56 protein-coding genes and 1 tRNA gene (2 of these 57 cut by a window edge) are annotated in these 56,254 nt (G+C 68.8%); 41 read left to right on the top strand and 16 right to left on the bottom strand.

Features of this window, described 5'->3' with window-relative positions:
* Together OG801_RS08380 and sodN are read right to left on the bottom strand one after the other, a co-directional pair.
* Positions 1-128: the beginning of an anti-sigma factor gene (locus tag OG801_RS08380; protein ID WP_406035154.1), read on the bottom strand. It extends 253 nt beyond the left edge of the window; the window shows 128 of its 381 coding nt (coding positions 1-128); its start codon is at positions 126-128; its stop codon lies beyond the left edge, outside the window.
* 131 nt (positions 129-259) lie between these two features.
* On the bottom strand, positions 260-661 hold the full coding sequence (sodN, locus tag OG801_RS08375; protein WP_160027673.1) for a superoxide dismutase, Ni: 402 nt from the start codon (positions 659-661) through the stop codon (positions 260-262).
* A gap of 54 nt (positions 662-715) precedes the next feature.
* Here sodN and OG801_RS08370 point away from each other — a divergent pair, with 54 nt between their 5' ends.
* The 4 genes from OG801_RS08370 (at position 716) to OG801_RS08355 (ending at position 5,277) form a co-directional block, all read left to right on the top strand.
* On the top strand, positions 716-1,066 hold the full coding sequence (locus tag OG801_RS08370) for a S24/S26 family peptidase (protein WP_406035152.1): 351 nt from the start codon (positions 716-718) through the stop codon (positions 1,064-1,066).
* Between the two features lie 189 nt (positions 1,067-1,255).
* On the top strand, positions 1,256-2,449 hold the full coding sequence (locus OG801_RS08365) for an NADP-dependent malic enzyme (RefSeq protein WP_355022061.1): 1,194 nt from the start codon (positions 1,256-1,258) through the stop codon (positions 2,447-2,449).
* Between the two features lie 121 nt (positions 2,450-2,570).
* Complete coding sequence (locus tag OG801_RS08360; RefSeq protein WP_406035150.1) at positions 2,571-3,539, top strand: zinc-binding dehydrogenase; 969 nt, start codon at positions 2,571-2,573, stop codon at positions 3,537-3,539.
* 184 nt (positions 3,540-3,723) lie between these two features.
* Positions 3,724-5,277: an MDR family MFS transporter gene (locus tag OG801_RS08355; RefSeq protein ID WP_406035148.1), complete on the top strand. Its 1,554-nt coding sequence runs from the start codon at positions 3,724-3,726 to the stop codon at positions 5,275-5,277.
* Between the two features lie 57 nt (positions 5,278-5,334).
* Here OG801_RS08355 and OG801_RS08350 read toward each other — a convergent pair whose 3' ends face one another.
* Positions 5,335-5,970, bottom strand: coding sequence for a TetR family transcriptional regulator (locus tag OG801_RS08350; protein WP_406035146.1), 636 nt, complete (start codon positions 5,968-5,970; stop codon positions 5,335-5,337).
* A 146-nt stretch (positions 5,971-6,116) separates the two neighbouring features.
* Between OG801_RS08350 and OG801_RS08345 the strand changes: the two genes are divergently transcribed.
* The 3 genes from OG801_RS08345 to OG801_RS08335 are packed head-to-tail and all read left to right on the top strand — an operon-like array spanning position 6,117 to position 8,590.
* Positions 6,117-7,211, top strand: coding sequence for a flavin reductase family protein (locus OG801_RS08345; protein WP_406035144.1), 1,095 nt, complete (start codon positions 6,117-6,119; stop codon positions 7,209-7,211).
* A 24-nt stretch (positions 7,212-7,235) separates the two neighbouring features.
* Positions 7,236-8,360 carry a fatty acid desaturase family protein gene (locus OG801_RS08340; protein WP_406035142.1) on the top strand — a complete coding sequence of 375 codons (1,125 nt, stop codon included), beginning with the start codon at positions 7,236-7,238 and terminating at the stop codon, positions 8,358-8,360.
* Between the two features lie 26 nt (positions 8,361-8,386).
* Positions 8,387-8,590, top strand: coding sequence for a hypothetical protein (locus OG801_RS08335; RefSeq protein ID WP_350659651.1), 204 nt, complete (start codon positions 8,387-8,389; stop codon positions 8,588-8,590).
* A 100-nt stretch (positions 8,591-8,690) separates the two neighbouring features.
* On the opposite strand, the gene OG801_RS08330 is transcribed toward OG801_RS08335, so the two are convergent.
* Both OG801_RS08330 and OG801_RS08325 read right to left on the bottom strand, forming a co-directional pair.
* Complete coding sequence (locus OG801_RS08330; protein ID WP_008362094.1) at positions 8,691-8,867, bottom strand: DUF6104 family protein; 177 nt, start codon at positions 8,865-8,867, stop codon at positions 8,691-8,693.
* A 12-nt stretch (positions 8,868-8,879) separates the two neighbouring features.
* Entirely contained in the window at positions 8,880-9,566 is a 687-nt protein-coding gene (locus tag OG801_RS08325) for a TetR/AcrR family transcriptional regulator (RefSeq protein WP_406035140.1), read from the bottom strand.
* An 86-nt stretch (positions 9,567-9,652) separates the two neighbouring features.
* Between OG801_RS08325 and OG801_RS08320 the strand changes: the two genes are divergently transcribed.
* Positions 9,653-11,824, top strand: a complete 2,172-nt coding sequence (locus OG801_RS08320) for an MMPL family transporter (protein ID WP_406035138.1) — start codon at positions 9,653-9,655, stop codon at positions 11,822-11,824.
* 141 nt (positions 11,825-11,965) lie between these two features.
* Here the strand turns inward: OG801_RS08320 and OG801_RS08315 are convergent, their stop codons facing one another.
* Positions 11,966-15,712 (bottom strand): multifunctional oxoglutarate decarboxylase/oxoglutarate dehydrogenase thiamine pyrophosphate-binding subunit/dihydrolipoyllysine-residue succinyltransferase subunit, encoded by a 3,747-nt coding sequence (locus tag OG801_RS08315; protein WP_355019029.1) that lies wholly within the window; start codon positions 15,710-15,712, stop codon positions 11,966-11,968.
* Between the two features lie 220 nt (positions 15,713-15,932).
* Here OG801_RS08315 and OG801_RS08310 point away from each other — a divergent pair, with 220 nt between their 5' ends.
* Positions 15,933-16,598: a hypothetical protein gene (locus OG801_RS08310; RefSeq protein ID WP_406035136.1), complete on the top strand. Its 666-nt coding sequence runs from the start codon at positions 15,933-15,935 to the stop codon at positions 16,596-16,598.
* Complete coding sequence (locus OG801_RS08305; protein WP_406035134.1) at positions 16,595-17,542, top strand: LCP family protein; 948 nt, start codon at positions 16,595-16,597, stop codon at positions 17,540-17,542. Before OG801_RS08310 ends, OG801_RS08305 begins: the two co-directional genes overlap by 4 nt.
* A gap of 1 nt (position 17,543) precedes the next feature.
* On the opposite strand, the gene OG801_RS08300 is transcribed toward OG801_RS08305, so the two are convergent.
* On the bottom strand, positions 17,544-18,392 hold the full coding sequence (locus tag OG801_RS08300; RefSeq protein ID WP_406035133.1) for an alpha/beta fold hydrolase: 849 nt from the start codon (positions 18,390-18,392) through the stop codon (positions 17,544-17,546).
* 51 nt (positions 18,393-18,443) lie between these two features.
* On the opposite strand from OG801_RS08300, the gene OG801_RS08295 reads away from it, so the two are divergent.
* Positions 18,444-19,205, top strand: coding sequence for a lysophospholipid acyltransferase family protein (locus OG801_RS08295; protein WP_355019025.1), 762 nt, complete (start codon positions 18,444-18,446; stop codon positions 19,203-19,205).
* A 31-nt stretch (positions 19,206-19,236) separates the two neighbouring features.
* Here OG801_RS08295 and OG801_RS08290 read toward each other — a convergent pair whose 3' ends face one another.
* Genes OG801_RS08290 through OG801_RS08280 form a run of 3 tightly spaced genes read right to left on the bottom strand, consistent with a single transcriptional unit; the run spans position 19,237 to position 20,569 of the window.
* Positions 19,237-19,524 carry a MazG-like family protein gene (locus OG801_RS08290; protein WP_406035130.1) on the bottom strand — a complete coding sequence of 96 codons (288 nt, stop codon included), beginning with the start codon at positions 19,522-19,524 and terminating at the stop codon, positions 19,237-19,239.
* A gap of 54 nt (positions 19,525-19,578) precedes the next feature.
* Positions 19,579-19,926, bottom strand: coding sequence for a VOC family protein (locus OG801_RS08285; RefSeq protein WP_160027707.1), 348 nt, complete (start codon positions 19,924-19,926; stop codon positions 19,579-19,581).
* A gap of 37 nt (positions 19,927-19,963) precedes the next feature.
* Positions 19,964-20,569: an acetoacetate decarboxylase family protein gene (locus tag OG801_RS08280; RefSeq protein WP_406035128.1), complete on the bottom strand. Its 606-nt coding sequence runs from the start codon at positions 20,567-20,569 to the stop codon at positions 19,964-19,966.
* 106 nt (positions 20,570-20,675) lie between these two features.
* Between OG801_RS08280 and OG801_RS08275 the strand changes: the two genes are divergently transcribed.
* Positions 20,676-20,882 (top strand): DUF4287 domain-containing protein, encoded by a 207-nt coding sequence (locus OG801_RS08275; protein WP_406035126.1) that lies wholly within the window; start codon positions 20,676-20,678, stop codon positions 20,880-20,882.
* A 12-nt stretch (positions 20,883-20,894) separates the two neighbouring features.
* Here OG801_RS08275 and OG801_RS08270 read toward each other — a convergent pair whose 3' ends face one another.
* Together OG801_RS08270 and OG801_RS08265 are read right to left on the bottom strand one after the other, a co-directional pair.
* Complete coding sequence (locus tag OG801_RS08270) at positions 20,895-21,440, bottom strand: RNA 2'-phosphotransferase (RefSeq protein WP_406035124.1); 546 nt, start codon at positions 21,438-21,440, stop codon at positions 20,895-20,897.
* Positions 21,441-21,533: 93 nt separating this feature from the next.
* Positions 21,534-21,606 (bottom strand) — tRNA-Arg (locus OG801_RS08265).
* An 86-nt stretch (positions 21,607-21,692) separates the two neighbouring features.
* On the opposite strand from OG801_RS08265, the gene argS reads away from it, so the two are divergent.
* Together argS and lysA are read left to right on the top strand one after the other, a co-directional pair.
* The gene (gene argS, locus OG801_RS08260) at positions 21,693-23,357 is read left to right on the top strand and encodes an arginine--tRNA ligase (protein WP_406035123.1); all 1,665 of its coding nucleotides are present in this window, start codon (positions 21,693-21,695) and stop codon (positions 23,355-23,357) included.
* Positions 23,357-24,742 (top strand): diaminopimelate decarboxylase, encoded by a 1,386-nt coding sequence (gene lysA / locus OG801_RS08255; protein WP_355019018.1) that lies wholly within the window; start codon positions 23,357-23,359, stop codon positions 24,740-24,742. Before argS ends, lysA begins: the two co-directional genes overlap by 1 nt.
* A 6-nt stretch (positions 24,743-24,748) precedes the next feature.
* Here lysA and OG801_RS08250 read toward each other — a convergent pair whose 3' ends face one another.
* The gene (locus tag OG801_RS08250) at positions 24,749-25,321 is read right to left on the bottom strand and encodes a hypothetical protein (protein WP_406035121.1); all 573 of its coding nucleotides are present in this window, start codon (positions 25,319-25,321) and stop codon (positions 24,749-24,751) included.
* A gap of 81 nt (positions 25,322-25,402) precedes the next feature.
* Between OG801_RS08250 and OG801_RS08245 the strand changes: the two genes are divergently transcribed.
* From OG801_RS08245 to prfA, 8 genes are all read left to right on the top strand, one after another.
* Positions 25,403-26,065 carry a hypothetical protein gene (locus tag OG801_RS08245; protein ID WP_406035119.1) on the top strand — a complete coding sequence of 221 codons (663 nt, stop codon included), beginning with the start codon at positions 25,403-25,405 and terminating at the stop codon, positions 26,063-26,065.
* A gap of 70 nt (positions 26,066-26,135) precedes the next feature.
* A complete protein-coding gene (locus OG801_RS08240) occupies positions 26,136-27,080 on the top strand; it encodes an alcohol dehydrogenase catalytic domain-containing protein (RefSeq protein ID WP_406035117.1) in 945 nt (314 codons plus the stop codon).
* 75 nt (positions 27,081-27,155) lie between these two features.
* The gene (locus OG801_RS08235) at positions 27,156-28,469 is read left to right on the top strand and encodes a homoserine dehydrogenase (RefSeq protein ID WP_355019014.1); all 1,314 of its coding nucleotides are present in this window, start codon (positions 27,156-27,158) and stop codon (positions 28,467-28,469) included.
* Complete coding sequence (gene thrC / locus OG801_RS08230) at positions 28,469-29,536, top strand: threonine synthase (RefSeq protein WP_406035114.1); 1,068 nt, start codon at positions 28,469-28,471, stop codon at positions 29,534-29,536. The genes OG801_RS08235 and thrC overlap by 1 nt, the downstream gene beginning before the upstream one ends.
* 5 nt (positions 29,537-29,541) lie before the next feature.
* Positions 29,542-30,447, top strand: coding sequence for a homoserine kinase (thrB, locus tag OG801_RS08225; protein ID WP_406035112.1), 906 nt, complete (start codon positions 29,542-29,544; stop codon positions 30,445-30,447).
* 213 nt (positions 30,448-30,660) lie between these two features.
* Complete coding sequence (gene rho, locus OG801_RS08220; RefSeq protein ID WP_406035110.1) at positions 30,661-32,454, top strand: transcription termination factor Rho; 1,794 nt, start codon at positions 30,661-30,663, stop codon at positions 32,452-32,454.
* A gap of 212 nt (positions 32,455-32,666) precedes the next feature.
* Complete coding sequence (gene rpmE / locus OG801_RS08215; protein ID WP_350832694.1) at positions 32,667-32,879, top strand: 50S ribosomal protein L31; 213 nt, start codon at positions 32,667-32,669, stop codon at positions 32,877-32,879.
* Between the two features lie 160 nt (positions 32,880-33,039).
* Positions 33,040-34,119 (top strand): peptide chain release factor 1, encoded by a 1,080-nt coding sequence (gene prfA, locus OG801_RS08210; RefSeq protein WP_406035108.1) that lies wholly within the window; start codon positions 33,040-33,042, stop codon positions 34,117-34,119.
* A gap of 68 nt (positions 34,120-34,187) precedes the next feature.
* Here prfA and OG801_RS08205 read toward each other — a convergent pair whose 3' ends face one another.
* The gene (locus OG801_RS08205; protein WP_406035106.1) at positions 34,188-35,117 is read right to left on the bottom strand and encodes a hypothetical protein; all 930 of its coding nucleotides are present in this window, start codon (positions 35,115-35,117) and stop codon (positions 34,188-34,190) included.
* Positions 35,118-35,292: 175 nt separating this feature from the next.
* Here OG801_RS08205 and prmC point away from each other — a divergent pair, with 175 nt between their 5' ends.
* From prmC to OG801_RS08130, 15 genes are all read left to right on the top strand, one after another.
* The gene (gene prmC, locus OG801_RS08200) at positions 35,293-36,150 is read left to right on the top strand and encodes a peptide chain release factor N(5)-glutamine methyltransferase (RefSeq protein ID WP_406035105.1); all 858 of its coding nucleotides are present in this window, start codon (positions 35,293-35,295) and stop codon (positions 36,148-36,150) included.
* On the top strand, positions 36,147-36,893 hold the full coding sequence (locus OG801_RS08195) for an L-threonylcarbamoyladenylate synthase (RefSeq protein WP_355019008.1): 747 nt from the start codon (positions 36,147-36,149) through the stop codon (positions 36,891-36,893). The genes prmC and OG801_RS08195 overlap by 4 nt, the downstream gene beginning before the upstream one ends.
* Positions 36,893-38,068 carry an MraY family glycosyltransferase gene (locus tag OG801_RS08190; protein ID WP_355019007.1) on the top strand — a complete coding sequence of 392 codons (1,176 nt, stop codon included), beginning with the start codon at positions 36,893-36,895 and terminating at the stop codon, positions 38,066-38,068. Before OG801_RS08195 ends, OG801_RS08190 begins: the two co-directional genes overlap by 1 nt.
* A 162-nt stretch (positions 38,069-38,230) precedes the next feature.
* Positions 38,231-38,599, top strand: coding sequence for a hypothetical protein (locus OG801_RS08185; RefSeq protein ID WP_355019006.1), 369 nt, complete (start codon positions 38,231-38,233; stop codon positions 38,597-38,599).
* 113 nt (positions 38,600-38,712) lie between these two features.
* The gene (gene atpB, locus OG801_RS08180) at positions 38,713-39,519 is read left to right on the top strand and encodes a F0F1 ATP synthase subunit A (RefSeq protein WP_355019005.1); all 807 of its coding nucleotides are present in this window, start codon (positions 38,713-38,715) and stop codon (positions 39,517-39,519) included.
* An 85-nt stretch (positions 39,520-39,604) separates the two neighbouring features.
* The gene (locus OG801_RS08175; protein WP_091047785.1) at positions 39,605-39,811 is read left to right on the top strand and encodes an ATP synthase F0 subunit C; all 207 of its coding nucleotides are present in this window, start codon (positions 39,605-39,607) and stop codon (positions 39,809-39,811) included.
* 26 nt (positions 39,812-39,837) lie between these two features.
* Positions 39,838-40,374 (top strand): F0F1 ATP synthase subunit B, encoded by a 537-nt coding sequence (locus OG801_RS08170; protein ID WP_355019004.1) that lies wholly within the window; start codon positions 39,838-39,840, stop codon positions 40,372-40,374.
* A complete protein-coding gene (locus OG801_RS08165; RefSeq protein ID WP_355019003.1) occupies positions 40,374-41,186 on the top strand; it encodes a F0F1 ATP synthase subunit delta in 813 nt (270 codons plus the stop codon). Before OG801_RS08170 ends, OG801_RS08165 begins: the two co-directional genes overlap by 1 nt.
* A gap of 81 nt (positions 41,187-41,267) precedes the next feature.
* Complete coding sequence (atpA, locus tag OG801_RS08160; RefSeq protein WP_355019002.1) at positions 41,268-42,908, top strand: F0F1 ATP synthase subunit alpha; 1,641 nt, start codon at positions 41,268-41,270, stop codon at positions 42,906-42,908.
* A gap of 3 nt (positions 42,909-42,911) precedes the next feature.
* Complete coding sequence (locus OG801_RS08155; RefSeq protein WP_355019001.1) at positions 42,912-43,838, top strand: F0F1 ATP synthase subunit gamma; 927 nt, start codon at positions 42,912-42,914, stop codon at positions 43,836-43,838.
* A 26-nt stretch (positions 43,839-43,864) separates the two neighbouring features.
* Positions 43,865-45,301, top strand: a complete 1,437-nt coding sequence (gene atpD, locus OG801_RS08150; RefSeq protein WP_141803120.1) for a F0F1 ATP synthase subunit beta — start codon at positions 43,865-43,867, stop codon at positions 45,299-45,301.
* A complete protein-coding gene (locus OG801_RS08145; protein WP_045547377.1) occupies positions 45,301-45,693 on the top strand; it encodes a F0F1 ATP synthase subunit epsilon in 393 nt (130 codons plus the stop codon). The genes atpD and OG801_RS08145 overlap by 1 nt, the downstream gene beginning before the upstream one ends.
* A 21-nt stretch (positions 45,694-45,714) precedes the next feature.
* Entirely contained in the window at positions 45,715-46,161 is a 447-nt protein-coding gene (locus tag OG801_RS08140) for a DUF2550 domain-containing protein (protein WP_406035101.1), read from the top strand.
* Positions 46,162-46,275: 114 nt separating this feature from the next.
* Positions 46,276-46,887 carry a DUF1707 and DUF4870 domain-containing protein gene (locus tag OG801_RS08135; protein WP_355018999.1) on the top strand — a complete coding sequence of 204 codons (612 nt, stop codon included), beginning with the start codon at positions 46,276-46,278 and terminating at the stop codon, positions 46,885-46,887.
* Positions 46,888-46,938: 51 nt separating this feature from the next.
* Positions 46,939-48,099 carry an MFS transporter gene (locus OG801_RS08130; protein WP_406035098.1) on the top strand — a complete coding sequence of 387 codons (1,161 nt, stop codon included), beginning with the start codon at positions 46,939-46,941 and terminating at the stop codon, positions 48,097-48,099.
* A gap of 89 nt (positions 48,100-48,188) precedes the next feature.
* Here the strand turns inward: OG801_RS08130 and OG801_RS08125 are convergent, their stop codons facing one another.
* Positions 48,189-51,359, bottom strand: a complete 3,171-nt coding sequence (locus OG801_RS08125; protein WP_406035096.1) for an SNF2-related protein — start codon at positions 51,357-51,359, stop codon at positions 48,189-48,191.
* A gap of 377 nt (positions 51,360-51,736) precedes the next feature.
* Between OG801_RS08125 and OG801_RS08120 the strand changes: the two genes are divergently transcribed.
* Positions 51,737-52,717 (top strand): helix-turn-helix domain-containing protein, encoded by a 981-nt coding sequence (locus tag OG801_RS08120; RefSeq protein WP_355018996.1) that lies wholly within the window; start codon positions 51,737-51,739, stop codon positions 52,715-52,717.
* Positions 52,718-52,729: 12 nt separating this feature from the next.
* Here OG801_RS08120 and OG801_RS08115 read toward each other — a convergent pair whose 3' ends face one another.
* Positions 52,730-53,302 (bottom strand): cob(I)yrinic acid a,c-diamide adenosyltransferase, encoded by a 573-nt coding sequence (locus OG801_RS08115; RefSeq protein WP_045547381.1) that lies wholly within the window; start codon positions 53,300-53,302, stop codon positions 52,730-52,732.
* 161 nt (positions 53,303-53,463) lie between these two features.
* Here OG801_RS08115 and OG801_RS08110 point away from each other — a divergent pair, with 161 nt between their 5' ends.
* From OG801_RS08110 to OG801_RS08100, 3 genes are all read left to right on the top strand, one after another.
* Positions 53,464-53,772 (top strand): STAS domain-containing protein, encoded by a 309-nt coding sequence (locus OG801_RS08110; protein WP_091047808.1) that lies wholly within the window; start codon positions 53,464-53,466, stop codon positions 53,770-53,772.
* A 72-nt stretch (positions 53,773-53,844) separates the two neighbouring features.
* Positions 53,845-55,872, top strand: a complete 2,028-nt coding sequence (locus OG801_RS08105; protein ID WP_406035094.1) for a protein meaA — start codon at positions 53,845-53,847, stop codon at positions 55,870-55,872.
* A 136-nt stretch (positions 55,873-56,008) separates the two neighbouring features.
* Positions 56,009-56,254, top strand: partial view of a DUF6069 family protein gene (locus tag OG801_RS08100; protein WP_406035092.1) — the 5' portion only. The gene runs 180 nt beyond the window's last position; the window shows 246 of its 426 coding nt (coding positions 1-246); its start codon is at positions 56,009-56,011; its stop codon lies off the right edge, out of view.

Genomic DNA, 56,254 nt, shown 5'->3' with positions numbered 1-56,254 from the left:
ACCGCCATCCGCAGGTCCTCGATGTCCTCGAGCGTGAAGTCGAGGCGCGCGGCGAGCGCGGCGGTGGTCGTACGCAGCACGGAGACGTAAGCGCCTTCTGCGGGAAGGTGCAGCTCGACCTGGGGCATCTGGGTTTGTCAGTCCTTCTGTGGGAGTCCCGACGATTATGCAACGAGACCGGCCTCGCCGTGCCGTTAACGCACCACAGCCGCTCCGGTCCGGAGCGGCTGTGGCGTACGTGCTGGATCTCGAAAGCGGCTCAGGCCTTCTTGGTCGCCCAGAAGATCTCGGCGATCTCGTCGATCTTGGCGAGGAGCTTGTCGGCGACCTCGAGGTCGAGGGTGCCCTTGGTGCCGGAGGCGCCGGCGAGCTTGGTGGCCTCGTTGACGAGGGTGTGGAGCTGGGGGTAGGCCTCGAAGTGCGGGGGCTTGAAGTAGTCGGTCCACAGCACCCAGAGGTGGTGCTTGACCAGTTCGGAGCGCTGCTCCTTGATGATCACCGCGCGGGTGCGGAAGTCGGGGTCGTCGCTGTCCAGGGCCTTGGCGATGACGGCCTTGACGGACTCGGCCTCGATGCGGGCCTGGGCGGGGTCGTAGACGCCGCAGGGCAGGTCGCAGTGGGCCGAGACCTCGATGGTGGGAGCGAAAAGTCGCGCGAACATGCGGGTCCTCTCAAAGAGTGTTCATGTGTCCTACGGATTGCGACACTACTCCGCATGGAAGACATCGCGGCCAGGGCACCCCGACACAGCTGGGGGATGGCGAAGGTCGTAGGGGTCTCGATGGAGCCGACGCTGCGGGCGGGGGACCGGTTGTGGGTCTCCTACGGACGTACGCCGGTGCCCGGGTGCGTGGTCGTCGCCCGGCTCGCCGACGGCGCGGTCGTGGTGAAGCGGGCGGTGGAGCGGCGTACGACCGTCTCCGGGCGCCCCGGGTGGTGGTTGCTCTCGGACAACCCGGCTGCTCCGGGGGTGATCGACTCCCGTCACCGGGGGCCTGTCGCGGACGCCGACGTGATCGGCGTCGTCGTGGCCCGACTCTGGCCACGCCCACGCATCCTGGGGTGAATCTCTGGGCGAGGGCTTCAGATGAGGGCTTCGTCACCTTGTAGGAAACATCAACGGCTTCCTCCGGTAGCCTGTGGGAAACTGCCATCCGGGCATCACATCCCTGTAGATGGCGCCTTGCGCGGCTCCACCCCTCGGCTCGCGTTCGACCGCCCGACGTCCGAGTCCGTAGTTTTCTGGAGGCCCCCAATGACCGAGTCCACCCTGTCCACCGAGACCACCGCCTATGACGGCGACCCGGTGTTCGAGCTTCACCGCGGCGGCAAGATGGCGATCTCGGCGACCGCATCGGTCTCCGACAAGGCATCGCTGTCGATGGCCTACACCCCTGGTGTCGCCCGGGTCTGCACCGCGATCGCCGAGAACCCGGAGCTGGCCCACACCTACACCTGGGTGCCCAACACCGTCGCGGTCGTGACCGACGGCACCGCGGTGCTCGGTCTCGGTGACATCGGCCCGGCCGCCGCGATGCCGGTCATGGAGGGCAAGGCGGTCCTGTTCAAGGAGTTCGGCGGCGTCGACTCGATCCCGATCTGTCTGGACACCACCGACGTGGACGAGATCGTCGAGACCGTCATCCGGATGGCGCCGAGCTTCGGCGGGATCAACCTCGAGGACATCTCCGCGCCGCGTTGCTTCGAGATCGAGGACCGCCTCAAGGAGGCGCTCGACATCCCGGTCTTCCACGACGACCAGCACGGCACTGCCGTGGTCACTCTGGCCGCGCTGATGAACGCGCTGAAGCTGACCGGCCGCAACCCGGAGTCGACCCGCGTGGTCATCTCGGGTGCCGGTGCCGCGGGCGTCGCGGTCGCCAAGATCCTGCTCGAGTTCGGGATCAAGGACCTCGCCCTGCTCGACCGCAAGGGCGTCATCTCCTCCACCCGCTCGGACCTGACCGAGTCGAAGAAGGCGATCGCCGAGGTGACCGCGGACGTCACCGGCCGCTCGGGCTCGCTGGCCGACGCGCTGGCCGGCGCCGACGTCTACGTCGGCGTCTCGGGCGGCACCGTCCCCGAGGAGCTCGTCGCGACCATGGCCCCGCAGGCCATCGTCTTCGCGATGGCCAACCCGAACCCCGAGATCCACCCCGACGTGGCGCACAAGTACGCCAGCATCGTCGCCACCGGGCGCTCGGACTTCCCCAACCAGATCAACAACGTCCTCGCCTTCCCCGGCATCTTCCGGGGTGCGATCGACGTGCACGCCTCCTCGATCACCGAGGGAATGAAGCTCGCCGCCGCGCAGGCGCTGGCCGCCCTGGTCACTGACGAGCTGTCCGCGGACAAGATCATCCCCGAGCCGTTCGACCCCCGCGTCGGCCCCGCCGTCTCCGCTGCGGTCGCCGAGGCCGCTCGGATCGACGGCGTCGCTCGCGCCTGAGCGTTCCTTCAGGAAGGGATGCAGGCGAAGTCACACATCCCTGGCGGAGCTCCGCCAGGGATGTGTCCCGCGATCTGCACACCTTGATCGAGGAACCGCCCAGGTCGGTAGGGTCGGGCGCATGTTCGCTGCGTACGCCGAGAAGTTCTCATCCGACGATCCGATCTCCGGCCTCGTGCTGGGGGAGCGGCCCGACCCTGTCGCTCCGGACGGGTGGACGACCGTCACCGTCAAGGCGGCCTCGCTCAACCACCACGACCTGTGGTCGCTGCAGGGGGTCGGGCTGAAGGCCGAGGCGCTGCCGATGATCCTGGGCTGCGACGCGGCCGGCCTCGACGAGGACGGCAACGAGGTCGTGGTGCACTCGGTGATCTCCTCGCCCGACTGGACCGGCGACGAGACCCTCGACCCGAAGCGGTCGCTGCTCTCCGAGCGTCACCAGGGCACCTTCGCCGAGAAGGTGATCGTGCCGCGGCGCAACGTCGTGCCGAAGCCCGCAGGGATGTCGTTCGAGGAGGCCGCCTGCCTGCCCACGGCATGGCTGACGGCCTACCGGATGCTGTTCACGCAGGGCGGGCTCAAGGCCGGCGACTCGGTGCTGGTGCAGGGCGCCGGCGGGGGAGTGGCGACCGCGGCGATCACGCTCGCGCGGGCGGCCGGTCTGAAGGTCTACGCGACCTCGCGTGACGAGGCGAAGCAGAAGCGTGCCCTCGAGCTCGGTGCCCACGTGGCCCTGCCGTCGGGCGAGAGGCTGCCGGTCAAGGTCGACGCGGTGATCGAGACCGTCGGACGCGCGACCTGGAAGCACTCGGTGCGCTCGCTGCGTCCGGGCGGGACGATCATCATCAGCGGCACCACGTCGGGGGCGAACCTCGACGATGCGATGCTGACCAACATCTTCTTCCTGCAGCTGAAGGTGATCGGCTCGACGATGGGCACCCGCAACGAGCTGGCCAGCCTGGTCTCGCTGCTCGAGGCCACCGGCACCCGCCCGCTGATCGACCGCACCATGCCGCTGACCGAGGCCAAGGCCGGCTTCGAGGCGATGCACGCCGGTGATCTCTTCGGGAAGGTCGTCTTCACCTTGTGAGGCCGGCTGTGTGACGTACGGAATATCGTTCGACTCTCCCCGGTTCAACAAGGGACCATTGAGTGTCACTGCCGGGGGGCTCGAAAAGTTTCTCGTGGCGTGATGTCGAAATCGGCCCCGCCCGTTCGATCTATGTATAGAGCGGGCGGCAACGGGCCCCTGCGTACGACCCGAGGAACTCGTCATGACTGCTGCCGTCACAACATCGCACCGTCCCGTGGACGGTGAGAAGCGGCGTACGCCTGCCGTCATCACTCTGCTCGTGCTGGCCACCTTCGTGGTGATCCTCAACGAGACGATCATGCTCAACGCGATCCCGAACCTGATGAACAGCTTCGGGGTCACCGAGCATGCCGCTCAGTGGGTCTCGACCGCGTTCATGCTGACCATGGCGTCGGTGATCCCGGTGACCGGCTGGTTCCTGCAGCGGGTGACGACCAGGACCGCGTACGCCACGGCGATGGGTGTCTTCATCGCCGGCACCCTGATCTCGGCGATCGCACCGGTCTTCGGGATCCTGCTCGCCGGCCGGGTCATCCAGGCGGCCGGCACCGCGGTGATGATGCCGCTGCTGATGACCACGCTGATGACGGTGGTCGACGAGCACGACCGGGGCCGGGTGATGGGCAACGTCACCATGGCGATCTCGGTCGCTCCGGCGCTCGGGCCGACCGTGTCCGGGCTGATCCTGGGCTTCGGTTCGTGGCGACTGCTCTTCCTGCTGGTCCTGCCGATCGCCATCGGGGTCGCCTGGTCCGGTCTGCGCCGGCTGGAGAATGTGGGTGAGACCTCCGAGTCGACCGTTGACTGGGCGTCCGTGGTGATCGCCGCACTCGGGTTCGGATCTCTGGTCTACGGGCTGAGCCGCTTCGCCGAGGGTGAGGTCGGGCGTCCGGTGGTGATCGCCGCCTTCGGTGCGGTGCTGATCGTCGGGTTCGTGTTCCGTCAGCTCCACCTGCAGCGGGTCGGCACGCCGTTGCTGGACCTGCGCGCGTTCCTGCACTCCACTTTCACCAAGGCGCTGGTGCTGATGGCGATCGCGTTCCTGGCGATGATGGGCTCGATGATCCTGCTGCCGCTCTACCTGCAGACCGTGCGCGGCCTGTCCCCGCTGATGACCGGTCTGCTGGTCATGCCCGGTGGCTTGGCCATGGGTCTGCTCGGGCCGACCGTGGGGCGGATCTTCGACACCTACGGTGGCCGGGTGCTCGTCATCCCGGGCTCCGTCGGCATCGTGGTCGCTCTCGCCGGGCTCTCGCAGATCTCGCTGACCACGCCCTACCTGCTCGTGCTGGTGCTCCACCTCGTCCTGATGGTCAGCCTGGCCGCTGCCTTCACCCCGGTCTTCACGCTGGGTCTCGGGTCGCTGCCGTCGCACCTCTACTCCCACGGCTCCTCGATCCTGGGCACGCTCCAGCAGGTCGCGGCCGCGTTCGGCACCGCCCTGGCGGTCACCGTGATGTCCGTACGCAGCGACCAGGTCATCGACGAGGTCGGTGCCGTCGCGGCCCAGGTGAGCGGCCTGCAGGCCGCGTTCATGGTCAGCGCCGCGCTGGCTCTGATCGTGGTCGTGATGGCCGTCCTGCTGCCGGCTCGGGCCGAGGGGTACGGCGAGTCCGACGAGGAGTCTGCTGAGGAGCCTGCTGAGGACTCTGCCGGGGAGCCGGGTGCCGATATCGATGCCGAGCTCGCCGAGCTGTGCGAGCACGGGCGCGAGCCTGCTGTGTGTGGCTGCTGAGTCGTCGTATGCCTCTGTAGGCCGAGAAGTTTGTAGGGCCCGGTTAACCGGGTATTCCTACGGCTCCGAGCGCCACTGATAGACGCCGATCAACAGCATCCTCAGCTGGGTGCGCACGGTGGCGACGATCTGCTCCTCCTGCTCGGGACGGGCGGTGGAGAGGATCTGCTCGGCGGTCGCGACCAGGACGGTCACGAACAGCGACGAGAGCACGTGCAGGTCCTTGGCGGTCCAGGTGTCGGTGCCGGTCATCAGTGCCAGGTCGGTGGCGAGCTCGCGCTCGCAGAGCTCGATCTCGCGCCGGATGGCCTCGCGTACCGAACGCGGCCCGGCGACACGCTCGCGGGCGATGAACCCGAAGTGGTCGCGGCGCCGGTGAACGTGGTCGACGAGGGCATCGATCGAGCCGTCGACGATATCTTGGTCGGCCCGGGCGTTGCGTCGTACGTCTCGGAAGAGGTCGCGCAGCGAGTCGAAGGACTCCTCGACCAGCGCCAGCCCGAGCGACTCGATGGAGTCGAAGTGGCGGTAGAACGCGGTCGGCACGATGCCGACCTGCTTGGCGACCTGGCGTAGCGAGAGAGCCGTCAGCGAACTGTCGGTGCACAGCTCCAGCGTCGCGTCCAGGATCGCTCGCCGGGTCCGGAGCTTGCGCTCCGCACGGCTCTCCGGCTCCGCACCCGTCTCGATCACCAGACCATCCTAGGGGCAGAGGTCTGTGGAGTGTCAGGTGCACACCTGTACACCGTGATCTGGACCACGCCCGCAGCGTCTTGACGCGTGCTGTGGTGACCCGCCATGGTTGTCGGTGTACAGATGTTCACTGAAAGGCGAAACACATGGCACTCGACCTCGGCGGCCGGATCCTCCGCTCCCGCACGGTTGCGGCGCTCGCCTCACCGCACGGCATCGACCGCTACCTGACCCAGATCAACCCGATGCTGGCCGCGCACGAGGTGCGCGCCCGCATCACCGACATCCACCCGGAGGTGAGCGCGCCTGGCGCGCCCCGGGTGGCGACCGTGACGCTCCAGCCCACCTCCACCTGGCGCGGCCACCGCGCCGGCCAGCACGTCAGTGTCGGCATCGACACTGGGGAGGGGCGGCGCACCACCCGCGTCTTCACCGTCTCCAACACCGAGGGGAAGCCGGGTGAGCCGCTCACCATCACCGTGCGTGCCCACGACGACGAGCACGCGACCCCCTACAGCATCTCCAAGTACCTGACCGAGCGGGCCACGGTCGGCACCCTGGTCCACCTGTCCCAGGCCGAGGGTGACTTCGTCCTCCCCGACCGTGTGCCCGAGCACATCCTGCTCATCTCCGGGGGCTCCGGCATCACCCCGGTGATGTCGATGCTGCGCTCCCTGCAGCGGCGTACGCACCGGGGCAAGGTCACCTTCCTGCACTGGGCGCCCAGCGCCGACCGCCAGATCTTCGCCGACGAGCTCGAGGAGATCCGCCACCAGGGCCATGGCGTCGACCTGCACATCCTCCACACCGACGACGGGGCGCCCTACCTCTCCCCGGCGCTGCTGGAGAAGCTCGTCCCGGGCTACCGCGAGGTGCCGGCCTGGGCCTGCGGGCCGGCGTCGCTGATCGAGGCGGCCCAGGGTGCGTACGAAGGGACCGATTCGCTCCGCGTGGAGTACTTCAAGGCGCCCAAGAACGCCGGCGTGGCCGGCGGCGAGATGGAGTTCGCGCGTACCGGCAAGACCGTCGCCAACGACGGCGCCACGATCCTCGACCAGGCCGAGGCCGCGGGGCTGACCCCCGAGTCCGGCTGCCGGATGGGGATCTGCTTCTCCTGCACGACCAACAAGAGCTCCGGACGGGTCCGCAACGTCCTGACCGGCGAGACCTCCGAGCTCCCCGACGAACAGATCCGGATCTGCGTGAGCACGCCCGAGGGCGACTGCTCCGTGGACCTCTGACGATTCCTTCAAGGAGACACCCCCATGACCACTGTTGAGAAGACCGGCAACCGCCGGCTGAGCCCCGCGGAGCTGGAGACGTTCGGCGCCGAGATGGAGGCCATCCGTCAGCGGATCGTCGCCGACCTGGGCGAGAAAGACTCGGCGTACATCTACGACATCGTCAAGAAGCAGCGCGCCTTCGAGCTCGCCGGCCGCGCGCTCTTCTACCTGCCCGTCATCGGCTGGGTCCCGGCCGTCGCCTGCCTGTCGATCTCCAAGATCCTCGACAACATGGAGATCGGGCACAACGTCATGCACGGCCAGTACGACTGGATGGGCGACCCCGACCTCAACTCGCGCATGTTCGACTGGGACACGATGGCGCCGGCCGACAACTGGAAGTACGGCCACAACTACATGCACCACACGTTCACGAACATCCTGGGCAAGGACCGTGACGTGGGCTACGGCATCCTCCGGATGGACGAGGACCAGAAGTGGCACCCGTACTATCTCGGCAACCCGCTCTACGCGTTCCTGCTGATGACGTTCTTCGAGTGGGGCGTGGCGATGCACGACCTCGAGGTCGACGAGATCGTCGCCAGTCGCCGGACCTGGGCCGAGAACAAGGAGATCGGCGCCCGGATCTGGCGCAAGGTGAAGAAGCAGACGCTGAAGGACTACGTCCTCTTCCCGCTGCTCACCGGTCCGCTCGCGCCGCTGACCTTCGCGGGAAACTTCACTGCCAACATCATCCGCAACGTGTGGACGTTCAACATCATCTTCTGCGGCCACTTCCCGGCCGGCGTCGCCTCCTTCTCGCAGGAGGAGTGCGAGGACGAGACGCAGGGTCACTGGTACTACCGCCAGCTGCTCGGCTCCGCCAACATCACCGGCAGTCGGACCTTCCACATCATGTCCGGCAACCTGTCCCACCAGATCGAGCACCACCTCTTCCCCGACCTCCCCGCCCGCCGCTACCCGGAGATCGCTGAGGAGGTCCGTGAGATCTGCGAGCGCTACGGCCTCGCCTACAACACCGGCCCGCTGCACCAGCAGCTGTGGGGCGTCTTCAAGAAGATCTGCAAGTACGCTCTCCCTGACCGCAAGAAGCCGGCTTCCGTCGGTGTCGAGAGCGTTCCCACCCTGGAGGGGGTCGCGGCATGACGCCTGACCAGCCACAATGGGTTGTCATGGAGCCCGAGCTGAGCAAGAACGAGATCCGCAAGGATGTCGCGCAGAGCGCCGTCGAGGTCACCGCGACCACCGTCGGCCAGGTCACCATGATCATCACCGGCGCCGTACGCGACGTGGCCGGTGCCATCGGTGGCCTCGCCACCGAGCTCTTCGAGCTCCGTGCCGCCGCCAAGCGTGCCGAGAAAGACCTCGCCGAATAGGTAGTTCTGCCGACCGAATCCGCAGTTGTGGGCGACGAAACCATCGTTTCGTCGCCCACAACTGATTTCTCGTCCGCCACAACTGCGGACTCGGCGGGGGTCAGTCCTCGGGGTCGTCGAGGCGGGCCAGCCAGGTGGCGAGGCGCTCGATGGCGGTCTCGTGCTCGGGGTGTACGTCGACGAAGGCCTGGAGTTGCTCGGCCAGCCAGGCGAGGGTGACCTCCTCGTCGCCCCGACGTGTGACGAGCTCCTCGATGCCGCGGTCGGTGAAGTACATGGCGTCAGTCTTTCATTCTGCGTTCAGTGGTGCGTCGGAGGCTGGGCCTCCGGAGAGGCCGCGTACGACCATGCCGAGGGTGGCGTTGATGAGCCGATCACGCTGGGAGTCGGGGCAGGTGCGGTAGGGCCCGTCGATGAGCAGGACCGCGAGGCCGTGGACGGCGGACCAGGCAGCCGTCTCGGCGTCGGGGCGGAGCTCCGGGGCCAGCCAGCCGGCCTCGACGAGGTCGTCGAGGGCTGTGGTGAGGAAGGCATAGGGCGGCGCTTCGGCCAGGATCGCGGACATCTCCCCAGGCGGGTGCGGGTCTCCGTCGTGGGGGCGGAGGAAGGCGGTGCGGAACAGGCCGGGCTGAGCGAGCGCGAAGCGGATGTAGCCGCGCCCGGCCGCCGCGAGGCGCTGCACCGCGGCCTCGGCAGGATGCGGAGCCGGCTTCTCGGCGGCCAGGAGGTCGAGGATCGTCGCGGCCAGCCGGTCCATCGCTTCGTGCTTGGCGGCGACGAGCAGGTCGGCCTGGTTGGCGAAGTGGCGGTAGGTCGCGGTCGGGGTCACGCCGACCGCGCGGGCCGCGGCCCGGATGGTCACCGCGTCCGGGCCACCTTCCTCGGCCAGCGTCGCGGCCGCATCGGCCAGCGCGTTCCGGAGGTCGCCGTGGTGGTAGGGCCGGGCGCCCTCGTCCGAGCTCTCTGAGGGTTTCACGGAATTCATGTTGACACCTGCCCACATCAAAGGGAAAGTTAACACCTACAAAGTTTACACCTGCCCACATTCATTCTGGAGGAATCGTGTTCCACCGACTCGGCACCCTCGTGGTGCGAAATCCGCGCCGGGTCATGGTGATCGGCCTGGTCGCCCTGCTCGGCGCGATCTATCTGGCCACCTCGGCCTTCGGCAAGCTCGACGACGCCGGCTTCGACGACCCCGCGTCGGAGAGCAGCCGCGCGGCCACCGCGCTGGAGGAGGGCTTCGGCAACGGGGCCGGCTTCCTCCTGACCGTCAGTGCCGCCGACGGCGCGGTGACCGAGGGCACCGCCGCGAAGGACGCTCAGGCACTCGTCGACCGCCTCCGAGCCGACGACGACCTGACCGACGTCGTCTCCTACCTCGACGCCCCCGGTCCCGGCATGATCTCCGATGACGGCACCCACGGCCTGATCTCCGTCGGCGCGAAGGACCCGGACACGGTCGATGCCGCCACGGTGATCGACCGCTACACCGACGAGACCGCAACCGACGGTGGCACGACGGTCCACGTCGGCGGCCAGCTCGCGACGTTCGAGGAGGTCGGCAGCCAGATCGGCGCAGACCTCGCCCTTGCCGAGGCGATCGCGATCCCGCTGATGATCGCGCTGCTTGTCCTCGCCTTCGGCAACGTCGTCGCCGCCCTCGTCACCATCGGAGTCGGCGGGTTCGCCATCGCCGGTACCTTCGCCGAGCTCTCGGTGCTCGGCAACTTCACCGACGTCTCCATCTACGCCCTCAACCTGACGACCGGCCTCGGGCTCGGCCTCGCCGTGGACTACGGCCTTCTGATGGTGGCGAGGGTCCGCGAGGAACGAGCCGCTGGAGTAGAGCACGCCGATGCCGTCGTGCGCGCCGTGGAGACCGCCGGCCGGACGATCGTCTTCAGCGCCACCACCGTCGCGGTCTCACTGGCCTCGCTGCTCGTCTTCCCGCTCTACTTCCTGCGCTCCTCGGCGTACGCCGGCATCGGGGTCATGGTGATCACCGCGGTGGTCGCGGTGGTGCTGCTCCCTGCCACGATCACCCTGCTGGGCGACCGGATCGACGCCCTCCGCGTCCCGGGCGTCCGCGGTCTCCGCGGTGGCGCCGCCCCGTTCTGGACCCGACTGGCCGGCTTCGTCACCAGCCGGCCGTGGGTCGCGCTCCCCGTCGTTGCCGTCCTGCTCGCGATGGCTGCGCCGCTGGCCGCCATCGAGTTCGGCACCCCAGACGACCGCGTCCTCCCGGCATCGGCGGGGAGCCGCCAGGCCGGCGACCTGCTGCGCGACGAGTTCGACGGCGACGGCACCAGCCCCATCCGCGTCGTGACCACCTCGACCGTCGATGACGAGGGTCTGGCGACGTACGCCGCCGACCTCTCCCGGGTCGACGACGTCGATCGTGTCGACACCCGCGTCGGGACGTACGTCGACGGCAGCCTCGCCTCGGAGACACCGGCCCTCCCGCCCGGTGACGGCGCGGACGAGCTCGCCGTCGTCAACCAGCTCGACCGCCAGTCCGAGGAGGCGCGTGACCTGGTCCGCGACGTACGCGCCGTCCCGTCACCAGCCGGGATCGACGCACTCGTCGGTGGCGGCGCCGCGGAGCTGCTGGACTCGCTCGACGCGATCGGCGCCAAGCTCCCGTACGCCGCCGGCGGGCTCGCGATCGCGATGGTGGTGATCCTGTTCCTGTTCACCGGCAGCCTGGTGCAGCCGCTCCGGGCGCTGGTGCTCAACGTCATCGGTCTCGGCGCGACGGTCGGGACCACCGTGTTGATCTTCCAGGAGGGATTCGGTGCCGATCTGCTCGGCTTCACCGCGATGCCGCTGAACGTCTCGATGGTCGTCCTGCTGCTGGTGATCGCGTTCGGGCTGTCGATGGACTACGAGGTCTTCGTGCTCGGCCGGATCACCGAGATGCGCCGACGCGGTCTCGGCAACGTCGAGGCGGTCGTGCAGGGGCTGGCCCACACCGGCCGGATCGTCACCACGGCCGCCGCCCTGATCGCGACCAGCTTCTTCGCGTTCATGGTCAGCGACATCAGCTTCATGAAGTTCTTCGGCCTCGGGGTCGGGCTGGCGATCCTCATCGACGCCGTCCTGATCCGCGGCATCCTGCTCCCGGCAGCCATGCGAGTGCTCGGCGAGGCGGCCTGGTGGGCGCCGCGGCCGCTGCGGCGCCTGCACCGCAAGGTCGGGCTGAGCGAGGAGCCGGTCCCGGTCCCCGTCTGAGACGACCGGAGCGAGGTCGAGCGGCGAGCTTGCTCGTCCGCGCGCACCGAGCGAGGGAGTTACCGCGCGAAGCGCGGACCAAAACCACGCCGAGTCGGCGCGTTAGAACGCGCCGACTCGGCATTGGGTTCGATCCGGGGATCAGGAGAAGGCGCGGTCGATGAGCTCCTTCTGCTCGACCGTGTGCCGCTTGATGGTGCCGACGGCGGTGGTCGAGGAGGCGGTGCGGGTGATCGGCTCGACCTCGCGGCCCAGCTCGGGGACCACGTTGAGGTAGTAGCTCGGCCACGGGCCCTGGTTGAAGGGCTCGTCCTGGACCCACTTGACCTTCGCGTTGGGGTACTTCGCGAGCTCGGTGGCGAGCTCGTCGGTCGGCCACGGGTAGAGCTGCTCGACGCGGACGATCGCGACGTCGTCGCGGTCCCGCTTCTTACGCTCGACCGTGAGGTCCCAGGTGAGGCGGCCGGAGACCAGCAGGACGGTGCTGACCTTCGCGGCGTCCGCCTCGGTGTCGGGGATGACCGGCTGGAACGAACCCGAGGTGAAGTCGGCCGGCTGGGAGGCGGCCTCCTTGCGGCGCAGCATCGACTTCGGGGTGAAGACGATCAGCGGCCGGTGCTCGGCGCCGAGGGTGTGCGTACGAAGCAGGTGGAAGTACGACGCCGGCGAGGACGGCTGCGCCACGACCATGGCCTCGTCGGCGCACAGCGTGAGGAACCGCTCGATGCGCGCCGAGGAGTGGTCGGCACCCTGGCCCTCGTAGCCGTGCGGCAGCAGCAGCACGACACCGGAGTCCTGGCCCCACTTGGTCTTGCCCGCCGAGATGTACTCGTCGATCACCGACTGGGCGCCGTTGACGAAGTCACCGAACTGCGCCTCCCACAGGACCAGCGAGTCCGGCCGCGCGACCGAGTAGCCGTACTCGAAGCCGAGCGCGGCGTACTCCGAGAGGAGCGAGTCGTAGACGTAGAACTTCGCCTGGTCCTCGGTGAGGTTGTTGAGCGGCGTCCACTCGTCGGCGTTCTTGCGGTCGATCATGGTGGCGAAGCGCTGCACGAAGGTGCCGCGACGCGAGTCCTGACCGGCCAGACGCACCGGGCGCCCGTCCATCAGGAGCGACCCGAACGCCAGCGTCTCGCCCGTGCCCCAGTCGATGCCGCCGTCGGTGATCTGGGTCGCGCGACGCTGCAGCTGCGGCATCACCTTCGGGTGGACGGTGAAGCCCTCCGGCGGGGTGACGTACGAATCCGCGATCCGCTTCAGCACATCGTTGGTGATCGCGGTGACGGTCTCGCCTGCAGGCTTCTCGGGGTAGTCCGGGACGGTCTCCCAGGCCTGCGGCATCTTGTCGGCCTCGCGCACCTCGGTGAAGACCTGCTCCAGGCGAGCCTGGTAGGCGGCCAGCACCTGCTCCGCCTCCTCGATCGTGATGTCACCACGACCGATCAGCGACTCGGTGTAGAGCTTGCGGACCGAGCGCTTCTGCTCGATCAGGTCGTACATCATCGGCTGGGTGAACGACGGGTCGTCGCCCTCGTTGTGCCCGCGGCGGCGGTAGCAGATGAGGTCGATGACGACGTCCTTGTTGAACGCCTGACGGTACTCGAAGGCGAGCCGCGCGACGCGCACGCAGGCCTCCGGGTCGTCGCCGTTCACGTGGAAGATCGGCGCCTGCACCATCCGTGCGACGTCGGTGGCGTAGAGCGAGGAGCGGGAGGAGCCCGGCGAGGTGGTGAACCCGACCTGGTTGTTGATGACCAGGTGGACGGTGCCACCGGTGCGGTAGCCACGCAGCTGGGACAGGTTGAGCGTCTCCGCGACCACACCCTGGCCGGCGAAGGCGGCGTCACCGTGGACCAGCAGCGGCAGGACCGGGAAGACCGCGCCCTGGTCGAGCACGTCCTGCTTGGCGCGGGCGATGCCCTCCAGGACCGGGTCGACGGTCTCGAGGTGGGACGGGTTGGCGGCGACGGAGACCTTGATCGTGTCGCCCAGGTCGGAGAGGAACTCGCCCTCGGCACCGAGGTGGTACTTCACGTCGCCGGAGCCCTGGACCGTGCGCGGGTCGATGTTGCCCTCGAACTCGCGGAAGATCTGGTTGTAGGACTTGCCGACGATGTTGGCGAGCACGTTGAGGCGGCCGCGGTGGGCCATGCCGATCGTGACCTCGTCCAGACCGGCCTCGGCGGCGGCCTCGCAGACCTCGTCGATGACCGGGATCGCGGTCTCGCCACCCTCGAGGGAGAACCGCTTCTGGCCGACGAACTTCGTCTGCAGGAAGGTCTCGAAGGCCTCGGCCTCGTTGAGCTTCGACAGGATCCGGAGCTGCTCCTGGCGCGGGGTCTTGTCGTAGGGCCGCTCGACGCGGTCCTGGATCCACCGGCGCTGCTCGGGGTCCTGGATATGCATGTACTCGATGCCGGTGGTGCGGACGTAGGAGTCACGCAGGACACCGAGGATCTCGCGCAGCTTCATGAACGGCTTGCGGCCGCCGGCGAAGGAGCCGACCGGGAACTCACGGTCGAGGTCCCACAGGGTCAGCCCGTGCGACTCGATCTGCAGGTCGGGGTGCGAACGCTGCTTGTACTCCAGCGGGTCGGTGTCGGCCATCATGTGACCACGCACGCGGTGGGCGTGGATGATCTCGCCGACCTTGACCTGCTTGGAGATCTGGTCGTCGTGGGTGGTGTCGATGTCCTGGTTCCAGCGGATCGGCTCGTAGGGGATCCGCAGCGACGCGAAGATCTCGTCGTAGAAGTCGTTCTCACCGAGCAGGAGCCGGTGGACGGTGGCCAGGAACTCGCCGGACTGGGCGCCCTGGATGACCCGGTGGTCGTACGTCGAGGTCATCGTCATGATCCGCGAGACCGCGTTCTGGGCGAGCTTCGAGGGGGAGGCGCCCTGGAACTCGGGCGGGTAGTCCATCGAGCCGACACCGATGATCGCGGCCTGGCCCTGCATCAGCCGCGGCACCGAGTTGTTGGTGCCGATGCCGCCGACGTTGGTCAGGCTGACCGTGGTGCCGGAGTAGTCGGCCATGGACAGCTTGTTGTCCTTGGCCTTGCGGACGATGTCCTCGTACGCGGTCCAGAAGCCGGCGAAGTCCATCAGCTCGCAGCCCTTGATGGAGGGTGCGACCAGCTGGCGGGTGCCGTCCTTCTTCTGCTGGTCGATGGCCAGACCGAGGTTGATGTGCGGCGGGGTCACCTGGGTCGGCTTGCCGTCGACCTCGGCGTAGGTGTTGTTCATCGCCGGCATCGCCTTGATCGCCTTGATGATGGCGTAGCCGATGAGGTGGGTGAAGGAGACCTTGCCACCGCGAGCGCGCTTGAGGTGGTTGTTGATGACCGTGCGGTTGTCCCACAGCAGCTTGACCGGCATGTTGCGCACGGAGGTCGCGGTCGGCACCGCGAGCGACACGTCCATGTTCTTGGCCGTGGCGGCGGGGATGCCGCGAAGGGTGGTGTAGGTCGGCTCGTCGGTGACGGCGACTGCGGTCGGCTTCGGGGCGTCCTTGGGAGTGGGCGTCGCGGTGCCCTTGGCCGGCTCGGCGGCCTGCGCGGCGGGGCGCGGCTTCGCCTTGGGGGCCGGAGCCGCCTTGGCGGCCGGCGCCTCAGCGGAGGCGGGGGTGGTCGGCGCGGGCGCGGTGGCCGGCGCGGGGGAGACCGGAGCCTTGGCTGCGGGCGCGGCGGCGGGCGTCGCCGGGGCGGCGGTGCCGTTCGGCGACGCGCCAGGCTGTCCGTTGGTCTCGAAGAACTTCACCCACACGGGGTCAACACTGCTGGGATCCTTCGTGTACTGGTCGTACATCTCCTCGACCAGCCACTCGTTGGCGCCGAATTCCGCTGGGATGTCGGCAGTGTTGGGGGACGGGGTGCCTGAGGACACGGCTTGATTCGCCTCTTCCGAATTTTCGCACTGTAAGAAATGGGTTGCCCACGGGCAAGGCTATCCCCCCGAACACGCAAATGCCCGATGCAGGTTCTCCCTGTGGACAGGATGTAATCCGTCCCACATCTTGCGTTACCGACCGGGTGTACGCGCAACCCGGGTCGGTGTGCGTACAGTGGCCCGGTCCCGGAGCAGGTCTATGAGGCGGATTCCCCACATGACGAGCAGCAGTACGAGGCGCCTTTCGCGCGTCGCAACGGCACTCACGGCGGCGGCCCTGAGCAGCACCTTGGCACTCACCGGATGCGGTGGCGAGCCCGACAAGAAGGCCGCCTCGCCGTCCCCGTCGCCGACCCCGGCGGCCACGGTGAAGTCGGCCGCGAAGCTCGTCCACGTGCAGGGCAGGTTCCCCAAGAGCCGGCACCAGGCGGTCTCCACCAACGTGGCCAAGGTCGTCGACCGGTGGCTGCAGGCTGCGTACGTCGGGGGTGACTACCCGCGCGCGACCTCGACCTTCACCGCGAAGTCCTTTCCGGGCTTCTCCAAGGTCACGATCGCCCAGGCGGGCAAGCAGATGACCCAGATGAGCAACGCCACTATCGCTCCTCACATCGACGGGGTCGAGGTCGTCGCCAGCGACGTCCACGTCGATCTGCTGGCCAACAACAACTACCCGGTCGGCGCCGTCGCCCGCGTGCGGCTGGTCTACGACACCACGGGGGACCGGGAGTCACGCCAGACCGTCCGCGGCACCCTGGACATGGTGCCGACCAAGACCTCCTGGGCCGTCTTCGGCTTCAACATCACCCGCGAGGAGAAGCTGGCGCCGGACCCGTCCTCGGCGCCGTCCACCTCGCCGAGCCCCTCGGGAGACAAGTCATGAGCAGCATCACGACGCTCGTACGCCGCCGCCTCCTGACCACGTTCGCGCTGGGCGTGGTGCTCGCGCTGACCGCGGTCCTGGTGCCCGACGCCGAGGTTGCCGAGCCGCGCGCGGAGCTGATCGCGACCAAGTGGGCCAAGGGTCTCGACGTTGCCAAGTTCACCCGCAAGGGCGGCACGATCTGGGTCCTCGCCGTCGGTTCGGACGCCCGCCCCGGCCAGAAGGTCACCCGCAGCCGCGGCGACGCGCTGCACCTGATCGGCTTCAACCCGTCGTCGGGCTATGCGACCGACATCAGCATCCCGCGCGACTCCTACGTCAACATCCCCGGCCACGGGCGCGACAAGATCAACTCGGCGCTGCTCTACGGCGGCCCGAAGCTGATGGGCCGCGCCGTCGGCAACCTGGTCGGCGTACAGCCGCAGTACGTCTTCGTCACCTCCTTCTCCGGCATGAGCGACATGGTGATCGGGATCGGCGGCGTCGACGTCGACAACCCGCGTGCCTTCAGCGATCCGTACGTCGCGCGCTACGGCTTCAAGAAGGGCCGGATCCACATCAGCGGCCCGCACTCGGTCGACTTCGCGCGGGCCCGCAAGACGCTGCCCGGCGGTGACTTCGACCGCTCGGCCAACCAGTCCCGCGTCATCCGCGGCATCCACCGCAAGATCGTCGCCCGGCAGTACGACATCGGCTTCAAGGCCAAGGGCGTCTCGCTGGTGATGAAGAAGATGCACACCACCGGCCTCTCCGGCCGCGACCTCTACCAGCTCGCCAATGCCGTCGCCGCGATCAACCCGGGCAAGATCCGCACCTGCGTCGTTCCCGGTGGGATCGGCAACGCCGGCGCTGCCAGCGTCGTCTTCCCCAACGTCGGGGCGGCCCGGGCGATGGGCAACGACGCGCGCAACGACGGCCGGCTCAACCGCGGCTGCCGCGGCTGAGTCACTGGTGCGCGGCGACGAAGTCGCGCACCAACGGGGCGATCCGCTCGGGATGATCGGCGACCACCCAGTGTGAGCCGGCGACCTCGCGGATCGTCAGGTCCGCGACGTACGGCTGCGGGGCCTCGGTCGCCAGCGCCCGGCTGACGTAGACGTCACCGGTCGGGGCGATGACCTGGACCGGGACGGTGACCGGTCGTGGCTGAGGGTGCCCCATCCGGGCGATCGCGTTGGCGCGGTAGAGCTCGAGGCCGTTGATCCGGTCGGCCTGGGTGCGGTCCACGGCCGAGCCGCCGACGATCCGGTCGAGGAACCCGGAGCGCCACGCGAGCTCGGGTAGCAGCGGGGCTTGGAAGAACCCGATGTAGGTCGACTCGGCGCCCTGCTTGAGACGCTCGAGGACGCCGCGGGCGGTCCGTGCCGGCGTACGCAGCCAGGCCCCGGTCTGGTCGAGGCTCGGCCCCGAGATCGAGGTGAACGACGCGATCCGCTCGGATGGCACGTTGCCGGCGACCGCCTCCCACGTCTGGGTCGAGCCCCAGTCGTGGGCGAGCAGGTGCACCGGCGTCGACGGGCTGACCGCGTCGATGACGGACTGCAGATCCGCGTTGAGCTGCTCGATCAGATAGCCCTCGCGCTTGGCCGGTGCCTGTGAGCTGCCGTGGCCGCGTACGTCGTAGGTCACGATCCGCAGCTCGCTGCCGAGGATCCTCACCAACGGGAGCCAGACGCTGGCGTTGTCGGGGTAGCCGTGGACGCAGACCAGCGTCGGGCGGGTGTCGCCGGGAGACCCGAAGTCGGTGACGGCCAGTCGGAGCCCGTCGGTGGTCGTCACGTAAAGGGTGCTCACACCGGCGAGGCTAGTCGGGCGGCGTTCAAGCCGACGTGACACGATTCGCCCATGGACATCAGCTATCCGGTCACGATCGCCGCGGCTCGCACCTGGTTCAAGCTCGGCGACATCAAGATCAACATGACCGGCGCGGAGCACATCCCCGAGTCGGGTGGTGCCCTGCTGGCGGTCAACCACCTTTCCTTCGTCGACTACGTCATGGCCGGGTTCCCCGGAGCGGAGCGCGGCCGGCTGACCCGGTTCATCGCCAAGAAGGAGGTCTTCGACCACCCCGTCGGCGGCCCGGTGATGCGTTCGTTCCACCACATCCCGATCGACCGCAGCTACGGCGCGGCCGGGATGAAGAAGGCCGTCGAGTACCTCCAGGACGGTGAGGTCGTCGGCATCTTCCCCGAGGCCACGATCTCGCGCTCGTTCCTGATCAAGGACCTCAAGACCGGCACCGTACGCATCGCCGCCGACGCCGGGGTCCCGCTGATCCCCGTCGTGCTGTGGGGCACCCAGCGGATCATGACCAAGGGACAGAAGGTCGACCTGTCGCGCCACAAGACGATCGGGATCGAGATCGGCCCGCCGCTGCCGGTGACCGGGGAGGACCCTGCCGCCGAGACCGCTGCGCTCAAGGCGCAGATGGAGGCCATGCTCGACCGGCTGATCAAGGCGCACCCCGCCGAGGAGCAGCCCCCGGGCTCGTGGTGGCTGCCGAAGGCGTACGGCGGCTCGGCCCCCACGCTCGAGGAGGCCGAGGCGATGTACGCCGAGGAGCGCAGGCTTCGCGCTCAGCGGAAGGCCGCGAAGCGGAAGTCCTGAGGACTCTCCTGAGCTTGTCGAAGGGCTCGACCTAGGTCGGAGCGCCGGCGCGCTCGGCGCCGGCCATGTGCTCGACCGCGGTGATCGCAACATCGAGGAGCTCATCGACGACGTCGTCGTAGCCGTGGGTGATGCCCAAGAATGGATTCAGTCGGGGATCCTGGCCGGTGGCTCCGATGAGTGCGGCGATGGCTTCGCCTGCCTCTTCGGTCACCTTCGCGACTCTCCCCCAGAGAACGGCTTCGGCGTCGCGATCGCCCTGGGACTCATCGAGCCACCGGGACAGATACGCGAGCAGAGCCGGCGTAGCGTCGGTCATGCGGTCGGAGTCTAGGGCGGTCCGGGTAATCCGGTCGAGCCTTAGGTATAGGGGCTATTCAGCGGGCTGGTAGACCCCGAGCCGATTTCCGGACGGGTCGGTGAAGATGAACCGACGCCCGCCGGGGTAGTCGTAGGGCGCTTCGGTGATCGTGCCGCCGGCCTTCTCGACGGCCGCTACCGCGGCTTCCAGGTCGGCCGTGCGGATCAGCGGAAGCGGGGCGACGGGGGTCTCGGAGGCGTACATCCCGCCGTTCTCGTCCTTGCCGTCGGGCCCGACGATCCCGGCGTACATCCCGCCGTAGTCGTTGAAGGACCAGCCGAAGGCGGACTCGTAGAAGGTGCGGGAGCTCGGGAGGTCGGTGACCGCGAGCTCGAGGTAGTCGATGTGGAGTGCATTCATGCCCATCGACGCTACTCGCGACCACCGACACTTCTGGTCAGCCGAAGTCGATCTCGAAGCCCTTGCCGCGGAAGGAGCCGAGCTTGGTGGCGTCGCGGAGGTAGGCGAGCGGGCCGTCGGGGTCGAAGACCCAGGTGCCGTGCGCGGGCAGGAGCTTGGCGCGGCCCTTCATGGTGAGCCAGGCGGTGTCGGGGTGCTCCTCGATGCCGGGCTGCTCGACGTTGCCCTGCATCGGCACGCGCGGGGCGAGCTGGGTGACATCGTTGAACTTCGCCGTCGCGATGGGACCGTCGTCGGAGCTCGCCTCCCAGGTGTGGGTCGCCAGCGGCCCCTTGGTGGACGAACCTCCGCTGAACTTGGCCAACCCCTTCGGGATCGCCCACAACGTACGCCCGCCGGCCACGGAGTCGGGGGAGTCCACCCAGATGTCGACGACACTCACCGCCTTCTTCCCGTTGGACGCGGTGATCACCCGGGCGGAGAGGAGCTCGTGGTAGGTCAGCGGGCTCGGCTCGGTGTAGTCGACCAGAGCGACGGCGTAGATGCCCTTCGGGCGCAGCTCGTCGACGTCGTGGGCGAGCCGGTAGACCGAGAGCCACATCGATCCGTGCATGTGCCAAGGGGCTGGGGGATAGCTGGTCACGTGGGTCTCCCGAATTTCTGTTGTGGTCCGTGTCGAAGCGGTCATGCTCGGTTCGACGCGTAGGCGTGTGGCGATCGTCGCCACGCTTTACCCAAGGAGACCAGAGATGACCGACCAGGTGAAGGGCCCCGCCGCCTACTTCCCGTCCATCGAGAAGAAGTACGGCCGCCCGATCGCGGAGTGGCAGCAGATCATCCGCGACAGCGGGATCACCAAGCACATGGAGCTCGTGACGCATCTGAAGACCGAGTACGCCCTCGGCCACGGTCACGCCAACGCCCTCGTCGCGCACACCCTTGCCGAGGGGCGATGAGCGACAGGTGCGTCAGAGATCTGGTGCGAGATAGGACGAGGGCACTGCGTCCGTCAGCCAGACGTTGTTGTCGGTGCGCCAGAAGGTGAGCCCGTCGGCATGCATCGTGGCCGCGTCGACGTGGAAGACGACGAAGTCGCCGCGGCGGGCACCGACGCGCTCTGCGGTCTCGCGGTCGGGAGAGAGGTGGACGTGATGGCGCCGGCGCCGGTCGAGGCCGGAGGCGAGGATCGACTCGATGTTGGCGCGTGGCGTGCCGTGGTAGAGCACCGCCGGCGGTTCGGAGGGAGTGAGGTCCAGGTCGACCTCGACGGTGTGTCCTTGCCTCGCCCGGATCCGGTCGAGTGTCGCGTCGACCTCGAAGCGCTGTTTGTCGTTGCCGCGTACGACTCGATCGATGTCATCGCGAGTCATCGGGGAGCCGTTGGCGGCGAGAGCGTCGAGGAGGGAGGGCAGATCGACCCAGCCGCGTGGGTCCAGCTCGATGCCCACCGACTCGGGGCGGTGCCTCAGCACCTGTGAGAGCCGCTTGGAGCGGCGTACGTCTGTCTTGTCCATACTGGCCACAGACTGGCATGCCGGCGGCCTCGTCCGCTGCCGGTTATCGGTCGAAAATGAGAGAAACCGCTGGTCACCCAGCGGTCTCATCTGTGCCCCCGGCAGGAATCGAACCTGCGGCCTACGGTACCGGAAACCGGCGCTCTATCCCCTGAGCTACGGAGGCGATGCGCTGCTCGAGCAGTGCGAATGGAACCCTACAGGCTGGGACGGATAACGGTGAAACCGACTGGCGCTTATACGCTGGACCTCGTGACTCCTGAGCAGCTTTCCACCGCGGTCGTCGATGTCCTCACCGCGCTCGTCGATGAGGGTGCGATCTCTCTTCCTGACGGCGTTCCGAGCACTGTCACGGTGGAGCGACCCCGGCAGAAGGGCCACGGCGACTACGCCACCAACGTGGCGCTGCAGCTGGCCAAGAAGGCGGGGATGAACCCGCGGGCGCTGGGGGAGCAGGTTGCCGAGAAGCTGAAGGCGACCGACGGGATCGCGGACGTCGAGATCGCCGGTCCGGGCTTCCTGAACATCTCCGTCGAGGCCGGTGCCCAGGGCAAGGTGGCGGGCGAGATCGTCGCCGCCGGGGCCGCGTACGGCAACAACGAGGCCTTCAAGGGCCACAACATCAACCTGGAGTTCGTCTCCGCCAACCCGACCGGCCCGCTGCACCTCGGTGGTGTCCGCTGGGCCGCGGTCGGGGACGCGCTCGGTCGTGTCCTGGAGGCGTCCGGCGCCGAGGTCACCCGGGAGTACTACTTCAACGACCACGGCGGCCAGATCGACCGCTTCGCGCGCTCGCTCCTGGCGTGGGCCCAGGGCCAGCCGGTGCCCGAGGACGGCTACGGCGGGGCGTACATCGAGGAGATCGCCAAGCAGGTCCTCGCCAAGGAGTCGAACGCGCTCGAGAGTGACGACCCGCAGGAGGTCTTCCGGTCGATCGGCGTGGAGCTGATGTTCGCCGAGATCAAGCAGAGCCTGCACGACTTCAACGTCGACTTCGACGTCTACTTCCACGAGGACAACCTCCACAAGTCCGGAGCCGTGGAGCGCGCCATCGAGAAGCTCCGCGAGCTCGGCAACGTCTACGAGAAGGACGGCGCGATCTGGCTGGCGACCGAGAAGTTCGGTGACGACAAGGACCGCGTCGTCATCAAGGCCGACGGCAACGGGGCCTACTTCTCCGGCGACCTCGCCTACTACCTCGACAAGCGCGAGCGCGGCTTCGACCGGTGCTTCATCATGCTGGGTGCCGACCACCACGGCTACGTCGGCCGGATGATGGCGATGTGCGCCGCCTTCGGTGACACGCCCCACGAGAACCTCGAGATCCTGATCGGCCAGATGGTCAACCTCCTCAGGGACGGCCAGCCGATGCGGATGTCGAAGCGTGCCGGCACCGTGGTCACCATCGACGACATCGTCGAGGCGATCGGGGTGGACGCGGCCCGCTACGCGCTGGCGCGCTACTCCAGCGACTCCAACATCGACATCGACCTCGACCTGTGGGCCAAGGCCGACAGCGCCAACCCGGTCTACTACGTGCAGTACGTCCACGCGCGCACCTGCCGGATGATGGCCAACGCGGCCGACCTGGGCATGGCGATCGACCTCGACACCTTCGAGCCGGAGCTGCTCACCCACGAGCGCGAGGGCGAGCTGCTGCGTGCGCTGGCCGAGCTGCCCCGCGTGGTCGCGACCGCCGCCGAGCTGCGCGAGCCGCACCGCGTCGCCCGCTACCTCGAGGACACCGCCGGGATCTTCCACCGCTGGTACGACGATGACGACTGCCGCATGCTGCCCAAGGGCGACGAGCCGGTCGCGCCCGTCAACCTGGCCCGGCTGGCACTCGTCTCCGCCGCCCGCACTGTCTTCGCCAACGGCCTCGGTCTGCTCGGCGTCTCGGCCCCGGAGCGTATGTGATGTCGTCCCACGCATCGCCGGGTTCGTTCACCGGCACCTCCCCGGTATGGCTGAAGACCCCCGACGACGTCAACGCGCTCGTGCCGGCACTGTGGTCGGCGACGGCCGAGAAGACCGACGGTGTCCTCACCGTCGGGGGCGTCGCGGTGCCCGACCTGGTCGCGAACATCAACACCCCTGCGTACGTCCTGGACGAGGCCGACTTCCGCGAGCGCGCCCGCGCGTTCCGTGACGCCTTCACGGGCTATGACGTCTATTACGCCGGCAAGGCGTTCCTGTGCACCGAGGTCGCGCGCTGGGTGGCGCAGGAGGGGCTCTGCCTCGACGTCTGCTCCAACGGTGAGCTCTCGGTCGCGCTGCGCGCCGAGGTCGACCCGGCGAAGATCGGCTACCACGGCAACAACAAGACCCCGATGGAGCTGCGCCGGGCGATCGTCGCGGGCGTCGGACGGATCATCGTCGACTCCTTCGACGAGGTCGAGCGGGTCGCCGCGATCGCCGCCGAGACCGGCATCACCGCCCGGGTGATGGTACGGGTGACCGCCGGCGTCGAGGCCCACACCCACGAATACATCGCCACCGCCCACGAGGACCAGAAGTTCGGCTTCTCGATCTCCTCCGGCGACGCCTTCGAGGCCGTACGCCGGCTGCTGGAGGCCCCGAACGTCGAGATGCGCGGGCTCCACTCCCACATCGGCTCCCAGATCTTCGACTCCTCCGGCTTCGAGGTCGCCACCCGGCGGGTGCTCGCGCTGCAGGCGCGGATCCGCGACGAGCTCGGCACCGAGCTTCCCGAGATGGACCTCGGTGGTGGCTTCGGCATCGCCTACACCACCCAGGACGACCCCTCGACGCCCAAGGCCCTGGCCGAGGAGCTCACCGCGATCGTCGAGCACGAGTGCCGTGGCTTCGGCCTCGCGGTGCCGCACCTCTCGATCGAGCCGGGCCGCGCCATCGTGGGCCCCTCGATGTGCACCGTCTACACGGTCGGCACGGTCAAGGAGGTCGCCCTCGACGGCGGCGTCACCCGCACCTATGTGAGCGTCGACGGCGGGATGAGCGACAACATCCGCACGGCTCTCTACGACGCCGACTACTCCGCCACCCTCGCCGGCCGGTCCTCGTCCGCCGGGCCCGTGCTCGGCCGCGTCGTCGGCAAGCACTGCGAGGCCGGCGACATCGTGGTCAAGCACGAGTTCCTGCCTGCCGACATCGCTCCCGGCGACCTGATCGCGGTCCCCGGCACCGGCGCCTACGGCCGCTCGATGGCCTCCAACTACAACCACGCCCTGCGGCCGCCGGTCGTCGCGGTCCGCGACGGTGAGTCCCGCGTGATCGTCCGGCGCGAGACCGAGGACGACCTCTTCGCGACCGATCTCGGCTGATCGGGCTCACGCCCGCAAGGCCCGGAGGACCGCGCGCCCACGCGGTGAGAGGCGGTAGCCGACGGGGAGGGACTCGGTGAGACCGAGCTCCTTGAGCCGGCGGATGTCGGCCTTGAACGGCTTCTTCTCCCGCCCGATCGAGGCCGCGATGGTCTCGGCCAGCTCACCGGGCCGAGCCTCGATGAGCTCCAGGTGCTCCCGCGTCCACGGGCCGCGGCGGCTGCGCCGGTCCATGTCGGCCAGCTTCGCGACGAGCGCGGCGGTCTCGGTCTTTCCCGGGCGCTTGGTACGCAGCGCGACCCGCTCGTCCTCGCCGGCATAGCGCATCTCGATCCGGTAGACCTCGCCGTCCTTGCGGGACAGGAAGGCGAGCAGGTCGTCCAGGGTCGTGCCGGCCCGGCGGGCGTCCTCGTCGGTCAGCGTGTCGCAGGACACCGGCGAGACGGAGACGAACTCGACCACGCCCATCCGGGTGCGCTGGCTGCCGCCGGCGACATGCATCGGACGTTTCCAGCGGCGGAAGGCGAGGTCGACCTCGCCGGTGCGGATGCGCTCGAGGTCGGCGTTGGGGAACAGCACGCACCCATCAAACCGCGTGGCGTACGAAATTCGGTTTCGCCTTCCCGAAATCCCTGGGTCCGTGAGCCTACGATGGGGCGCATGCCGAGGGGGGTCTACTCAGAGAGACCGCTCGCGACGCCGTCCCAGGTGCCGCGAGCGTCTGTCGCCCGGCTGACGAAGGAGCGGCGGGACAGCGTGTCCCGAGCGGCCCAGACCTTCGGCTGGACGGTGGTGACCGGCAAGGCTGCCGCGCAGCGGCCGGTGCGGTGGGAGGTGCTGGGGCCGGACGTACGCGCCGAGCGCTGCGACCTCGTCGTCGACGGCACCTGCGACGGGATCCTGGTCGAGTACTGGCACGGCAAGGCGTCCCCCGGGAAGGGGCCCTGGCGTCCGGCGCGCTGGGTGGTGGTGCGGGTCCCCGCCCACCTGCCGAAGACGGCCGCGATGATCGGGCTCTCGCCGGGTTCGGGCAACACCGGCACCGGCCGGGTGCCCACGCCGATCTTCTTCCCGCCGGAGTTCCGCGCCAAGACCAACGTGACCACCCCCGACGGTGCCGTCATCGCCGCCGACGAGGAGCATGCACGCTCGCTGTCCCGGTTCGCCAGCCACGTGGTCGACGAGCGGCTGTGGGTGGTCGCCCGCAACGACGCCATCACCGTCACCACCGACGTGGAGCCGGACGCGGAGGAGCTGCTCCGTCGCGTACGTCTGGCGCGTGATGTCGCCGCGGTGCTGCGGCCGATCCCGGAGCTCGCCTGACGGCTGAGCTGATCCAAGGCTTGGGGAAAGCCCTTGACCTCAAGTGAGCTTGAGCATGTTGACTCGACTCATGCGAGCGATCAGACAGCACGAGTTCGGCGGCCCGGAGGCCCTGCGACTCGAGGAGGTGCCCGACCCGACACCAGGTCCGGGCCAGGTACTCATCAGGGTGGAGGCCGCGGGCATCCACCGTCTCGACACCTCGATCCGAGCAGGCGACCTGCCGCCGACGATGCCGCGACCGGAGCTCCCGATGACTCCCGGCCGCGAGGTCGCCGGCGTGGTCGATGAGCTCGGTGAGGGCGTCGACGAGACCTGGCGGGGCGCGAGGGTCGTCGCGCATCTCGGCCCGGGAAGCAGCGGCGGCTACGCCGAGCTCGCGGTCGCCGCCGAGACCCAGCTCTACCGACGTCCCGACGGGCTGAAGTCGGCCGAGGCCGTGGCCGCGATCGGCACCGGTCGCACCTCGGCCGCGGTGCTCGAGGCCGCCCAGATCACGCCCGACGACGTCGTCGTGGTCACCTCGGCCGCCGGTGGCATGGGCGCGATCCTGCTCCAGGGCATCCGCAACGCGGGCGCCCGCGCGGTCGGGCTCGCGGGCTCGGACGCCAAGCTCGAGATCGCCCGCGGCTTCGGCGCGCAGACCGCGATCGACTACCGCACGGACGGCTGGCTCGAGCGGCTTCGCGCCGAGGAGCCCCGGATCACGGTCCTCCTCGACGGGCTCGGCGGTGACGTACCCAGGCAGGTCTACGCCCACCTCGAGCCGGACGGGCGGATGGTCAGATTCTCCGGCGACCAGGACGGCTACGAAGGCGCCGCGAAGATCATCGACATCCTCGGCCCCTGGGTCCAGGGCCGGATCAAGGAGTTCGAGCAGGCCTCGCTCGAGGCTGCCGCGGACGGCACCCGCAGGCCGTACGTCGGCTCCGCCTTCCCGCTGGCCGAGGCGGCAGCCGCCCATCGTGCGCTCGAGGCCCGGGAGACCACCGGCAAGGTCGTACTGCTGACCTGAGCCGAAACCCGGCGGAGGTGTCCGCGCCTAGAGCGGAAGTCGGACCCCGGAGCCTGTCCCGGATACCCTTGGCGCGTGAGCAGCAACAAGACGACCGCGCACGCCGTCGATCCCTTGGGCGTCGCCGTCCTCGGCTGCGGTGTGGTGGGGTCCCAGGTGGTCCGGCTCCTGCTCGAGGGCGATGCGGATCTCGCCGCCAGAGTGGGTGCGCCGCTGGAGATCAGGGGCGTGGCCGTACGCCGCCTCGACGCCCCGCGCGACGTCGAGGTGCCCGCGGAGCTGCTCACCACGGACGCCCAGGGCCTGGTCGCCCGCGACGACGTCGACCTCGTGGTCGAGGTGATCGGCGGCATCGAGCCGGCCCGCGGTCTCATTCTCGAGGCGCTGGAGAGCGGCGCCAGCGTCGTCACCGCCAACAAGGCGCTGCTCGCCGAGGACGGCCCGACGCTCTACGAGGCCGCCGAGAAGGCCGGCACCGACCTCTACTACGAGGCCGCGGTCGCCGGCGCGATCCCGATCCTGCGCCCCCTGCGCGACTCGCTCGTCGGTGACCACGTCACCAAGGTGATGGGCATCGTCAACGGCACCACCAACTACATCCTCGACAAGATGGACACCTACGGTGCGGGCTTCGAGGAGGCTCTCGCCGAGGCCCAGGAGCTGGGCTACGCCGAGGCCGACCCGACCGCCGACGTCGAGGGCTTCGACGCCGCCGCCAAGGCCGCCATCCTGGCGAGCCTCGCCTTCCACACCCGGGTGACCGCCAGCGACGTCTATCGGGAGGGCATCACCGAGGTGACCGCCGGCGACGTCGCCTCGGCCAAGGCCATGGGCAGCGTCGTCAAGCTGCTCGCGATCGCCGAGCTCGAGGACGACGACGTCTCGGTCCGGGTCCACCCGGTGATGATCCCGCGCACCCACGCGCTGGCGACCGTACGCGGCGCCTACAACGCCGTCTTCGTCGAGTCCGCCTCGGCCGGCGACCTGATGTTCTACGGCCAGGGCGCGGGCGGGGATCCCACCGCGAGCGCCGTCCTGGGCGACCTGGTCACGATCGCCCGCAACAAGGTCCTCGGCGCCCGTGCCTTCGGCGAGTCCGCCTACGCCGACCGCGCTGTGCGCCCGATGGGCGAGACCGTCACCCGCTACCACGTCAGCCTCGACGTGGCCGACAAGGCCGGCGTGCTCGCCGCCGTCGCGACCGCCTTCTCCGAGCACGGCGTCTCGATCAAGGCCGTACGCCAAGAAGGCAGGGGAGAGGACGCCCAGCTCGTCGTCGTCTCCCACGAGGCCCCCGATGCCGCGCTCGCGGCGACCGTGCAGCACCTGCGCGAGATGGAGTACGTCCGCGACGTCGCCTCGGTGATGCGCGTAGAAGGAGCAGTTTGATGACCACTAGCCAATGGCGCGGTGTGATCGAGGAGTATCGAACCCTCCTCGACATCCCCCAGGACACCCCGGCGGTCACGCTCGGTGAGGGCGGCACCCCGCTGGTCCACTCCGAGTGGCTCTCCGGTGCCACCAAGGGTGAGGTCTGGCTGAAGGTCGAGGGCCAGAACCCGACCGGCTCGTTCAAGGACCGCGGTATGACGGCGGCGATCTCCGTCGCCGTCCACGAGGGCGCCAAGGCAGTGGTCTGCGCCTCGACCGGCAACACGTCGGCCTCGATGGCCGCGTACGCAGCCAAGGCCGGGATCACGCCCGTCGTGCTCGTCCCCAACGGCAAGATCAGTGCCGCCAAGATGGCCCAGGCGCTGGTCCACGGTGCCGAGGTGGTCAAGGTACGCGGCAACTTCGACGACTGCCTCAAGCTCTCCCGCGCCCTCGCCGACAGCTACCCGGTCGCGCTGGTCAACTCCGTCAACCCGGTCCGTCTCGAGGGCCAGAAGACGGCGTCTTTCGAGGTCGTCGACCGCCTGGGCGACGCCCCCGACTACCACCTCATGCCCATCGGCAACGCCGGCAACCTCTCCGCCTACTGGCTCGGCTACGAGCAGTACGCAGCGGCCGGCCACGCCACCAAGACCCCGGTCATGCGCGCCTTCCAGGCCGAGGGCGCCGCGCCGCTCGTGCTCGGCCACCCCGTCGAGCACCCCGAGACCAAGGCGACCGCGATCCGCATCGGCAACCCGGCCTCGTGGCAGCTCGCCGAGGCCGCGGCCGCCAAGTCCGGTGGCCGCTTCCGCGCGCTCTCCGACGAGCAGATCCTCTCCGCCCAGTCGCTGCTGGCCCGCAACGACGGCGTCTTCGTCGAGCCCGCCTCGGCGGCCGGTGTCGCCGGGCTCCTCGCCGACCTCGAGGCGGGGGAGACCTACGCCGGAGCCACCACGGTCATCACCGTCACCGGCCACGGCCTCAAGGACACCGCCACCGCGCTGGAGTTCTTCGGTGAGCTGCCCGAGACCATCATCGACGCCGATCTCGAGGCCGCGGCGGCCGCAGCCGGGCTCGTGTAGCACCGATGACGTTCGTAGAAGGCCCGGTGACCGTCACCGTCCCGGCCACCTCCGCCAACCTCGGCCCCGGCTACGACTCGCTGGGGCTGGCGCTCGACCTGCGTGACGAGCTCACCGGCGAGGTCGTGCCGGGCGGGACGTTGGAGGTCACCGTCGAGGGTGCGGGTGAGGGCACGGTCCCGCTCGACGAGTCCCACCTCGTCGTACGCTCCATGCGGGCCGCCTTCGAGATCATCGGCAAGCAGCCGGCCGGTCTGCAGCTGCACTGCCGCAACCGGATCCCGCACGCGCGTGGCCTGGGCTCGTCCTCGGCCGCGATCATCGGCGGCCTCGTGCTCGCTCGCGGCCTGGTCGCCGGGGGCGAGCTGATCCTCGACGACGACACCCTGTTCCAGAAGGCCGCCGAGATCGAGGGCCACCCCGACAACGTGGCTCCCGCATTCCACGGCGGCTTCACGATTGCGGGCGACGACGACGGCTTCTTTGCTGTCCGCACCGCCGTCGACCCGAGGGTCAGCGTCGTGGTCTTCGTCCCCGCGACCGGCGTCGAGACCAAGGCCGCCCGCGGGCTGCTGCCCGACACCGTCCCGCACTCCGACGCGGCGGCCGATGCGGGGCGTACGGCCCTGCTGGTCGCGGCTTTGAGCGATGCGCCCGAACACCTGCACCGCGCCACCCGCGACTTCCTGCACCAGGAGTACCGCCGACCCGCCATGCCGGAGTCGCTCGCCCTGGTCGACGAGCTGCGCGCCGACGGCGTCGCTGCGATCGTCTCCGGCGCCGGGCCCACGGTCCTGGCGTTCAGCAGCGGGGTCGAGTCCGCCGAGACCACCAAGCTCGCCGCCCGCTGTCCCGAGGGCTGGGCGTGTCATGCGCTGAGCGTCGACATGGACGGCGTACGCATCCTCTGACCCGCGTTCCGGGCCCCTGCTGTGAGGGGTGCCATGCGTGTTAGCCTGGGGATACATCCGTTGGGCCGTTCAGGCCCGCGGAAGTGCTATCCCCCTTTCGTGCCGTGCCACTTCGTTTGGCGCGCATCGGTGCGTCAGGGGTTCTGACAAACGAGCCGTCGGCGTCGTACGCCGATCGGCGATACGTGGGAAAGGACTCACGTGACTGAAACCATGGAATCCACTGCGCCGGAGCCGAACGGAGCCCCGAAGAAGCGCGGTGGCCTTGGCGGAATGCTCCTCGCCGATCTCAAGGCGATGGCGAACGGTATGGGTATCACCGGGGCGAACTCGATGAAGAAGGCCCAGCTGATCGACGCGATCAAGGCTGCACAGAGCAGCCGGGCGCAGTCGGCGCCGGCGGAGCGGGCCGAGAAGCCTGCCGCCGCCGAGACGCCTGTTGCCGAGAAGCCTGCCGCTGAGAAGCCTGCGGAGAAGATCGCAGAGAAGCCGGCCGAGAAGGCCGAGAAGCCCGCGGAGAAGTCCGCCGAGGCTGCTGACGCCGGTAACGAGGGCGCCCAGCGCCCGCGTCGCCAGCGCAACCAGAACCAGAACAAGAGCGGCGGCCAGGGCCAGGGCGGTCAGGGTGGCCAGGGCGGTCAGTCCGGTCAGTCCGGTCAGTCCGGTCAGCCCGCCGGTGGTGGCCAGAGCAAGGGTCCGGCCAAGGCCGGCCAGCCTGCCGCCGAGAAGAAGAACGAGGACGCCCAGAAGGAGCGGCCGGCCGACTCGGCCGACGACGCGGGCGATGACGACGGCGAGGGTGGCAGCCGCCGCAACCGCCGCCGCCGTGGCCGCGACCGCGACCGCAACCGCCCGGGCCGCGGCGAGCCGGACACGACCGTCCTCGAGGACGACGTGCTCGTGCCTGCGGCGGGCATCCTGGACGTACTCGACAACTACGCCTTCGTCCGCACCTCGGGCTACCTGCCCGGACCGGACGACGTCTACCTCTCCCTGTCGCTGGTCAAGCGCCTCGGCCTGCGCCGTGGCGACGCGATCGTCGGCCAGGTGCGCCAGCCCCGCGAGGGCGAGCGCAAGGAGAAGTACAACCCGATGGTGCGCATCGACTCGGTCAACGGTGCCGACCCCGAGGTCGCCAGGCACCGCGTCGAGTTCGACAAGCTCGCCCCGGTCCACCCCGACCAGCGGCTCCGCCTCGAGGGCGGCTCCGACCCGGTCACCGGGCGGATCATCGACCTGATCTCGCCGATCGGCAAGGGCCAGCGGGGCCTGATCGCCTCGCCGTCGAAGGCGGGCAAGACGACCGTCCTGCAGGCGATCGCCGGGGCGATCACCGCCAACAACCCCGAGTGCCACCTGATGGTGGTCCTCGTCGACGAGCGCCCGGAGGAGGTCACCGACTTCGAGCGCAGCGTCAAGGGCGAGGTCATCGCCTCCACCTTCGACCGTCAGCCCGCCGACCACACCGTGGTCGCCGAGCTGGCCATCGAGCGGGCCAAGCGCCTGGTCGAGCTCGGCCACGACGTGGTCGTCCTGCTCGACGGCCTGACCCGCCTGGGCAAGGCGTACAACCTCTCCGTCCCGGCGTCGGGCCGGATCCTCGGTGGCGGCGTCGACTCCGCGGCGCTCTACCCGACCAAGCGGTTCTTCGGTGCGGCCCGCAACGTCGAGGACGGCGGCTCGCTGACCATCCTGGCCACGGCTGCGGTCGAGACCGGTTCCAAGACCGACGAGATCATCTTCGATGCGTTCAAGGACACCGCCAACTCCGAGCTGCGCCTGAGCGAGGAGTACGCCGAGGCCGGGATCTTCCCCGCCGTCGACGTCAACGCCTCCGGCACCCGCCGCGACGACCTGCTCTTCGCCGGTGGCGAGGGCGACGCGGTCCGCAAGCTGCGCGCCTCGCTGGCCACGCTCGACGGTGCCAAGGCCGCCTCGGTCCTGGTCGACAAGGTCACCGGGTCCGCCACCAACATGGTGCTCCTCAACGAGGTCGCCAAGAGCTGAGACGACCGTAGCGAGGTCGAGCGGCGAGCTTGCTCGTCCGCTCGCGCCGAGCGAGGGAGTGACCGCGCGAAGCGCGGAGTGCGATGTGCGTCCTGGGGCCGCCGGGAATTATTGGCGGCCCCAGGCGTTCACATACACTGAATCCTCGGTGCCGGTTCACGTCCCGCAACCTGCGGTGGCGACCCGGAACCCAATGTCTTGAGAGGAACCTCATGAAGACCGACATCCACCCGACTTACGTCGAGACCCAGGTCACCTGCACCTGCGGAAACTCGTTCACCACCCGCAGCACCGTGGCCGAGGGCGCCATCCGCGCCGACGTGTGCTCCAACTGCCACCCGTTCTACACGGGCAAGCAGAAGATCCTCGACACCGGCGGTCGCGTGGCTCGCTTCGAGGCTCGCTTCGGCAAGCGCAACAAGTAGCTCTCAACGCGCCGGCCCCCACATGTTCGTGGGGGCCGGCGCGGCGCATTTCATCGAACTTATCGGGCAATTCCTGCACTTCCGGGGTGTTGCAACGCCCGAGAAGTGCAGGAATACCCGGTTAACCGGGTATTCCTTCCAAGCGAGAAGCGAGGCGGAGATGTCACAGTTTGAAGCGGTCGAAGGGCTGATCGAGGAGCACGAGGGCCTCGAGAAGCGGCTTGCCGAGCCCGAGACCCACGCCGACGCGCGCCTGGCGAAGAAGCTCAACCAGCGGTACGCCGAGTTGAGCTCGATCATCGACGCCTACCACTCCTGGCAGCAACTCGGTGACGACATCGAGGCCGCCCGCGAGCTGGCGGGGGAGGACCCCGCGTTCGCCGAGGAGGCCGACGCGCTGGTTCCCCAGCGCGACGAGGCCGAGGAGCGGCTGCGTCGCCTGCTCGTGCCCCGCGACCCGACCGACGACAAGGACGCCATTCTCGAGGTGAAGTCGGGGGAGGGCGGTGAGGAGTCGGCACTGTTCGCCGGCGACCTGCTGCGGATGTACACCCGCTATGCCGAGCGTCAGGGCTGGAAGCTCGAGTTCCTCGACGCCAACGAGTCCGACCTCGGCGGCTACAAGTCGGTCACCGTCGCGGTGAAGGCGAAGGGGACCTCCGAGCCCGGCCGGGCGCCCTATGCGCTGCTCAAGTTCGAGGGCGGCGTACATCGTGTCCAGCGGGTGCCTGTGACCGAGTCGCAGGGCCGCGTCCACACCTCTGCCGCCGGTGTCCTGGTGGTTCCCGAGGCCGAGCCGATCGATGTCGAGATCAACGACAACGACCTCCGCATCGACGTCTACCGCTCTTCGGGCCCCGGCGGCCAGTCGGTCAACACCACCGACTCGGCGGTCCGGATCACCCACATCCCCACCGGCATCGTCGTCTCGATGCAGAACGAGAAGTCGCAGCTGCAGAACAAGGAGCAGGCCATGCGCGTGCTCCGCTCGCGCCTGCTCCAGGCGGCCCAGGACGCTGCCGACGCGGAAGCCTCCGACGCCCGCCGCTCCCAGGTGCGCACCGTCGACCGCTCCGAGCGCATCCGCACCTACAACTTCCCGGAGAACCGCATCTCCGACCACCGCACCGGCTACAAGTCCTACAACCTCGACCATGTCCTCGACGGCGACCTGGAGCCAGTGATCGGCAGCGCCGTGGACGCCGACCTGGCGGCCCGCCTGGCCTCGCTCGACTCCTGAGGCCCTTCACAAACTCGAAGGTCGCAGTCACCGAGTGACTGCGACCTTCGAGTGTTTGGCGGTGCGGATCAGGCGTTGGCCTTCTTCTTGAAGCCCACGACGAAACCGGCGGCCTCGGCGGAGGCCTCGCTGTCGAACCAGACCTCGGGCTGGGTCCGCTTGAAGGCCGTGCTCGCGGAGGTGTGGTAGCGCTTCGCGCCGTCCTTGCGGATGTTGCCCTTCACGACGTACGCCGGGTGCGGGCTGGAGCCGTCCTCGAGCGGGTCGGCGCTACCGGCGCCGTAGCTGCTCGCCGGCGGCAGCGGCTGGTCGGTCTCGGCGGTGTCGGCCTTCTTGCTGCGGTCGTAGAAGTCGCTGCTCGCCCCGATGAACCCGGCCGCCTCGGCCGACTCCACGGAGTCGAAGTAGACGGCTGCCTTCGTACGGCCGTAGTAGGGGCTCGCCGTCGTGTGGTACTTCTTCCCGCTGCTGCCCTTGATGTCGTACGCAGCGTCCGAGCTGCTTCCATCAGCAGCCGGCAGCACCGCACCGGGGTAGGGAGCATCCTTGGTCGCGGCGGGCGCCTCGGCGGCCGGGGAGGCCTCCGGCTCGGCCGCCACGGGAACATCCTCTTCCGGAGCCTCGGTCGCGTCAGCGGCGGCAGCGGCCGCGGTGACGCTCTCGGCCTCCGCGACGACCGCAGCGGTGTCCGCTTCGGTCACGTCGTCCGTGGCGGTCTCGGCGACCTCGGCCTCGACAGCAGTCTCGGCGGGCTCTTCGGCCTTGGGCTCCTCCGCGACCGCAGCCTCAGTAGCAGGAGTCTCGTCAGCCGGCTCGGCCACGGACGCCTCGGCGGGGACGGCGGCAGCGGCGACGGGCGCGCCGGTGTCCTCGGCGGCCGGGTGGTCCTCATCGGCTCGATGTGCGGCCTTGGCGTCCTTGCGGACCGGGCGTCCGAAGAAGAACCAGATCAGGAGGGCGAGGACGAGGATGAGTGCAAGCAGCAAAAGCCACTTCATGGGGTGATGTTTCCTTCCGGGGGAGATCTCGGGTGTGATGGTGGGGCAGCACAGCGCCCGACGAGGTGTGCGGCCAGTCCCGCGTCCCCCGATATGACCGGAAGAACCGTTGAGGCGCCCGAACGTTACCCTCAGCCGGGTAAAGCATGACTAACACATTCAGGAGCAGTTGCCCATGACCGCCCCGCGCACACTTCTGGCAAGTGCCCGAAAGCAGCTCGCAGAGGCCGGAGTCGAGAGCCCGGACGCCGATGCGGCCATCTTGTTGGCCCATGTCCTCGACACCGACCGCAACCGTCTCTTCCTCGTCGACGACGTGGCGGAGCACCAGGAGAAGGCCTACGCGGACCTGCTCGCCCGCCGCGCGGAGCGCGAGCCGTTGCAGCACCTGACCGGGGTCGCGTACTTCCGGCACATCGAGCTCGCCGTCGGTCCCGGCGTCTTCGTGCCGCGGCCCGAGACCGAGCTGCTCGCCGGCTGGGCGATCGACCGGGCCGCGACCATCGACCAGCCCGTCGTCGTCGATCTCTGCACGGGGTCGGGAGCGATCGCGAAGAGCATCGCCGACGAGGTCCCGAGCGCCGAGGTGCACGCGGTCGAGCTCTCCGAGGACGCCTACCCCTGGGCCGTACGCAACCTGACCGGCACCGGGGTGGACCTCCGGCAGGGCGACATGGCCGACGAGTTCACCGACCTGGACGGCAGTGTCGACGTGCTCGTCTGCAATCCGCCGTACATCCCGCTCGAAGCCTGGGAGTCCGTCGCCGCCGAGGCGCGCGACCACGACCCCGACCTCGCGCTCTTCTCCGGGCAGGACGGGCTGGACGCGATCCGCGTCCTGGAACGGCGGGCCGCCGAGCTGCTCAGGCCCGGGGGAGTGGTCGGGTTCGAGCACGCCGACGAGCAGGGCCCGGAGGGTCAGAACGGTGGCGCTCCGGCGGTCTTCGCCGCCACCGGAAGATGGCAGGACGTACGCGATCACCTCGATCTGGCAGGCCGTCCGCGCTTCACGACCGCACAACTGGCAACATGAGCACTGTGACTGAGCGCTACCCGATCGCGACCGAGGACGAGCAGACCGAGGCGATCGATGCTGCTGCGGCGGCCCTTCAGGCCGGCGAGCTCGTGATCGTCCCGACCGACACGGTCTACGGCATCGCCGCCGACGCGTTCGACAAGGGCGCCGTGGCCGGTCTGCTCGCAGCCAAGGGCCGAGGCCGCTCGATGCCGCCGCCGGTGCTGATCTCCAACGTCGCCACCCTCGACGCCCTCGCGACACGGATCCCCGACTGGGCGCGCAGCCTCGTCGAGGAGCTGTGGCCCGGCGCGCTGACGGTCGTGTTCCACCAGCAGCCGTCGCTGCAGTGGGACCTGGGCGAGGCCCGCCAGACAGTGGCCGTACGCATCCCCGACTCCGACATCCTGCGCCGGATCATCGACCGGGTCGGTCCGCTCGCGACCAGCTCGGCCAACCGCACCACGAAGCCTGCCGCCACCAACGCCGACCAGGCCGACGAGATGCTCGGCAAGATGGTCAAGGCCATCATCGACGGCGGCGAGTCGCCGGTCGGCGAGGCGTCCACGATCGTCTCCGCCACCGGTGACGAGCCGAAGGTTCTCCGGGAGGGCGCGATCAGCATCGATCGGATCAACGAGATCCTCGCCGATCACGACGTCGCCATCCGTCGGCCGGGCGATCCGGACCCTGCCAACATGCCCGAGACCGACGGGCCCGAGACCGACCTGCCCGCCACGGACGCCGACACAGAAGCCTGATGCGCGCCTACGTCCTCCTCTTCCTGGTCGCCGCCGTGGTGACCTACCTGCTCACCGTCGTCGCCCGCGAGTTCGCGATGCGCACGGGGGCCGTCGCGAAGGTCCGCGACCGCGACGTACACGCCGTTCCGATCCCCTACATGGGCGGCGTGGCGATGCTGGGTGGTCTGGTGGCCGCCTATCTGGTCGCCCGTGAGCTGCCGTTCCTGGCCGATGCTCCGGACTTCGTGCTCCAGGACACCGGCGTCGTGATCCTCGCCGGCGCGCTGATCTGCATCGTCGGCGTCGTCGACGACATCTTCGAGCTCGATGCCCTCACCAAGCTGGGCGGTCAGGTGCTGGCGACCGCGATCCTGGTGGGCTTCAACCTGCAGTACAGCCTGATCACCTTCCCCGATGGCACCCAGTTCTCGATCGACCCCGCCCAGGGCGCTCTGCTCACCGGGCTCGTCGTGATCACCGTGGTCAACGCCGTCAACTTCATCGACGGTCTCGACGGTCTGGCCGCGGGTGTCGTCGGTATCGGCGCGCTGGCGCTGTTCCTGTTCTGCTACCAGTTCACCCGGATCAACGACATCGGCCGCGCCTCGACCGCGGCTCTCCTGACCGTCGCCCTCGCCGGAGCCTGCGTCGGTTTCCTCATCCACAACTGGCATCCCGCCCGGCTGTTCATGGGGGACAGCGGCTCGATGCTGATCGGCCTGATCCTCGCCGCCAGCGCGGTCACCCTCTCGGGCTCCTACAACGCCGGCGGTCTGAACGTGAACGCCTTCGACGCCTCCACCGCGCTCCTGGTCACCTTCCTGCCCCTGCTGCTACCCCTGACGATCCTGGTGGTCCCTCTCGTCGACCTCGTGCTGGCCGTCGTACGCCGCACCCGCGCCGGCCGGTCACCCTTCGCCGCGGACAAGAAGCACCTCCACCACCGCCTCCTGGAGATCGGCCACTCCCAGCGCCGTGCCGTGCTGATCATGTGGCTCTGGGCCGGCCTGATGTCCTTCGGATCGGTCTTCGTGACCCTCTACCGCGGCCCCGTCGTCATCGTCGGCGTCATAGTCGCCACCGCCCTCATCGTGCTCCTCACCTTCGCCCTCCCCAAGATCCGTGGCGAGCGCACCGACAAGCTCCTCGAGGTCCCCGAGGACATCACCCCGCTGGAGAACCAACCCGGGTAGGAACGCCTTGATCGATCAATTAGGGCGCCCAAAGACGCTTGTGATAGTTTTCACGAGCGCTCGGGATACGCTCCTGAACGCGTGAAATGCCCCCAGAGAGAACGGCCGCCGACGATGACGACCGCAACCAGCAAGTCCAAGGTGCTGCGAGGTTCTGCCGCAGTGTCCGCAGTTGCTGTGCTCGCGGCCCTCGCGGTGGCCTTTGTTCTTGCCGGGACTGATGGTCTGACTGGTGCTGCGATCGGATCGATCGCCACCGTTGTCGTGCTGGCGGTCGGCTCTTGGGCGATGTTCTGGATCGCGGCGAAGTCGCCCGCGATGTCGTTGCCCGCCGCTGTCGGTGTCTTCACGCTGTCAGGCATGGTTCTCTTCGTTGTCCTGCTGGTCGTTTCGCAGACCGGGGGAGACGCTGTCGTACGTTCGGCAGCCTTCTCGGTCATGGCGCTCACAGTCGCATGGACGACCACGTTCGCGTTCCTGGTGCGACGCGAGCGGATCCCGCTCTTCGACCTGCCCGGGGCAGACTCGTGACCCGCCAGTAGCGCCTGATATCGTCCGGGCCGTCGGGGGCGGCCGCCGGGATGATGCCCGAGCCTTTGAAGCTCGCCACCCAGAATCGTAAGTTCGAACAAACAGGAGACAGCGTGAAGTCGCTTGCCGCCACCGTTATGGCGTCGGAGTCGGGGCCTCATATCCCGGGGCCCGCGGACTTCTTCCTTCCGCCGATCGTCGGGTCCGGCGACTGGGCCCTGACCAAGGTGAGCCTCCTGGTCCTGCTGTCCGTCGTGATCGGTTTCGGCTTCTTCTACGCCGCCTCCCGCAAGGCCGCCGTGGTTCCGAGCCGTCTGCAGTTCGCCGGTGAGTACGTCTACGGGATGGTCCGCAACTCCATCGCCCGCGACATCATCGGGTCGAAGGACTACATGAGGTTCGTGCCGTACCTCTTCACGGTCTTCGTCTTCATCATCATCAACAACTTCTACGGGATCATCCCGTTCGTCCAGTTCCCCACGATGTCGCACATCGGCTACACGGCGGCTCTGGCGATCATCACCTGGCTGATCTACAACACCGTCGGCATCGCGAAGCACGGTTTCGTCGGCTACCTCAAGCTCCAGACGGTGCCCAGCGGCGTGAGCGGCCCGATCCTGATCATGATGGTCCCGCTGGAGTTCCTCTCCAACATCGTCGTGCGCCCGTTCACGCTGGCGATCCGTCTCTTCGCGACCATGTTCGCCGGCCACCTGCTGGTGGCGCTCTTCTCCATCGGTGGCGCCTGGCTGATCCTGAACTACGTTCCGACGTGGCAGGGCATCACCGCCGGCATCTTCGCCTTCCTGCTCGGCATCTTCGTGTCCTTCCTGGACATGCTGATCATGTTCCTGCAGGCCTACGTCTTCACCCTGCTCTCGGCGATGTACATCGCCGGTGCAGTCGCGGACGAGCACTGATCCGTTCAGGCTCGGACCAACAGCTCCACCACTACGACGCACAACAACCGACGCATATCGCGTCGCAACCGAAAGGAATATCCCCATGGAGGGACAGCTCGGAATCATCGGCCTCGGCCTCTCCGCCATCGGCCCGGGTGTCGGTGTCGGTCTGATCTTCGCCGCGTACGTCGCTGGTGTCGCCCGTCAGCCGGAGGCCCAGAGCCGCCTGCAGGCAATCGCCATCCTCGGCTTCGCTCTGTGTGAGCAGTTCTTCATCATCTCCCTGGCTCTCGCCTTCGTCCTTCGCTGACGTAGGGAACTACTGAAGGTTCCGACATGATCCTTACCCAGGTAACCGCTGCGGAGACCGAGATCAACCCGTTGGTCCCGCACGTCCCGGAGATCATCCTCGGTTTCATCGTCATCGCCATCCTCTTCGTGGGAGTTGCGAAGTTCATCGTTCCGAACTTCGAGAAGGCGTACGCCGATCGAACCGCGGCGATCGAAGGCGGCATCGAGAACGCCAACGCCAAGCAGGCCGAGGCGGATGCCAAACTCGCTCAGCTGGAGGCCCAGCTGGCCGACGCTCGCCACGAGGCTGCCCGCATCCGCGAGCAGGCTCGCGAGGAGGGCGCTGCGATCAAGGCCGAGATGCGCCTCGAGGCGCAGTCCGAGGCGGAGCGCATCATCACCGCCGGCAAGGCGCAGATCGAGGCCGAGCGCCAGGCGGCTGCTACGTCGCTGAAGACCGAGGTCGGCTCGCTGGCCACCGGTCTCGCCGGTCGTATCGTCGGCGAGTCCCTCGACGACGACGAGCGTTCCAGCCGTGTGGTCGAGCGGTTCCTCGCTGACCTTGAGGCAGGGGTTCACTGATGGACTTCCGTGGAGCGTCGGCCGACGCCGTTGCCGCCCTGACCGAGGAGCTGAAGACCGCTGTCTCCGCCTCTCCTGAGGCGGCGGCGAAGGCGGCCGACACCCTCTTCGAGGTCTCCCAGACCCTCCGCGCCGAGGCAGCTCTGCGCCGCTTCGTCACCGACGCATCGGTGCCGCAGGAGGCCAAGACCGGCCTCGTCGGTGAGCTGTTCGGCGGGAAGGTCGACGCGACGGGCCTCGGCGTGTTCGAGTCGGCGGTCAAGCACCGCTGGACGCACGCCGGTGACCTGAGCGATGCGGTCGAGCGACTGAGCGAGATCGCCGCAGTCCGCAGCGCCGGCGGCGAGGCCACGCGCCTCGCCGACGAGCTGTTCGCGGTCCAGCAGGCCGTGCAGGAGACGCCGGAGCTGCGCGACGCGCTCTCCGACCCGGCCCGTACGACCGAGGACAAGGCCGCGCTGGTCGACACGCTGCTCGGGGGCAAGGCGCTTCCGGCGACCGTGACCCTGACGAAGCAGGCGCTGGCGGGCACCTACCGCACCGCATCGGCCGCTCTCGGTGAATACCAGAAGGTCGCGGCGTCCGTCGCAGGCGAGGGCACCGCGGTCATCCGCGTTGCGGCCCCGCTCTCGGAGGCCGAGACCACCCGTCTGGCGGGAGCACTGGCGAGGAAGTACGGCCGTGAGGTCCACCTCAACGTGGTCGTCGATCCGGCTGTCGTCGGTGGCATCAAGGTATCGATCGGTGACGACGTCATCGACGGCACCGTCTCGAGTCGCCTCGAAGGGGCGCAGCGAGCCCTGGCCGGCTGATCCGGCACCGCGGCCGTCAACTGGCCGTACGACCCCTGTGTGACACAGACTGACTTGTAAGAACTGAGAGAGAAGGCACAGATGACGGAGCTCTCCATCCGTCCCGACGAGATCCGGGACGCACTGGCAAAGTACGTCGCGGACTACAAGCCGGAGGCGGCGAAGACCGAGGAGGTCGGCACCGTCGCTTCGACCGCGGACGGCATCGCCCGCGTGTCGGGTCTGCCCTCGGCCATGACCAACGAGCTCCTCGAGTTCGAGGACGGCACCCTTGGTCTCGCCCTGAACCTGGACACCCGCGAGATCGGTGTCGTCGTCCTGGGCGACTTCGACAAGATCGAGGAGGGCCAGTCGGTCCGACGTACGGGCGAGGTTCTCTCGGTCCCCGTCGGTGACGGCTACCTCGGCCGCGTCGTGGACCCGCTCGGCAACGCGATCGACGGCCTCGGCGACATCGAGACGGTCGGCCGCCGCGCCCTGGAGCTCCAGGCTCCCGGCGTGATGGCCCGCAAGTCGGTGCACGAGCCGCTCGCCACCGGCATCAAGGCGATCGACGCGATGACCCCGATCGGCCGTGGCCAGCGTCAGCTGATCATCGGTGACCGCTCGACCGGTAAGACCACGGTCGCGATCGACACGATCATCAACCAGAAGCAGAACTGGGAGTCGGGCGACCCCGACAAGCAGGTCCGCTGCATCTACGTCGCCATCGGCCAGAAGGGCTCGACCATCGCCTCCGTGCGTGGCGCCCTCGAGGAGTCCGGCGCGCTGGAGTACACGACGATCGTCGCGGCTCCGGCCTCCGACTCCGCCGGCTTCAAGTACCTCGCGCCCTACACCGGCTCGGCCATCGGCCAGCACTGGATGTACGAGGGCAAGCACGTCCTGATCGTCTTCGACGACCTGACCAAGCAGGCCGAGGCTTACCGTGCCGTGTCGCTGCTGCTGCGCCGCCCGCCGGGCCGTGAGGCCTACCCGGGTGACGTCTTCTACCTGCACTCCCGGCTGCTGGAGCGCTGCGCGAAGCTCTCCGACGAGATGGGCAAGGGTTCGATGACCGGTCTGCCGATCATCGAGACCAAGGCCAACGACGTCTCGGCGTTCATCCCGACCAACGTCATCTCCATCACCGACGGTCAGATCTTCCTGCAGTCCGACCTGTTCGCGGCCAACCAGCGCCCGGCCATCGATGTCGGCGTCTCGGTCTCCCGCGTCGGTAGCGCCGCGATGACCAAGGCCCTCAAGGGCGTCACCGGCTCTCTCAAGGTGGAGCTCGCGCAGTACCGCGCGATGGAGGCCTTCGCGATGTTCGCCTCCGACCTGGACGCGGCCTCGAAGCAGCAGCTGGCCCGCGGTCAGCGGCTGATGGCGCTGCTCAAGCAGCCGGCCTACTCGCCCTACCCGATCGACGAGATGACCGTCTCGCTGTGGCTGGGCACCTCCGGCAGCCTGGACATCGTCCCGGTCGAGGACGTGCTCAAGTTCGAGCGCGAGTTCCTCGACTTCCTGCGTCGCTCCCACGACGGCATCCTCGCCGGCATCCGTGAGTCGCTGAAGTTCGAGGACTCCACCGAGTCCGAGCTGAAGAAGGCTTACGACTCGTTCCTCAACCAGTTCGAGACCTCGGAGGGCCACTCGATCAAGCCGGGTTCCGCCAAGGAGCAGGCCCTGGCTGACGAGGACGTCGAGCAGGAGCAGATCGTCAAGCAGAAGCGGGGCTGACCCATGGCCGTGTCAGTGCGTGAACTCCGCGCGCGGATCAAGTCGACGGAGTCGATGAAGAAGATCACGCGTGCCATGGAGCTCATCGCTGCGTCCCGGATCATCAAGGCGCAGCAGCGGGCCAATGCGGCCGCGCCGTACGCCCGTGAGCTCACCCGCGCCGTCTCGGCGGTGGCGACCTACTCCAACGTGGACCACCCGCTGACCACCGAGCCGGAGGCGCCCACGCGCGCCGCCGTGCTGGTGGTCACCAGCGACCGTGGTCTGGCCGGCTCCTACTCCTCGAGCGTGCTCAAGGAGGCCGAGGGCCTGGTTGAGAAGCTCAAGGCCGAGGGCAAGGAGGTCGACCTCTACGTCACCGGACGCAAGGCGGAGGCCTTCTACAAGTTCCGCGGTCGTTCCGTGGCGCAGGCCTGGACCGGCTTCTCCGACCGTCCGGAGTTCGAGGCGGCCAAGGAGATCGGCGAGAAGCTGATCGAGGTCTTCGTCGAGGGCACCGAGTCCGAGAAGGCCGTCGCTCCCGGCGTCGACGAGGTCCACGTGGTCTACACGCGGTTCATCACCATGATGACGCAGAAGCCCACCGCCGTACGTCTCCTGCCTCTGGAGGTCGTGGAGGGCACCGAGGCTCCGGCCGAGGGCGATGTCCTGCCGCTCTACGAGTTCGAGCCGTCGGCCGAGGCCGTGCTCGACTCGCTGCTCCCGCAGTACGTCGTGAGCCGGATCTGGTTCGCGCTGCTGCAGGCCGCCGCCTCCGAGCTGGCCCAGCGTCAGAAGGCGATGAAGTCGGCTACCGACAACGCCGACGAGCTCATCAAGAAGTTCACCCGGGTTGCCAACCAGGCTCGCCAGGCCGGCATCACCCAGGAGATCAGCGAGATCGTCGGTGGCGTGAACGCGCTCGCCGACGCCCAGGCTGCGAACGACTGAGAACCCACAGAAAGACTGACTAGAAAATGACCGCACAGGTTGACGAGAAGACCACGACGGGCCGCATCGCCCGCGTGATCGGCCCGGTCGTCGACGTGGAGTTCCCCGTCGACGCCATGCCGGACATCTACAACAAGCTCGAGGTCGACGTCACCATCAGCGGTGAGACGACGACCCTGCCGCTCGAGGTTGCCCAGCACATCGGTGACGGCATGGTCCGCGCGATCTCGCTGAAGCCGACCGACGGCGTCGTACGCGGCTCCTCGGTGCGTGACACCGGTGGCCCGATCACGGTTCCCGTGGGTGACGTCACCCTCGGCCACGTGTTCAACGCGACCGGTGACATCCTCGACGTCGACCCGGCCACGGTCGAGGTCAACGAGCGCTGGGGCATCCACCGCAAGGCTCCGGCCTTCGACCAGCTCGAGTCCAAGACCCAGATGTTCGAGACGGGCATCAAGGTCATCGACCTCCTCACCCCCTACGTGACCGGTGGAAAGATCGGCCTCTTCGGTGGTGCGGGCGTCGGCAAGACCGTCCTCATCCAGGAGATGATCGCCCGAGTCGCCAAGAACCACGGTGGTGTCTCCGTGTTCGCCGGTGTCGGCGAGCGCACCCGTGAGGGCAACGACCTCATCCACGAGATGCAGGAGGCCGGCGTCTACGACAAGGTCGCCCTGACCTTCGGCCAGATGGACGAGCCGCCGGGCACGCGTCTTCGCGTGGCCCTCTCGGCGCTGACGATGGCGGAGTACTTCCGCGACGTCCAGGGCCAGGACGTGCTGCTGTTCATCGACAACATCTTCCGCTTCACGCAGGCGGGCTCCGAGGTCTCGACCCTGCTGGGCCGGATGCCTTCGGCCGTGGGCTACCAGCCCAACCTCGCCGACGAGATGGGTCAGCTCCAGGAGCGGATCACCTCGACGCGTGGTCACTCGATCACCTCGATGCAGGCGATCTACGTGCCGGCCGACGACTACACCGACCCGGCTCCGGCGACCACGTTCGCCCACCTGGACGCGACCACCGAGCTCTCCCGCGAGATCGCGTCGCTGGGTATCTACCCGGCCGTGGACCCGCTGACCTCGACGTCGCGAATCCTGGACCCGCAGTACATCGGTCAGGACCACTACGACTGCGCCGTCCGCGTCAAGCAGATCCTCCAGCGCAACAAGGAGTTGCAGGACATCATCGCGATCCTGGGCGTCGACGAGCTCTCCGAGGAAGACAAGATCATCGTCTCCCGCGCTCGCCGGATCCAGCGGTTCCTGTCGCAGAACACCTACGTCGCCAAGCAGTTCACCGGCATCGAGGGTTCGACGGTTCCGGTCAAGGACACCATCGAGGCGTTCAACAAGATCGCCGAGGGTGAGTACGACCACGTCGCCGAGCAGGCGTTCTTCATGTGCGGTGGCCTCGACGACGTCGAGGCGAAGTGGGCCGAGATCCAGAAGAGCCTCTGATGACGGACGCACTTCAGGTGGAGCTCGTCGCTGCAGACCGCGTGGTCTGGAGCGGCGGGGCCACCATGGTCATCGCCCGAACGGTCGACGGTGATGTCGGCGTCCTGCGCGGTCACGCGCCGGTGCTGTCGGCTCTCACCGAGGCGGTCGTGGAGATCACTCCGGAGGAGGGCACCGAGGTCATCGCGACCGTTGACGGTGGCTTCCTCTCGGTGGCCAACGACCGCGTCTCGATCCTGTCCGAGCACGTGCTGCTGGCCCACGAGATCGACCTCAGCCAGGCTGAGGTCGAGCTCGAGGAGGCCCGTCGCCTGCTCGGCACCAACAACGACGCCGAGAAGCGCATCCGTCGTGCCGAGGCACGCATCCGCGCTGTCGAGAAAGCCTCCTAGGGAAAGAGGGGCGATACCCGGATGGCATGGTGGGAGCTGCTCTTGGTCGTTGTGGCCGCGTCGCTTCTGCTTGTCCTCGCCTATGGCATCGGGATCGCCGTACGCCGCCGTCTGCTCGCTCGCAACGGCGGCGTCTTCGAACTGAGCCACCGCGTCCGGGACACCAGTCCCGGGCGCGGTTGGGTCATCGGCATCGGCCGCTACTCCGGCGATGCGCAGCTGGAGTGGTTCCGGATCTTCTCGCTCTCGCCCAAGCCCAAACGGGTCTGGCGCCGGGTCGAGATCGTCTATGTCTCCAGCCGCTCTCCCGAGGGGATCGAGGAGCTCGTCCTCTACCCCGAGAGCCTGATCGTGACCTGCGACGTCAAGGGCGAGCACATCGACCTGGCCATGGATCAGCAGACCCTCATCGGCTTCCAGGCCTGGCTGGAGTCCCGCCCGATGCGGTCCACCTGGACCGTCTTCTGAGCGCCCCCTTCGACCCCGTCTCCGACCGTCTCCGGCACAAGACCGGGGTCGGTCGGTTTGCATTCGGGGGCTTCCCTGATTGTCCGGAAGGCATTCGCGGCGGATCGTAGAGGTATGTCCTCAACTGCCCCGATCCCGACTCCGCCCACCCCGCCCACTCCACCGGCTTCTGTCGCCGGTGACGAGCTCCGCTGCACCGATGCCGATCGCGACCGCGTGATCGACGTCCTCAAGTCCGCCTACGCCGACGGCCGGCTCGACCAGGCCGAGTTCGACCTCCGGTTCGACCTGACCATGAAGTCGAAGACGTACGCCGCCCTGGAGCCGATCACCCGCGACCTGATCGCGCAGCCGACCCCGTCTCCGGCGCCGGCGAAGCCCGCCCGCGACCTGCTGCCGCCGCCGACCACCGAGGAACGGCTCCTCGGCGCCCTCGCCCAGGCCACGACCTTGGTGCCGATCGTCGTCGGCCCGGCGATCCTCTACTACACCGTCGGCAAGCGTTCCGAGTTCGTGAAGCACCACGCCGCCGGTGCCCTCAACCTGCAGCTCACCCTGCTCGCCGTCACGATCGTGACCTTCGGCCTCGGCGGCGCGCTCTACGGGATCGCCTGGGTGCTCGCGGCTGCCTTCGCGGTCGTCGCGCTCGCCGGTGCCCCGCTGCGCCAGCCGTGGGTGCTGCCGATCTTCGGTCGCGGTGGGCCGTACGAGAAGAAGCGGGACTGATCCCCGCACCTGGACGCGGCCCGGGGCCCGGGGCCCCACTAGCCTTTACTCGTGACGCCTCTCCGCCGTGCCCAGGCTGGATCGGTGGTGGCGTTCGCCACCAACGGTCTGCTGTCCGCGACCTTCATCTCCCGCATCCCCGCGCTCCGCGAGAGCCTCGGCCTGAACAACTCGGCCGTCGGCCTGATGCTGCTGGCGATGGGCATCGGCTCCGTCGCCGGGCTGCCGCTCGCCGGGGGACTGGTGATGCGCTGGGGCGCAGCCCGGGTCGTACGCGGCTGCGCGGTGCTCTGTGTCGCCGCCCTGACCCTGGTGGCGATCTCTTGCAGCTGGCTCGAACAGGCGTGGCTGGTGGCGCTGTTCCTGGTGGCGTACGGCGTCGGCTACGGGATCTGGGACGTCGCCATGAACGTCGAGGGGGCCGCGGTCGAGCGGCTCGGCGGCAAGACGCTGATGCCGCAGCTGCACGCGATGTGGAGCGTCGGCACCGTGCTCGGTGGACTGCTGGGCATCGCCTTGGTGGGCACGCTGCCGACCGTGTGGCACATCGCCGGGGTCGCGGCCATCGCACTGGCGGTCTGCTGGTGGGGGACCCTGGGGTTCCTCCCGGCCGAGGCGCCCCCGGAGGGGCACTCGCCGCGGCGTGAGCTGATCGCCGCCTGGCGCTCGCCCCAGACGCTGCTGCTGGGGCTCATGGTGCTCGCCTTCGCCGCCGCCGAGGGGAGCGCCAACGACTGGGTCGCGCTGGCGATGATCGACGGCTACGACGTGAGCCACCGGGTCGGGGTGGCGTGCTACGCGGCGTTCGTCCTCTGCATGAGCGTGGCCCGCTTCGCCGGCGCGAAGGTGATCGACAGGGTCGGCCGGCAGCCGGTCCTGATCACCTCGGCGGCGCTGGCGGGCATCGGGATCGTGCTGACGGTGTTCGCCGGCTCGTTCGGGCTCGCGCTGGTCGGGATCGTCCTGTGGGGCTTCGGCGCGGCCCTCGGCTTCCCCCTGGGGATCAGCATCGCCGCCGACGACGAGACCCGCGCCGCTGCTCGCGTCTCGGTCGTCTCCACGCTGGCCTATGCAGCCTTCCTCGGCTTCCCGCCGATCCTGGGTGCCGTAGGGGACCAGTTCGGCACCCTGAGGGCCCTCCTGGTCGTCGCCGTCCTCATGATCCCCGCAGCGGCGCTGGCCGCGACCGTGGCACGGCGGCGGGGCGTGTAACACGCTGTTCGTAGGTCTATCCGGTCGTTCAGATAGGGCGAGTAGTCCTACGAACGACGTGTTACACCGGAGCGACGCCCTCGGTCAGGTCAGTCGAAGAGGGCGCGGATGTCGTCGGCGCCGATGGTGGAGCCCATGGCGCCTTCGCCGTCGACGACCTTCGCGAAGAGCTCGGCCTTGCGCTCCTTGAGCTCCATGACCTTCTCCTCGATCGTGTCGGTCGAGACCAGGCGGTAGACCATGACGTGCTGGGTCTGGCCGATGCGGTGGGCGCGGTCGACGGCCTGAGCCTCGGCGGCGGGGTTCCACCAGGGGTCGAGGACGAAGACGTAGTCGGCCTCGGTCAGGGTCAGACCGACGCCACCGGCCTTCAGGGAGATCAGGAAGACCGGGGCATCGCCGTCGCGGAAGCTCTCGATGACCGCGCCACGGTCGCGGGTGGAGCCGTCGAGGTAGGCGGCGTCGATGCCCGCCTCGTTGAGCCGGGTGCGTGCCCGGCCGAGGAAGGAGGTGAACTGGCTGAAGACCAGCGCCTTGTGACCCTCGGCGGCGAGCTCCTCGATGTGGTCGACGAGGGTGTCGAGCTTGGCGGAGCCGACGTCGTCATCATCGGGGTCGACGAGGCCTGGGTCGAGCGAGAGCTGCCGCAGCCTGGTCAGCGCACTGAGGATCGCGACCCGGTTGTCGTTGAAGTCGTCGAGCAGATGCAGGATCCGCTGCCGCTCCTTGGCCAGGTGGGCGTCGTAGATCTTGCGGTGCGCCGGGTTGAGGTCCACGCCGAGCACCTGCTCCTGCTTGGGTGGCAGGTCGTCGGCGACGAGCTCCTTGGTACGCCGCAGCAGGAACGGACGCAGCCGGGTCCGGAACCGGCGCAGCGCCGCGTCGTCGCCCGACTTCTCGACGGGAGAGACCACGGTGTCGCGGAACAGCCGCGGGCTGGGGTAGAGCCCCGGCGCCGTGATCGAGAGCAGCGCCCACAGCTCCATCAGCCGGTTCTCGAACGGCGTGCCTGTCACCGCGAGACGCCAGCGGGCGTCGATGCGGCGGGCCGCTGCGTACGTCTTGGACTGGTGGTTCTTGACCTGCTGGGCCTCGTCGAGGACGAGACCGGCCCAGGGGCGCCCGGCGAAGGCGTCCTGCTCGAGCCGGAGGATGGCGTAGGTCGTGACCACGACGTCGGCGTCCTCGCGGGCCTCGGCGACGGAGTCGATGCGCTTGCTCACCGTGCTCACCCGCAGGCCGGGGGTGTGGCGGCGAGCCTCCTGCACCCAGGCGGGTACGACGCTGGTGGGCGCCACCACGAGATAGGGGGTGCGCGGCTCCGGCTGGGTGTGCACGGCATGGGAGATCGTGGCCAGCACCTGGAGCGTCTTGCCCAGACCCATGTCGTCGGCGAGGATCCCGCCGAGACCCTGCTCGTGCAGGAACGCCAGCCAGTGGAAGCCGTCGAGCTGATAGTGGCGCAGCTCGGTCGCCAGCCCGGTCGGCTCCGGCCGGGGGATCTCGCGCAGGTCGCGCAGCGCCTGGGCACGCTGGACCCACTCGGCGGCCTGCTGGTCGACCACGCCGAGCTCGGCGAGCTCGGCCCAGACGCCGAGGTCGTGCTTGCCGACCGCGATCCCGTCGCCGGTGCGCTCGTGGAGCTGTCCGGCGGCCTCGACGACGTTGCGCAGCCGGTCGAGCTCGGGGCGGTCGGTGGTGATGTAGGTGCCGCTGGGGAGGATCAGGTGGTCGTCGCCGCGGGTCAGCGCCCCGAGCACGTCGGGAAGCGGCACGGCCTCGGCGCCGATCCGGATCACGACCTGCAGGTCGAGCCAGTCCTGCCCGGCCAGGGCGGCACCGTCGGGCGAGGTGATCTCGAAGGAGATCTCGGGGTCCTCGTCGGTCTCGCGGAAGTCGGGCCGCTCGACCTCGGTGACCTCGACGCCCTCGACCTCACGCAGCGCCGGCAGGTCGTGGATGGCGAGCGCGAGCGCGTCGCCGTCGCGTACCTCCTGCTTGCGGAGCAGCTCGGTGGAGACCTTCGCGCGCAGCGCGGCCTCCTCGGCCGGGTTGCGGACCAGGCCGAGGTCCTCGCGGGAGTCCACCGGGTAGTGACGTACGCCGTAGGCCCAGGTCCAGCCGAGCGTGGCATGCGTCGAGCTGCGCCAGGTGACCGTCAGGGTCAGGCGCGGTGCGGGAGGCTCCGGGATGTCGAGGGAGTCGTCGGCCGAGCGCAGCGGCACCAGCCGGGCCAGCGGGCCCAACAGGGCGCTCAGCGTGCCGATCTCGGCCTCGGGGACGGTCAGCGGATCCCGGGCGGTCACCAGCCGCTGCGCGTGGGTCGACAGCGGTCCGGACAGGTCAGCGAGATGGAGGACGCCGGCATCGAGCACGCCCACCGAGCGGGTCGGGCGACCGATCGGGAGCACCGTCGGGCCGGCGTAGACCCGGTCACCCTGGGCCAGGCCGAAGCGGAGGACGGCCTCGCCGTCCTCGCGGCGCAGCTCCCCGGCGAGTGAGAGCGGCTCGTCGAAGATCACCACGCCGCGTACGTTCTCGCCGGGCAGGACGGTCACACCGCCACGGATCGCGTCGCGGAGCAGGCTGACCGCGTGCTCGCCGAAGTCGGCGAGGCTGAGCGAAGAGCCACGGGCGTAGAGCAGCCGGTCGGACCGCAGTTGGCGGGCCAGCTCCTGCAGGGGGAGCAGCTGGCTGCGGGGGAAGTCCTTGCCGGGCACCGCGTTGGGGATGTTGGCCCAGTCGGCACCGGTCTTCGCCCAGCGCTCGCGGTTGCCCATGCGCATCGGGCGCAGCTCGACGGTGGGGGAGCCCGCCACGGCCGACCGCGGGCTGTGCACGTCGATCTCGAGCGCCAGCGCGGGCAGGTCGTCCTCGGGCTTGTTGTCCTCGGCGAGCTGGCCCAGGAGTGTGCGCAGCTCCGTCTCCCACGACGGGCCCATCGGCATCGCCGCGGCGCGCGTGCCGGCGAGGACCAGGCCGAGCGCGGCACCGTGCTTGCAGTTGTTGTGCACGGGGCAGCTGCACGAGCTGGTCGCTCTGACGACGCCGTTCCGGGAATCCAGGTTGAGGGTCACGCGGTAGGGAGCCGGGCTGGTGCCTCTGACCTCGGCCGAAGCTCGCAGCGCACTGCTGCCGATCTCGGTGACCCGGGGCTCACCGACCCGGCCCTGGGCTGCGTAGGCCTCGCCACGCTCGATGGTCTGGGGGTCGAAGGTCTCGCGGAGCAGGTCGTTCGTGAGAGCTTCGAGCAAGGGCACCCGATCTATTCTTCCAGCATGAGGCGGGTTCTGCGACTTCGTGGACGCTCGTGGTGAGCAGCGTCTCGTTCAGTGCGGTGGCAGTGGTCTAGACCAGCAGCGCACGACCACGGGGTTGCGGTGCATTCATCGGCATGCATAGACGCACGCCCGACATCCCGTCCCGGACAACCGGATGCGAACCGATCGCGACAACTTTGTCGCGTAAAAGTAAAGCCACCTCGATCCGAGCGGGGGGATCCGGACCGAGGTGGCGATGAATACTTTCGGCCAAGTTGCCGGTGAATGCAAGTCGAACCGCCATGGCGGGAATGTGACGTGTCGTATATCTGCCATGATGACCGTCGTTCGTTCCCCGCCACGGAAAGGCATCTCGGATGCTCGATGCGCTCGGTCTCGACAATCTCGAGGAGACGGTCTACCGCCAGCTGGTCGCCGCGCCGTCGGCCAACCTCGAAGAGCTGGCCGAAGCGGCCGACCTGGACGCCTACGCGGTCTCGGCGGTGCTGTCCGCGCTGGAGGGCAAGGGCCTGGTCGCCCGCGCCTCGGCCGGTCAGGACCGCTACGTCGCCTCCCCGCCGGCGGTGGCGCTCGGGGCGCTGCTCGTCCAGCGTCAGGACGAGCTGCGCCGCGCGCAGGTCGAGATGACCGAGCTCGCCGGGCTCTATCGCGGCTCGGTCGCCCGCCGGGACGTGGCCGACGTCGTCGACGTCGTGCACGGCACCGAGGCGATCGCCCAGCGGTTCGCCCAGCTGCAGTACTCGGCGAAGAAATGCATCCAGGCGCTGCAGAAGCCGCAGGCCGCGGTCGTCACCCGGGAGGACGCCGACGAGGCGGAGCGGGCCGCGATCGAACGAGGCGTCCGGCACGACATCGTCCTCGAGCGCTCCGTCTTCGACACCCCCGGCATCTACGAGAGCATCGACTCCGGGCTCGAGATCGGGATCGAGCTACGGGTCGTGCCGACGGTGCCGCTGCGCGCCTTCATCGTCGACCGGGAGATCGCCCTGATCCCGTTGATGAACGGTGAGCACAACACGGTCCAGGACGCCCTGCTGCTCCACCCCAGCGGTCTCCTCGACGCGATCATCGCCCTCTTCGACCTGATCTGGACCTCGGCCCCCAAGCTCGTCGCGACGCCCGAGGGCACGGTCGAGACGGCCGCCGATCGCCTCGAGCCCCTGGACACCAAGGTGCTCTCGCTGCTGCTCGCCGGCCTGACCGACGCCTCCATCGGGGCGCAGCTCGGGCTGTCGCTGCGTACGGTCCAGCGGCGGGTGCGCCAGATGATGGATCGCGCGCAGGTCGACACCCGCCTCCAGCTCGGCTACGAGGCGGGGCGTCGCGGCTGGCTGTGAGGTTCGTGCGCCTCAGCGCTCGCCGCCCGGCACCCACAGGACGTCGCCCTGCTCGCGGTTGGCGTGCCGGGCGAGGATGAAGAGCAGGTCGCTGAGGCGGTTGAGGTAGGTGAGCGCGAGCTTGTTCATGGTCTCGCCGTGGACCTCGTACGCAGCCCAGGCCGCCCGCTCCGCGCGGCGCACGACGGTGCGGGCGACGTGCAGGTGGGCCGCGGCCACCGTGCCGCCGGAGAGGATGAACGAGCGGAGCTTCTCCAGAGGCTCGTTGTAGTCGTCGCACCAGGCCTCGAGCCGGTCGATGTAGGCCTGCTCGACGCGGAGCGGCGGATACTCGGGGTCGGCCACGACCGGGGTCGAGAGGTCGGCGCCCACGTCGAAGAGGTCGTTCTGGACGGTCGTCAGCACCTTCACGACGTCCTCGTCGATGCCGCCATGAGCCAGCGCGACACCGATCGCCGCCCCGGCCTCGTCGGTCGTCGCGTACGCCTCCAGTCGCAGATCGGTCTTGGCGGTCAGGCTCATGTCGCCGAGCCGGGTCTCACCGGCGTCGCCGGTGCGGGTGTAGATGCGCGTCAGGTTGACCATGCGCTGAGCCTATTCCGGCAGCCCATTTTCGGCGAACGTGGTCGATCGATAGAAAATTGGGACAAGAGTGACGAATGAGGCTGGTGAGGTGCAACCAATCGGAGCAACCGCGCGTCATAGTGGGCGAGAGGGAATCCACTTCCTGGGGGATGGAGGCAGGCATGGAGATCTTGATCGACGGGCCGACGCTGGTGCTGAGCGGAGATTTCGACGTACGCAGCACCTGGATGGCACGCAGCGTGATCTACGACCATCTCGACTCGGTGGAGGGTGACGTCGTGCTCGACGTCTCCGGCGTCAACAGCGCCGATGTGACGGCGCTGAAGCTGCTCGCCGTCGCGACCCGGCAGGCCCATGCCGAGGGCCGCCGACTCACCCTGCAGGGCTGCACCCCCGCGGTGCGCCGGATGCTCCACCTCTCGAGGCTCTATCGTGTTCTCGAGGTGGAGAACTCACCGCTCATCGCGTAGTCGGTGAAGGAGTGACATCTTCCACACCGGAGCCGGTTACTGATCGGTAACCGAGGGGCTAGCATGCCTCTTATGACGGACACCACGCCTTCGGGACAGAGCCGCCCGGCGAAGGATCGCTCGTGGCTGATGCGGACGTACGCCGGCCACTCGACCGCCGAGGCGTCCAACCAGCTCTATCGCAACAACCTCGCCAAGGGCCAGACCGGTCTCTCGGTCGCCTTCGACCTGCCCACGCAGACCGGCTACGACCCCGACAGCGTCCTCGCCCGCGGTGAGGTCGGCAAGGTGGGCGTGCCGATCATGCACATGGGGGAGATGCGCAAGCTCTTCGACCAGATCCCGCTCACCGAGATGAACACCTCGATGACGATCAACGCGACCGCCATGTGGCTGCTCGCGATGTATCAGGTCGCCGCCGAGGAGCAGAACCCCGGGATGGACCCGGCCGAGGTGGCCGCCAAGCTGGCCGGCACCACCCAGAACGACATCATCAAGGAGTATCTCTCCCGGGGGACGTACGTCTTCCCGCCGGAGCACTCCCTGCGGCTGATCAGCGACATGATCGCCTACACGGTCCACCAGATCCCGAAGTGGAACCCGATCAACATCTGCAGCTATCACCTGCAGGAGGCCGGGGCCACGCCGGTGCAGGAGATCGCCTACGCGATGTGCACCGCCATCTCGGTCCTCGACCAGGTCAAGGCCTCCGGTCAGGTGTCCGAGGAGGACTTCGGCAAGGTCGTCGGCCGGATCTCGTTCTTCGTCAACGCGGGCGTGCGGTTCGTCGAGGAGATGTGCAAGATGCGCGCCTTCGTCGAGCTGTGGGACGAGATCACCCGTGAGCGCTACGGCGTCGAGGACCCGAAGATGCGCCGGTTCCGCTACGGCGTACAGGTCAACTCCCTCGGCCTGACCGAGGCGCAGCCGGAGAACAACGTCCAGCGCATCGTGCTGGAGATGCTCGCGGTGACGCTGTCCAAGAACGCGCGGGCGCGCGCGGTGCAGTTGCCCGCCTGGAACGAGGCGCTCGGCCTCCCGCGTCCGTGGGACCAGCAGTGGTCGCTGCGCCTGCAGCAGGTGCTCGCCTACGAGTCCGATCTGCTGGAGTACGGCGACCTCTTCGACGGCTCGCCGGTCGTCGAGGCCAAGGTGGCCGAGCTCGTCGCGGGCGCCAAGGAGGAGATCGACCGGGTCCAGGCCATGGGCGGAGCGATCGCCGCGGTCGACACCGGCTACATGAAGTCCGAGCTGGTCTCCTCGCACGCGCGCCGTCGCGCCGCCATCGAGTCCGGCGAGGAGATCATCGTCGGCGTCAACAAGTTCACCACGACCGAGCCGAGCCCGCTGACCGCGGATCTGGACGCCGCGATCATGGTCGCCGACCCCCGCGCCGAGGAAGCCGCCAAGGCGTCCCTCGAGGCCTGGAAGGCCGAACGTGACGAGACGGCCGTCTCCGAGGCGCTCGCCGCCTTGGCCGCCGCCGCGAAGACCGACGCCAACCTGATGGAGGCCACCCTGGTCGCCGCCCGTGCGGGCGCGACCACGGGGGAGTGGGCCGGCACCCTGCGCGAGGTCTTCGGCGAGTTCCGGGCACCCACCGGCGTCTCCGGCGCCGTCGGTGCCGCCGAGGCCGGCGCCGAGCTGTCGGCCGTACGCGACCGGGTCAAGGCCACCGGCGAGGAGCTCGGCGTCAAGCTGCGCATGCTCGTCGGCAAGCCGGGTCTGGACGGTCACTCCAACGGTGCCGAGCAGGTCGCCGTCCGGGCCCGTGACGCCGGCTTCGAGGTCATCTACCAGGGCATCCGGCTCACCCCGGAGCAGATCGTCGCAGCGGCGGTCGCCGAGGACGTACACGTCGTCGGGCTCTCCATCCTCTCCGGTTCGCACATGTCGCTCGTGCCGTCGGTGGTCGAGGGTCTGCGCGAGGCGGGCCTGGGTGACGTACCCGTCATCGTGGGTGGCATCGTGCCGGAGTCCGACGCCAGGACGCTGATCCAGTCGGGGGTCGCGGCGGTCTACACGCCCAAGGACTTCAGCCTCACCGAGATCATGGCCGACATCGTCGAGGTCATCCGCAAGGCGAACGACCTCTCCTGACGGGCCTCTCCTGAGTCGACGCCCGACACGGCTCCCGAAAGAACTTCGGGAGCCGTGTCGATCCGGTGTCGTGGCCATTCGTGAAAGGGGCAGAGGGAGGCGGACAGCGCCTCCCGCCACTTCACGGGAGTACGAGATGTCCACGATCACCACCGCCCAGCAGACCACCCGCTCGACCCGCGCCGCCGCTCGCAAGCCTGTCTGGCTCCATGGCCTCGCTGCCACGGTCGTCGCCAGCGCGGTCGTCACCGTCCTCGCCGCGGCCGCCTCGGCGGCCGGCGTGAGCTTCGAGACCGCCAGCGGCACGATCCCGCTCGCCGGCTACGCCCAGCTGACCGCCCTCTTCTCGCTCATCGGGGTCGCGATGGCCGCGGTGATGGCC

The organism is Nocardioides sp. NBC_00163, assembly GCF_045206295.1.
GTDB lineage: Bacteria > Actinomycetota > Actinomycetes > Propionibacteriales > Nocardioidaceae > Nocardioides.
The sequence above is the reverse complement of the archived record's forward strand: the minus strand, read 5'-3'. Positions and strand labels throughout refer to the sequence as shown.

Coding starts and splice junctions, on each gene's coding strand:
- sodN (WP_160027673.1), bottom strand. CDS start 661: ATGTTCGCGCGACTTTTCGCTCCCACCATCGAGGTCTCGGCCCACTGC.
- OG801_RS08370 (WP_406035152.1), top strand. CDS start 716: ATGGAAGACATCGCGGCCAGGGCACCCCGACACAGCTGGGGGATGGCG.
- OG801_RS08365 (WP_355022061.1), top strand. CDS start 1,256: ATGACCGAGTCCACCCTGTCCACCGAGACCACCGCCTATGACGGCGAC.
- OG801_RS08360 (WP_406035150.1), top strand. CDS start 2,571: ATGTTCGCTGCGTACGCCGAGAAGTTCTCATCCGACGATCCGATCTCC.
- OG801_RS08355 (WP_406035148.1), top strand. CDS start 3,724: ATGACTGCTGCCGTCACAACATCGCACCGTCCCGTGGACGGTGAGAAG.
- OG801_RS08345 (WP_406035144.1), top strand. CDS start 6,117: ATGGCACTCGACCTCGGCGGCCGGATCCTCCGCTCCCGCACGGTTGCG.
- OG801_RS08340 (WP_406035142.1), top strand. CDS start 7,236: ATGACCACTGTTGAGAAGACCGGCAACCGCCGGCTGAGCCCCGCGGAG.
- OG801_RS08335 (WP_350659651.1), top strand. CDS start 8,387: ATGGAGCCCGAGCTGAGCAAGAACGAGATCCGCAAGGATGTCGCGCAG.
- OG801_RS08330 (WP_008362094.1), bottom strand. CDS start 8,867: ATGTACTTCACCGACCGCGGCATCGAGGAGCTCGTCACACGTCGGGGC.
- OG801_RS08310 (WP_406035136.1), top strand. CDS start 15,933: ATGACGAGCAGCAGTACGAGGCGCCTTTCGCGCGTCGCAACGGCACTC.
- OG801_RS08305 (WP_406035134.1), top strand. CDS start 16,595: ATGAGCAGCATCACGACGCTCGTACGCCGCCGCCTCCTGACCACGTTC.
- OG801_RS08295 (WP_355019025.1), top strand. CDS start 18,444: ATGGACATCAGCTATCCGGTCACGATCGCCGCGGCTCGCACCTGGTTC.
- OG801_RS08290 (WP_406035130.1), bottom strand. CDS start 19,524: ATGACCGACGCTACGCCGGCTCTGCTCGCGTATCTGTCCCGGTGGCTC.
- OG801_RS08285 (WP_160027707.1), bottom strand. CDS start 19,926: ATGAATGCACTCCACATCGACTACCTCGAGCTCGCGGTCACCGACCTC.
- OG801_RS08275 (WP_406035126.1), top strand. CDS start 20,676: ATGACCGACCAGGTGAAGGGCCCCGCCGCCTACTTCCCGTCCATCGAG.
- OG801_RS08270 (WP_406035124.1), bottom strand. CDS start 21,440: ATGGACAAGACAGACGTACGCCGCTCCAAGCGGCTCTCACAGGTGCTG.
- lysA (WP_355019018.1), top strand. CDS start 23,357: ATGTCGTCCCACGCATCGCCGGGTTCGTTCACCGGCACCTCCCCGGTA.
- OG801_RS08245 (WP_406035119.1), top strand. CDS start 25,403: ATGCCGAGGGGGGTCTACTCAGAGAGACCGCTCGCGACGCCGTCCCAG.
- OG801_RS08240 (WP_406035117.1), top strand. CDS start 26,136: ATGCGAGCGATCAGACAGCACGAGTTCGGCGGCCCGGAGGCCCTGCGA.
- thrC (WP_406035114.1), top strand. CDS start 28,469: ATGACCACTAGCCAATGGCGCGGTGTGATCGAGGAGTATCGAACCCTC.
- thrB (WP_406035112.1), top strand. CDS start 29,542: ATGACGTTCGTAGAAGGCCCGGTGACCGTCACCGTCCCGGCCACCTCC.
- rho (WP_406035110.1), top strand. CDS start 30,661: ATGGAATCCACTGCGCCGGAGCCGAACGGAGCCCCGAAGAAGCGCGGT.
- rpmE (WP_350832694.1), top strand. CDS start 32,667: ATGAAGACCGACATCCACCCGACTTACGTCGAGACCCAGGTCACCTGC.
- prfA (WP_406035108.1), top strand. CDS start 33,040: ATGTCACAGTTTGAAGCGGTCGAAGGGCTGATCGAGGAGCACGAGGGC.
- OG801_RS08205 (WP_406035106.1), bottom strand. CDS start 35,117: ATGAAGTGGCTTTTGCTGCTTGCACTCATCCTCGTCCTCGCCCTCCTG.
- prmC (WP_406035105.1), top strand. CDS start 35,293: ATGACCGCCCCGCGCACACTTCTGGCAAGTGCCCGAAAGCAGCTCGCA.
- OG801_RS08195 (WP_355019008.1), top strand. CDS start 36,147: ATGAGCACTGTGACTGAGCGCTACCCGATCGCGACCGAGGACGAGCAG.
- OG801_RS08190 (WP_355019007.1), top strand. CDS start 36,893: ATGCGCGCCTACGTCCTCCTCTTCCTGGTCGCCGCCGTGGTGACCTAC.
- OG801_RS08175 (WP_091047785.1), top strand. CDS start 39,605: ATGGAGGGACAGCTCGGAATCATCGGCCTCGGCCTCTCCGCCATCGGC.
- OG801_RS08170 (WP_355019004.1), top strand. CDS start 39,838: ATGATCCTTACCCAGGTAACCGCTGCGGAGACCGAGATCAACCCGTTG.
- OG801_RS08165 (WP_355019003.1), top strand. CDS start 40,374: ATGGACTTCCGTGGAGCGTCGGCCGACGCCGTTGCCGCCCTGACCGAG.
- atpA (WP_355019002.1), top strand. CDS start 41,268: ATGACGGAGCTCTCCATCCGTCCCGACGAGATCCGGGACGCACTGGCA.
- OG801_RS08155 (WP_355019001.1), top strand. CDS start 42,912: ATGGCCGTGTCAGTGCGTGAACTCCGCGCGCGGATCAAGTCGACGGAG.
- atpD (WP_141803120.1), top strand. CDS start 43,865: ATGACCGCACAGGTTGACGAGAAGACCACGACGGGCCGCATCGCCCGC.
- OG801_RS08145 (WP_045547377.1), top strand. CDS start 45,301: ATGACGGACGCACTTCAGGTGGAGCTCGTCGCTGCAGACCGCGTGGTC.
- OG801_RS08140 (WP_406035101.1), top strand. CDS start 45,715: ATGGCATGGTGGGAGCTGCTCTTGGTCGTTGTGGCCGCGTCGCTTCTG.
- OG801_RS08135 (WP_355018999.1), top strand. CDS start 46,276: ATGTCCTCAACTGCCCCGATCCCGACTCCGCCCACCCCGCCCACTCCA.
- OG801_RS08120 (WP_355018996.1), top strand. CDS start 51,737: ATGCTCGATGCGCTCGGTCTCGACAATCTCGAGGAGACGGTCTACCGC.
- OG801_RS08115 (WP_045547381.1), bottom strand. CDS start 53,302: ATGGTCAACCTGACGCGCATCTACACCCGCACCGGCGACGCCGGTGAG.
- OG801_RS08110 (WP_091047808.1), top strand. CDS start 53,464: ATGGAGATCTTGATCGACGGGCCGACGCTGGTGCTGAGCGGAGATTTC.
- OG801_RS08105 (WP_406035094.1), top strand. CDS start 53,845: ATGACGGACACCACGCCTTCGGGACAGAGCCGCCCGGCGAAGGATCGC.